The organism is Ruminococcus sp. 1001136sp1, assembly GCF_039841815.1.
Taxonomy (GTDB): Bacteria; Bacillota; Clostridia; order Lachnospirales; family Lachnospiraceae; genus Blautia_A; species Blautia_A faecis.
In genome coordinates this window covers 131064-188734 of sequence record NZ_JBDPGY010000001.1, presented here as the reverse complement: position 1 = coordinate 188734, position 57671 = coordinate 131064, and the positions used below count along the sequence as shown (strand labels likewise).

The following is a 57671-nucleotide window of genomic DNA, read 5'->3' as shown; positions in this document are numbered from 1 at the left end:
CATTGCCTATGCAGGCGCAGTGGCGAGAAAAACTTTAGGTAATCTGCCGGAACAGCTGGATATTAAAGTAAGTGGAAATATTATCAAAAATGTAAAAAGCGTCATCGTTCCCAATACTGGCGGCATGAGGGGAATTGCAGCTGCTCTGTGCGCGGGTGTGATCGCAGGCGATGCGGAAGCGCTCCTTGAAGTAATTGCAAGAGTAACATCCGGTCAGAAGGAAGAAATCAAGTCCTACATGGATCAGGTGAAACCCAGGATCACTCCGGCATCCACCGGGCATGTATTTGAAATCGATCTGACCGTAACCAAAGGTACTGAAACGGCCCGTGTCCGCATTGTAGATACGCACACCAACATCATCCTTATTGAGAAAAACGGCCAGCCTGTTTTCCGGAAAGATGTCTGTTCAGGTAAGGAAGAGAAAAAGACCGACCATTCCATATTAAACATAGAAGACATTATCGACTTTGCCAATACTGTTGACACAGAAGATGTAAAGGAGGTTCTGGAGCGTCAGATCCGTTACAATACAGCCATTTCTGAGGAGGGACTTCGTGGAAACTATGGAGCGAACATCGGAAAAGTCCTTCTTCACACCTACGGCGACAATATTAAGATCCGTGCCAGAGCCAAGGCAGCAGCCGGTTCCGATGCCCGAATGAATGGCTGCGAGCTTCCTGTGGTGATCAACTCCGGAAGCGGCAACCAGGGCATGACTGCCAGCATTCCGGTCATTGAATTTGCCAGAGAGCTGCAGGTTTCCCATGACAAAATGCTTCGCGCCCTGGTGCTTTCCAATCTTGTAACCATTCATCTGAAGACTGGAATCGGAACTCTTTCTGCCTATTGCGGTGCAGTAAGTGCAGGCTGTGGAAGCGGTGCGGGAATTGCTTATCTCTACGGCGGCGATTATGAAGTAATTGCACATACAATCGTGAATTCCCTGGCAATTGTTTCCGGAATCATCTGTGACGGAGCGAAAGCCTCCTGCGCAGCCAAGATTTCAGCAGCAGTTGATGCCGGAATCATGGGCTATGAAATGTACATACAGGGACAGCAGTTCTACGGAGGTGATGGAATCGTTACCCACGGTGTGGAAAATACCATCCGGAACGTGGGACAGCTGGCGAAGGAAGGTATGTGCGAAACGGATAAAGAGATTATCCGGATTATGGTAGAGCGTGTTTGAAAATGGATTTCTGCAAGATGTGCGCCACAATTTGTGGGAGCTTGCGGAAATACTTTTTCAAACAGGTTCTAGGAAAAGGAGATGAAGGGAAAACACTATGAAGTGGAAATACATATTAAAAAGAATACTGATTGCCATTCCCACTTTTTTCGGAATTACCATATTGGCCTATTTTATTCTGAATATGGCGCCTGGTTCACCGCTGGATGCACTTCTGGCAGATCCGGGAATTACTCCGGCAGAGCTGGAACGTAAGAGAGTGGCACTTGGACTGGATCAGCCGGTGATCATTCAGTATTTTACCTGGCTGAAACAATTGCTTACGGGAAATCTGGGATTTTCCTACAGCACCCAGAGACCGGTGGCAGCGATGATACTGGAGCGTCTTCCGGCTACTGCGATTCTGGCGGCAAGCTCCATTGTACTGTCATTGATCGTATCCATTCCTCTTGGAATCTTTGCTGCCTCCAGGCCGAATTCAGGAAGAGATTACTTTTCCGGCGGTCTGTCTATGCTGATGATGGCGACTCCGAACTTCTTTGTAGGACTGGTATTTATTTATCTGTTCGCCATTGTGTTTAACATTCTGCCATCAGGAGGAATGTACAGCTCAAGCGGAGCTCATACATTCGGAGATCTGATGAAGCACATGATCCTGCCTTGTCTGGTCCTTTCCTTTCAGCAGATCGGAGGATGGGTAAGGCACATGCGAAGCAGTATGCTGGAAGTTATGCAGGACGACTACATTCGTACCGCCAAGTCCAAAGGTCTTACCAAATGGAAAGTGATCATGAAGCACGCCTTGAAAAATGCCCTTACACCGGTCGTTACAGTTGTGGGAATGTCCATTCCTTCTATTGTAGGCGGCGCAGTTGTAACCGAGCAGGTTTTCGGATGGCCGGGAATTGGTTCTCTTATGGTAACAGCGATCAACGGACGAGACTACCCGGTTATTATGGGAATCACGGTTATGATCGCGGCAGCGGTTCTTATTGCGAATATTCTCACTGATGTTGCATACGGAATTCTGGATCCGAGAATCAGCTATAAATAAGGGAGGATAGAAGACAGAAATGAAAAAACAGAAAAACGAAAATGTAAGCTATCTTTCCGAGGTACTTGATAAACTGAAAGAACACAAAATGGCTATGGCAGGTCTGGTGGTCTTGATCGTGGAAATCCTGATGGTGGTTTTTCTTCCCATGATCCTGAAACTGGATCCTTATACTTCAGATTACACTGCCTTTTCTGCAGCTCCGGGAGGAGCGCACATCCTTGGAACTGATGCTATCGGGCGTGATGTTTTTGCCCGTCTGATGTATGGCGGAAGAACCTCTCTACTGGTTGGTTTTGTTTCCACACTGATCAGCTGCGCAATCGGAGTTCCTCTTGGCCTGGTTGCTGGTTATGCCAGAGGAAAGGCGGAAGCAGTTATTATGCGAATTGCAGATATTTTTATGTCTTTTCCCTCAATTGTGCTGATCCTGGTACTGGTTGCAGTTCTTGGACCGTCTGTCTGGTCTGTAACCTGTGTCATTGGTGTGCTCGGCTGGACACAGTTTGCCAGACTGATCTATGCAAATGTACTTTCCGTATCCGAGAAAGAATATGTAGAATCTGCAAGGGCAATTGGTACCTCCAATTTCAAGATCGTGACAAAGTATGTTCTTCCAAACTCTTTTGCCCCGATCCTGATCGCAATCACATTCCAGATGGCGAGTGCCATCCTTTCTGAATCATCGTTAAGCTTCCTTGGCATGGGTGTACAGCCGCCGGGAGCAAGCTGGGGAAATATGCTCTACGATGCGCAGTCCATTACTGTGCTTTCCCAGAAGCTGTGGATCTGGCTTCCGCCGGGACTTGCACTTCTGATCACGGTGTTAAGTATTAATTTTCTGGGCGACGGCATCCGCGATGCGCTGGATCCGAAAATCAAACTGTAATGTCTCAGGATCATGAAGGTCTTGATGCAAGACCGGACAGTCCGTTGACATAAGATTGGTTCCGGGAGTTTCCCGGACTGATTTGCTTCACAAAACCTGTCAGAGAAAAAACATCCCTGACAAAAGAAAAAGGAGGAGACCTATGAAATTCAACATGAAAAAGGCTGCAGCGCTCCTGCTTGCAGGAAGCATGGTAGCAGGCTATGCTGTTCCGGCTGCTGCTGAGGCAGAGGAAAAAGTTGTAACAGCTGCCATGGACCAGGCATGGGATACCATGATGCCGCTGAACACCACAAGCAACTACACCCGTTTTATCTGTGATCAGATCTATGACCGTTTGACACAGACAAACGCAGACGGTTCCATTGAGGGACGCCTTGCTGAGTCCTGGACTGTAAACGATGCCAGTGACGCAGTTACCTTTAAGCTTCATGAAGACGCAGTATGGTCTGATGGTGAGCCGGTTACAGCAGAGGACGTTGTATTCAGCTACCAGATGTATTCTGATCCGTCTGTAGAGGCAAAGAGCCGTTATCACCTGGAGTACATTGCCGGTGTGGATGATTCCGGAGCAGAGCTTTCCGAGGATTCTATCGAAGTAACTGCAGACAGCGATTATGAAGTAACCTTCAAATTAAAAGAGGCTATGTATCCTGATACATTCCTGCAGGATATCGACACTGTTTTCATCATCCCGAAACATGTATTTGAAGGAAAAACAGCAGAAGAGATCAATGCTCCTGACCTTTGGGCAAATCCGGTAGGTTCCGGCCCATTCATCTATGACAGTGAGATCAATGGTGAGCGTATGGAGTTCACAAAGAACGAAAACTACTATCTTGGAACTCCAAATATTGACCGTCTGATCATCCGTGTAGTACCGTCTGCAAACGTTCTTTCCGGTCTTATGAACGGCGAGCTTGATTTGATCGGATTCGGTTCTGTACTGACTGATGACTGGGAAACAGCCAAGTCCCAGGATAACCTGGTAACAGAGTCTGTTCCTACCACTTCCTATACCACTCTGATCTTCAATACTCAGAAGGAATATCTTACTCAGGAAGTTCGCCAGGCACTGAATATGGCAATCAACCGTGACGTACTGGTAAATGGTCTTCTTATGGGAGAGGGAACTCCGATCATGACCCCGATCGCACCGGTAAGCCCATACTACAATGACAAAGTTCAGGTTCAGTACGATCCTGAAAAAGCAAAAGAGATGCTTGCAGAAGCAGGCTTTCCGGCTGGACAGACACTGAAATTTTTCATCTCCTCTGGAAGCAGCATTACCGAGAGATGTGCAGCTCTGATCGTACAGGATTTTGCAAATGTCGGTGTAAATGTAGAAATTGAGCAGATGGACTTTGCAACTCTGATGAGCCGTATGCTTGACGGCGAGCATGATCTTGGAATCATTGGTTCCGGCGGAACTCTTGACCCAAGTGAGAGCCGTGAAATGATCTATCCGGAAAGCTCCTGCAACTTCTGCCAGCTTCAGGATACAGAGCTTTCTGACCTGATCGACAAAGGAAACGCAGAGCTTACTTTTGAAGCAAGAAAACCATACTTCGATGAGTATCAGGAAAAGGTTGTAGAAAAAGCAGCTATGGGCTACTTATATACAAAGAACCTTCTTACCGCTTACAACAAGAGCATGAAGAACCTGAACGTTGCAGACTTTAATTGTCTGAACTGGTCTTCCTGGGAGTGGGATAAAGAGTAATAAAAATGGGAAACAGGACAAAAGCGGATAAAGCTTTTGATCCTGGAACCCGCCAAATATGAGAGAAAAGACTCTCATGTCTGGCGGATTTCAGGAGCTGTGAAAGAATCACAGTGAGTTAATTAAGAGAAAAAGGAGTACAGCTATGGCATCTTTACTTTCAGTAGAGAATTTACAGGTACAGTTTCAGACAAAAAAAGGCATTAACACAGCCGTTGACGGTGTAAGCTTTTCTGTAGAAAAAGGCAGGATCCTCGGAATTGTAGGAGAGTCCGGATGCGGAAAAAGTGTCACATCCATGTCTATCCTTCAGCTTCTTGGAAGCAACGCCCGGATTTCCGGCGGCAGCATCAAACTGGATGGAAAAGAACTGATAGGGCTTCCGGAGAAAGAGATGTGCAGGATCCGTGGAAATGATATTGCCATGATTTTTCAGGATCCAATGACTGCCCTGAATCCGACTCTGACTATTGGAACCCAGCTGATGGAACCAATTATGCTCCACCAGAACTGCGGTAAAAAAGAAGCCTGGACAAGAGCTGTGGACGTTCTGAAAAGAGTTGGGATCGCTGCTCCGGAGAAGCGGATGAAGGAATATCCGCATCAGCTTTCTGGCGGTATGCGCCAGCGAGTGATGATCGCCATGGCAGTATCCTGCGAGCCAAGACTTCTTATTGCAGATGAGCCTACCACAGCCCTGGACGTAACCATCCAGGCACAGATCCTGGAGCTGATGTGTGAGCTCAGGGAAAAAATGGGAACAGCCATTATGCTGATTACCCATGATATGGGGGTAGTAGCAGAGACCGCAGACGATGTGCTTGTTCTTTATGCAGGAAAAGCAGTAGAATACGGCAGCATTGAGGATATTTTTGAAAGACCGAAGCATCCTTACACACAGGGACTTTTGAACTCTATTCCCCGCCTTGATGAGGATGTAGAGCTGCTGAATACCATTGAGGGCACCGTTCCGGCACCGGACGCCATGCCTGCAGGCTGCAGATTTGCTCCACGATGTCCTTACGGAAAAGACCGCTGCATGAAAGAAAAACCAGGCGTTTACCATGCTGGAAATTCTCTGGTAAGCTGCTTCAGATACGAGGGTGAGAAATAATGAGTGAGAACACAGGAATCTTATTGGAAACAAAGGATTTATCCAAATATTTTACGGCAAAAAAAGGGCTTCTGAACCGTAATCCATCTGTAGTAAAAGCAGTAGACCATGTAAGTCTTTCTGTGAGAAAGGGTGAGACACTGGGCCTGGTCGGAGAGTCCGGCTGCGGAAAATCCACTCTGGGAAGAACTATTCTCCGCCTGATCCCGGCAACAGAGGGCCAGGTTATGTACAATGGGGAAGATATCCTTACCTATGATAAGAAAAAAATGTGGGAAATGCGCCGGAAGCTGCAGATTATTTTCCAGGATCCATATAGCTCCCTGAATCCCAGAATGACCGTTTATGATCTGATCAGTGCCCCTCTTGAGGTGTATAAAGTGGGGACTAAGGAAGAACGCAGGGAAATGGTGGAAGAGATCCTTCAGGAGGTTGGACTGGATAAACAGTATCTGAACCGTTTTCCTCATGAGTTTTCAGGAGGTCAGAGGCAGCGAATCGGAATTGCAAGGGCACTGATCCTGAATCCGGAATTTGTTGTCTGTGACGAGGCGGTTTCCGCACTGGACGTATCTGTCCGTGCGCAGGTGCTGAATCTTATGAGAAATATGCAGCAGAAGAAAAATCTGACCTACCTGTTTATCTCCCATGACCTGAGCGTAGTCCGCCATATCAGTGACAGAATCGCAGTTATGTATCTTGGAAGTGTGGTTGAGGTTGCAGAAAAAGCCCAGCTTTATTCCAATCCGATGCACCCCTATACAAAAGCTCTTCTTTCTGCAATCCCGCTTCCAGATGTGAAGAAGAAACGTCAGCGTATCATTCTGGAGGGTGACGTGCCAAGTGCCTACAATCCACCGTCAGGATGCAAATTCCATACCCGCTGTCCCTATGCAACAGACCGCTGCAGGCAGGAAGCTCCTGTGCTTCAGGAGGTGGAAAAGGGGCATAAAGCAGCCTGCCACAGGGCTTTGGAGTTTGCCTGAAAATTTATTTCCTGCAATCTGCAGGCTCCGCAAATTGTGACGTACATTTTGTAGAAAGCCTTTTTAAACATGTTCTGGAGTCTGCTGAATAATTACATATCAGGAAGGATACTACCGGTTTCCAAAGAATTCCATTAAAGGGATATCTTCGGGAAACCGGTATTTTTTTAAGCTATTTTTGTTTAATTTGACGTTATTTTCGTTGCTTTATTGAAAAATATTTCATTTTTTGCTAAATTATATATAAATGTGGAGTATTCTGATTTTGTTTAGAAATATTCCGGAATTTCGAAAGGGGATGGAATGGTGGAAAACAGAAATAACAGATTGCTGAATGCGAAATTAAACAAGTATATCGTTCCAGGTATTATGATGTCGCTGGCACTTCAGCTTGGAAACATTGTGGACACTATCTTTGTAAGTAATTTAATTGGTGTAGAAGCAATGTCCGCAGTCACAATGAGTCTTCCGGTTGAAACGATAGTTCAGCTTACCGGTTACTGTCTGGGTGTGGGAGGTTCCATAGCTGCAGGAAATATGCTTGGTAAACGTGACAAAGAAGGGGCTTCGAAATTGTTTTCAGCCACTTTCATCGTCACACTCGTGGTGGGGTTGCTGTTTTCTCTTATTGCATTTCCTGCTGCAGGACCTATTGCCAGATTTCTGGTATCCGGAGACGGAGTTTTGACAACTTATACAAGAGACTATATCCGCATCAGCATGTTAGGTGCACCGGTAATCGGAATCGGTCTGATGATGGTAAACTACCTTGGGGTGGAAAACCATCCGGAGCTTGCTTCTGTTTATCTGATCGCAGCCAACGTGATAAATCTTGTGCTGGATTACATATTTCTTAGATTTACACCACTTGGAGTCACAGGTGCATCCTTATCAACGGTACTTGGCTTCCTTTTTGCCATGGTGGTTTTTCTTTTCTACATTCGCTCAGATAAGAGGAATATCAGTTTCGTGCGGCTGAATGCAAAGGATTTCGGAATCGTGAAGGAAGCGGTGGTTACAGGTGTGCCCATGCTCGTTTTCATGGCAACCAATTTTGTAAAAGCCCTTGGCCTGAATACCATCATCATGAATCAGATCGGGGAAGATGGAATGGCAGTATTTACGGTCTGCGACAATGTTTTGCTGATCGTGGAAATGCTTACAGGCGGAATCATAGGTGTAATTCCTAATGTTGCAGGAATTCTTTTTGGAGAAAAAGACTATGTGGGAATCCGTGTCCTGTGCAAAAAAATGCTGAAATACAGCTACATCGTGCTGGCCGTCATATTCGTTCTGATCATGCTGTTTACAGAACAGATCACCATTATGTTCGGAGGCGGCGGAGAGCTGGGACGAGAGATGGTTCATGCACTGCGTATTTTTGCTCTGTGTGTAGTGCCTTATCTCTGGAATAAATTTACCGTAAGCTATTATGAATCTATTGAAGAGACTGCAATTGCAAGCTTTGTTACCTTCCTTGAAAATGCAGTGGCAGTTCTTCCTGCAACATTTATAGGAATTTCTATCTGGAAACAGATTGATGGAATCGGTACAAATGGAATTGGTGCTGCATTCGTTGCCACAGAGATCATAACCCTGATCGCAGCCTGGATTTTCCGAAAGATCAAACACAAAAATTCTACTTTTTATATTGTTCCGGACCAAAATCCCGGAATCAATTTTGATTTTTCCATTAAGAGCACCATGGAAGAAGCTGGCGCAGTTAACAGAAAAATCCTGGAGTTCTGCAAGGAAAACGGTGTATCCGGAAACAGAGCCAATCTTGCTGCCGTGTGTGCAGAAGAAATGACTGTGAATATCATTAAATTTGGTGGAAAAACTTCCAACTGGATCGACATCAATCTTTGCCTGGAGGATGACATTTGCCAGTTAAGGATAAGAGACAACGGAGTGAATTTTAATCCGCTGGAATACAGCTATGACCATGAGGAGTTTGATATCCATGGAATTGAGCTGGTGAAAAAGATTTCAAAATCAATGGATTATATCCGCGCAATTGATATGAATAATACAATAATATCATTTTAGGAGGTGCAGGAAATGTCTGACATTAACGAAAAGAGCAATTTTGTTTTTGAATTTCAGCCTGTGACAAAGCTGTTTGAAGAGCAGGTGCGGCTTCATCCTGACAAATGTGCTGTAGCTTCCAGCAAGGAAAGCTTTACCTACGCACAGCTGAATGAAAGAGCAAACAGAATTGCGAATTCTCTTATTGAAAAAGGCGTTGGCTGTGAAAAAATCGTAGGTGTGGTACTGGAGCGCTGCTGTGACTTTTACGCAGTCCGTCAGGGTATTTTGAAGGCTGGTGGTGCATTTGCTGTTGCAGCCCCGGATTATCCCGATGACCGTGTACAGTTCATTTTTGAAGATGCAGGAGTTCCCTTTATTATCACCACAAAGGAGATCCAGAAGGAGCGCCAGGAGCTGTTTTCCAGGCTTTCCTGTACGGTGCTTCTGCTTGAAGAACTGCTGGAAAACCCAAATGCCGGGAACCCGGATACCCAGATTAAGGAACATGATCTTTGCTACTGTATTTACACCTCCGGTTCCACGGGAAAACCAAAAGGTGTTATGATCGAGCATATCAACCTTGCCAATTTTGTAAATCCTAATCCAAAGAATGCGGAAACCTATGGCTATGTAAGCAGGGGAAGCGTTTCCCTTTCCATGGCAGCCATGACATTTGATGTTTCGGTACTGGAGGAATTTCTCCCTCTCACCAATGGAATGACTGCAGTGATCGCAAGCGATGAAGAGATCCTGAATCCCATTATGCTTGGAGATTTAATTGTAAAAAATAAAGTGGATATTATGACCACAACTCCTACCTATCTTTCCAATATGATCGATCTGCCCCAGCTTCAGGAAGCAGCTGCCCAGATCAAGGTATTTGACGTAGGAGCAGAAGCATTCCCGCCTGCACTTTTTGACAAGATTCACGCAGTAAACCCGGATGCTTATATTATGAACGGCTATGGACCAACCGAGACTACCATCAGCTGTACCATGAAGGTGATCACCGACAGCAAAAACATTACCATCGGAAAGCCAAACGGCAATGTTCAGGTTTATGTGGTTGACAAAGAGAACAGGATCCTTCCGGACGGAGAGACCGGAGAGCTTGTAATTGCAGGTCTTGGAGTAGGTCGTGGCTACATCAATCTGCCGGAGAAAACAGCAGAAGTTTTCATCACTCTCAACGGAGAAAGAGCCTATAAAACAGGCGATCTTGCAAAGATCACTCCAGATGGCGAGATCGAATTTTTCGGAAGAATTGACAATCAGATCAAGCTTCGCGGTCTCAGAATCGAGCTTGGTGAGATCGAGGAGGTTGTTAACAGCTTCGAAGGAATCATCACCAGTATTACAGTACCGGTGGATAATAAATATCTTTGCTGCTACTTTATGGCAGACCGCCAGATCAATGTTGAAGCGCTTACCGCTTATGCGTCAGAATCCCTGGCTCATTACATGGTTCCGGATGTTTTCATCCAGCTGGAAAAAATGCCTTTAACCCAGAATGGCAAAATTGACAAAAAAGCATTGCCCAAGCCGGTGGCGCAACCCAGAAACCTGAAAGAGCCGGAAAATCCAATGCAGAAGAAGATTTTTGACATTGTGGCAAAAGTAGTAGAAAACGACTTCTTCGGAATCGACACCAGTTTTTATAAGGCCGGCCTTTCCTCCATCAGTGCAATGAAGCTCTGTGTCCTGATCTCAGAGGAATTTGGTGTTACCGTAAAAACAAGCGATATCCACGAGAACAATACCGTGGAGAAGCTGGAAAAATATGTCATGCTGGCGCCGAAACTCAGAAACTACGAAAAGAGAGAGGTTTATCCTCTTACCGGTTCCCAGAAGGGTATTTTTGCAGAATGCAGCAAAAATCCTGAGAGTACCGTATACAATATCCCCTTCCTTTTTGAACTGGATCCAACAGTGGATACCCGGAAATTATCCGATGCAATTGCCAGAATGGTAAGCGCCCATTCCTATCTGCTTACACAGGTATATCTTGACGATAATGGGGAGATGGTACAGCGCCCTGGAAATGAGACATTTGTGCCGGAAGTGATCGAGACCACAAATGAGAAATTTGCCAGCCAGAAGGAAAGCCTTGTACGTCCGTTTAAGCTGGAAAAGGGACGTCTCCTTCGTGTGGCAATTTATGTGACAGAAGATAAGAAATACCTCTTTACTGATTTCCACCATATTATTGCTGACGGCAACTCCTATGATATCATTTTCGAGGATATCAATAAGGCCTATATGGGTGAAAAACTGGAAAAAGAGTCCTATACCGGATTTGATGCGGCCCTTGACGAAGAACAGCAGATGAAAGAGGGCAAATACAAAAAAGCTGAGAAATATTATGACAGTATTTTTGAAGGAATTGAAACGGAATCCCTCCCTATGCCAGACCTGAATGGAAAAGCTCCTGAAAAAGGTTATCTGGAGAAGAACATGGGCCTGAAAGAAGAGGCCATTCTTTCCTATTGCGAGAAGCTGGGTGTTACCCCGAATATTTTATTTACAGGTCTGTTCGGCATCCTTATGGCAAAATACTCCAATGCAGAGGACAGTCTGTTTTCTACTATTTATAATGGACGAAACGATTCCAGGCTTGAAAACACAGTCTGCATGCTGGTAAAAACCCTTCCTGTTTATTGCAAATTCGACCCGAAGACCACCGTACAGGCGTATATGGCAGAGCTTTCCGAGCAGATGCTGTCCTCCATGGCAAACGATATTTTCCCATTTTCCGATATTTGTGCAAAATACGGGCTGAATTCGGATCTTACCTTTGCATACCAGGCAGAGTTAAGCGACGATTATCCAATTGGAGACACCATTGCCAGAGGCCACGACCTTTCCCTGGATATGGCCAAAATGCCTCTGCTGATCCAGGTAAGAGAGTACAACCACACTTATGTGCTTACAGCAGAATACCGCAGCGACATGTACAGCCAGGCCTTTATTGACGGAATCCTGGATTCCTATGAAGCTGCCATGAGCTCCATGCTGAAAACAAAATATGTTTCTGAAATCTCTGTGATCTCTCAGAGTGGGGTAAACAAGATCGCAGAATTCAATCATACAGAAAACGAATTTGACAGAAGCAAAACCATTTCTGACATGTTCGCTGAATTGGCAGAGACCATTCCAGACCACACCGCAGTGGTATTTAAAGACCGGAAATATACATACAAAGAACTGGACGAGCTCAGCAACAGACTTGGAAAATATATTGCATCCCAGGGAATCGGCAGGGAGGATGTAGTCTCCATTCTGATCCCCCGCTGCGAATACATGGCCATCGCACCAATGGGCGTGATCAAAGCCGGTGCGGCATACCAGCCTCTTGACCCTACTTACCCGAAAGACCGCCTGATGTACATGCTGGAGGATTCTGCTGCTAAGCTTTTGATCGCAGACAGAGAGCTTCTGCCGCTGGTAGACGGCTATCAGGGACCTGTTTTATTTACAGATGAGATCCCACAGCTGGAAGAGCGTGATGTGGAACTTAAGAAGCCAGAGCTTCATGATCTGTTTATTTTACTGTACACTTCCGGCTCCACCGGCGTGCCGAAAGGCTGTATGCTGGAATATGGAAATATCACTGCATTCTGCCACTGGTACAAAAAGTATTACCAGGTAGATCACAGCTCCAAAATAGCAGCTTATGCGTCCTTTGGTTTTGATGCTTCCATGATGGACATTTACGGTGCAATTGCAAACGGTGCAGAGCTTCACATTATTCCGGAAGAAATCCGCCTTGATTTCATTGCACTTCAGCGTTATTTTGAAGAGAATGGCGTTACCCATTCCTTTATGACTACACAGGTGGGAAGACAGTTTGCAATGGAAATGAGCTGCGAGAGCCTGCAATATCTTTCCATAGGCGGAGAGAAGCTTGTTCCTATGGAGCCGCCGAAGGATTATAGATTCTTTAATGCTTATGGCCCTACAGAGTGTACAATTTTTACAACTATATTTGAAGTAGATAAGTACTACTCCAACATTCCAATTGGAAAGGCACTTGATAACTTTAAGCTTTATATAGCCGATAAGTTTGGCCATTTGCTTCCATACGGTGCTTGCGGTGAACTGATGATATCCGGATGGCAGGTTTCCAGAGGCTATCTGAATAAACCGGAGAAAACTTCGGAAGTTTATACGAAGAATATTTATGACGATGCAGAAGGTTATGAAGTCCTGTATCATTCCGGTGATGTTGCCAGATATCTTCCGGATGGAAACATCCAGATCATTGGAAGAAAAGACTCCCAGGTTAAGGTCAGAGGCTTTAGAATTGAGCTTTCCGAGGTTGAGGAGGTCATAAGAAGATACGAAGGCATAAAGGATGCAACCGTAGTGGCTTTTGACGATCCAAATGGCGGCGGAAAATATATTGCAGCTTATGTAGTATCTGACGGTCAGGTTGACATAAATAAGTTAAATGATTTCATCAAAGAAACCAAGCCTCCATACATGGTTCCGGCAGTTACCATGCAGATCGACAAGATTCCGCTGAACCAGAATCAGAAGGTAAACAAAAAAGCCCTTCCACTGCCAGAGCGAAAAGTGGAAGAAATCGTGAAACCGGAGAATGAGACTCAGCAGAAGCTGTTTGACTGTATTGCTGAGGTTCTTGGCTATACCGAATTCGGCATTACCACAGATATTTACGAGGCAGGACTGACCTCTATCACTGCTATTAAGCTGAATATCCTTATTTCCAAAGCTTTTGACATTGTGATAAAAACATCTGACATCAAGGATCACCCAACCATTCAGATGTTAGAGAGCTTTGTGAAGACTGCCGGAAAAGAAACCAAGAGGGAAATCCAGGAAAATTATCCTCTCACCAATACTCAGGAGGGAATTTTCATCGAGTGTACAGCCAATATGGGATCCACCATTTACAACATTCCATATCTTCTGAAGCTTGACAAAAAGGTTGACCTGGATAAGCTGGCAGAAGCAATTGACAGCACCGTTGCAGCTCATCCTTACCTGAAAACCCGTCTCTTTATGAGCGACGAAGGAGAAGTCCTTCAGAAACGTAATGATGCTTTCACTTATAAGACGCAGATTATAAATGGAATGAACCGGGAAACTCTGGTTCGTCCGTACATGCTGTTTAATGAACAGCTTTTCCGCTTTGAGATTCACAGAACCTGTGATGGAAATTATCTGTTCCTTGACATTCATCATATTGTTGCAGATGGTACCTCCCTGGGCATTATCCTGAACGACATTAACAGGGCTTACAGCGGAGAAAAGCTGGAAGTGGAAGAGTATACTTCCTATGATCTGGCCCTTGATAACAGGGATGCTCTGGCAAGTGATGCTTATAAGAATGCAGAGAACTACTATAAATCCGTTTTTGAAAATGCGGGCGGAAGCATCAACTTCTATCCAGACAAGAGCGGAGCAGCTCCAACCGCAGAGATGTATCATCGTGAGACCAGTGAGTTCTCCGTACAGGACGTGAAGGCATTCTGTAAGAAGCACGGAATTACAGAGAATGTATTCTTTATCTCTGCTTTTGGTATTACTCTTGGAAAATACAATTTCAGGAGGGATGCGGTATTTACCACTATTTATCACGGCAGAAACGATTCCAGACTTTCCGATACCGTGGGTATGCTGGTAAAGACTCTTCCCGTTTACTGTGATTTCTCAGGAAGCACTGCGGATTGCCTGAATGCTGTCCAGCAGCAGCTGATTAATTCCATGAACAACGATATTTATCCGTTCTCCCAGATCAGCCATGAGTTCAACATCAAGGCAGATGCCATGGTGATCTATCAGGGCGACAACTTCGCCTTTGATAATATCGGCGGGGAATATGCGCAGGAAGAACCTGTTCAGCTGAATGCGGCAAAGGCACCTGTTTCCATCAGTATTTCAATTGAGAGAAATAAGTTTGTCTTTGAGATTGAGTACAGAGGCGACATGTACAACGAGGAAACCATCAAATACCTTGCAGATAACCTGGAAACAACGGCAGATGGAATCCTGAGAGAATACGAGCCGGCAGACATCAGACTGATGTTTGAGGAAGAAACCAAAATGGAAGATGATCCTTCCCATGCCGGAAAGACCTTTGTAGACCTGTTCAGGGAAGCTGTTGCAAAATATCCGGACAGACCGGCGGTAAAAGACGGAATGGGCGAGCTTACCTATAAAGAACTGGACCATATGTCAGATTATGTTGCTCAGAAGCTTACGGAAAATGGCTTTGGCAGGGAAAAGGTTGCAGGTATTCTGTGCGGAAGAACAAAGGAATATGCCGTAGCTTATATCGGTGTTATGAAAGCCGGCGGTGCGTATGTTCCATTGGATCCGGAATATCCGCAGAGTAGAATTGAGTACATGCTGAAGGATTCCGAGGCAGAAAACCTGCTTGTAATAGACCGTTACCGCAGTCTGGTAGGCTTCTACGACCAGAATGTGATCAGCCTGGATGACGTGGCAGCAGAATCCAAAGACTTTGCACTTTCTGTAGAGCTCACAGCTCCGAAACCAGAGAACCTGGCTTATATGATCTACACATCCGGTTCCACCGGAAAACCAAAAGGTGTTATGCTTGAACAGCGGAACCTGCTGAACCTGATCGAGTATATCCTTATGACAAGAAAACTGACACCAGATGATATTGTGGCAGAGTTTGCAAGCTTCTGCTTCGATGCATCCGTGATCGACCTGTTTGCTCCGCTTACTGCAGGCGCAGTACTGTACATTTTGCCAGAGAGCATACGAAAAGATGCGGTTGCTGTTGGAAAATTCATAAAAGAAGAAAAAATTACCACAGCTACCTTCCCAACTCAGATGGGCGAGTTGGTTGCAGAGCTTCTTGACGATGCTCCGAGCCTGAAATTTGTCACCCTGGGTGGTGAGAAGTTCAAATATTACCGGGATAGAACTTACCAGATGATCAATGGCTACGGTCCAACGGAGAATACTGTTTCCTCCACAGAGTTCTGGGTTGACAAACAGTACGACAACATCCCGATCGGTAAGTCACAGCGGAATATCCGCAGCTACATTGTAGACGAAAATATGAAACGGCTTCCGGTGGGCGCTTCTGGTGAGCTTTGCCATGCCGGACGTCAGATCGCAAGAGGATATCACAATCTTCCTGAGAAGACGGCTTCCGTATTTGTGAAAAATCCGTTCTCCGTATGTGACGAGGACAAACGTCTTTACAGAACCGGTGATATGGTCCGTATGAAGGGCGATGGAAATATTGAATATATCGGAAGAATCGACTCCCAGGTAAAGATAAGAGGATATCGTATTGAGCTTGGTGAGATCGAGGGTGCCCTTCTGAAGCATGATCTGGTGAAGAATGCGGCTGTTATTGTAATTGAAAAAGGTGGAAACAAATATATCACAGCTTATTATACTGGTGAAACCATTCCGGAAGATGAGCTGAAGCTGTTCCTGAACCCGCTGATTCCGGATTACATGATGCCGTCCTTCTTTGTCCATCTTGAGAAGATGCCGGTGACTCCTGGCGGAAAGATTGACAAAAAGGCACTTCCGGTACCAGAAGTAACCACCCCAGCAAGCACAGCCTATGTGGAGCCTGTTACTGCTGTCCAGATTAAACTTTGCGAGATATTTGAAAAAGCACTTGGCATTGAAAAGGTAGGAATTGAGGATAACTTCTTCGAACTTGGAGGCTCCTCACTTACTGCATCGAAAGTTGCTGTTATGTGCCTTTCCAAGAATATTTCCATTGTATATGCAGACATTTTCAAATATCCGACCATCCGTGAGCTTTCTGCAATCGTGGATAACAGTGAGGCATTTGAAAATCCGCAGAGTGAGAACGAATTCTCCAGCTACAATTATAACCGGATTCAGAGCGTGATCAGCGGAAATGTGGAAGAAAACGTAAACCAGGTGACAAAGGAAGAAATTGGTGATATCATGATCACAGGTGCAACCGGCTTCCTGGGAATTCATGTTCTGAAGGCTTACCTGGATAATTATGACGGTAAGGTTTACTGTCTGGTACGTAAGGGTAAATATGAGTCCATGGAGAAACGAATGATGCATATGTTGATGTATTACTTCGATAATCCGTGCCAGGAACTGTTTGGAGAGCGTATTATCTGTGTGGATGGCGATATTACCTCGAAAGAACAGGTGGAGAAATTTGCAGATTACAAATTTAACACCATTATTAACTGCGCAGCCTGCGTAAAGCATTTTGCAGCTGGTGATGTACTGGAGAAGATAAATGTACACGGAGTGGAAAATCTGATTGAATTCTGTAAAAATAGTGGACGCAGACTGATCCAGATTTCTACTGTTTCTGTTGCCGGAGAGGGTTCCGATGGTGTTCCGCCAATGTCCAGAGTCTTTAATGAAAACGATCTGTATATTGGACAGAACATCACAAATGAATACATCCGCACAAAATTCCTTGCAGAGAGAGCCGTACTGGAAGCTGTTTCCAGTGGGCTTGACGGAAAGGTTATCCGTGTAGGAAATCTGATGAGCCGAAATTCAGATGGTGAATTCCAGATCAACTTTATTACAAACGGATTCCTGCGAAGCCTGAGAGGATATGAGGCAGTTGGTAAATTCCCAATTGGGGCTATGCACGAAGTTACAGAATTTTCACCAATTGATTCTACTGCACTTGCAGTGTTGAAACTGGTGCAGACAGACCGGAGATTTACCGTATTCCACGCCTGCAACAGCCATCATATCTATATGGCGGATCTGATCTATGCAATGCGGAGCCATGGATTTGACATTGACATTGTAAGTGATGAAGAGTTTGAGGCTGCAGTAAAAGAATTTGCAAAGAACAGTGATGATTCGGATGTTGTTTCCGGACTGATCGCGTATACGGCTCATAATGAAAATGAGATCTATACCCTGGATTACAGCAACCGGTTTACAGCACAGGTTCTTTACAGACTGGATTACAAATGGCCGGTTACAGATGACAGATATCTGGAAAGCGCTATTGAGGCACTTGACAGACTTGCATTTTTTGATTGATGATGGAACAAAGTTACTGCCCACAGATGAAGTTTTACATACAGCTGGACAGTAACTGGTTTACTCAGTGGGCAGGGTGGGAGCTCGTGTTGGAAGTCCCCTCCTGGGCCCGCTGCGTGATAACCCCGGAAACCCGTTGAGCGTGTTTCCTGTAACTTAAAGGAGGAAATTGTAATGGAAATTGTAAGTAAGACAGAGGGCAGCAAGGTAACTATGGAGATCACAGGATGGCTTGACACCCAGACTGCACCGCAGCTGGAAAAGGAGCTGTCAGCACTTGATCCTGGTACAACCAGCCTGGTATTTGACTTTGCAAACCTGGAATATATCTCTTCTGCCGGACTTCGTCTGGTAATCGCCGCTTATAAGAAGATGGCAGGCAAGGAAGGCTTCAGGATTGTAAATGTTTCTGATGAAGTGTACGATGTTTTCAGCCTTACCGGATTTGATCAGAAGATTAATATTGAGAAGAAATAAAGGCTGAATTCGTGCATGGCGAAGCGCATTGCATGTCACAGGCAACATTCCGCGAGGTGCTTTTTGGACAAAAAGTTCACAGAAAACTCGAGAATTGCGGCGCGCACTCATGCTTTGCATGATTGCTGCGTATTGCTGTAAGCGAAGTGAACAGCAACCTGTCTGGAGCAGGCCTGGGGAATCTACAGTTGCTACCCGGTGCTTTTTATAGTAAGAAATGATAAAATTATATAGAATCAATATCAATACTCTTGAGGATCCCTTGCAGAATGAAAGTCTTTTGGAACAAGTTGGACCAGAGAGAAGAAAGAAGGTCATCCGGTATCTTCAGCCGGATGACCGAAAAAGGAGTCTGGGCGCAGGAATTATGATCCGGAAGATCCTGAATGGGAACGGACTTTCCGAAAGCAGCCTGAAATATTCCGAAAATGGGAAGCCTGTGGCGGATCATCTCCATTTTAATATCTCCCATGCCGGAGACTATGTGGTGGGAGTGGTGTCGGATGATGAAGTGGGATGCGACATTGAGCGGAATGTCAATGCGCCTCTGGAAATTGCGGAGCATTATTTCCATTCGACAGAGCGGGAATATATAGAAGCTGCTTCTGACCCGGGCAAAGCTTTTTTTACACTTTGGACCTTAAAGGAAAGTTATATGAAAATGACAGGCAGGGGGATGAGCCTTCCGCTTGATTCTTTCGAGATCATTCGAAAAGATCAGGGCTTTGTTCTGGGAAAATCACCGAAAAGACCAGGCTTTTTCAGGACAATGGAATTTGAGAATTATATTTTCTCAGTGTGCATGGAAAGTGATTTTTCTTTGCCGCCCAAGGGCTTTATAGAGCTTCTGTGACACTACTGCCTTTTGCTGCTATCCAGCATGGATTGGAGCTTATTTTTAGTCAAAAAATCCTTAAGAATTATATGCAAAAGACTTGACGGATATGTCCGCTGTGTGGTAAACTGTACAAGCGACATGGAAGTTAGGTCTTTTTTTTATGCCGAAAAACGGTGGCGGATACACCGAAAAGGCTGATTTAAGACCATGCAAATGAAAACACTGGAGGTGGAAGTTGTGCGCGTTAGGATTACATTAGCATGTACAGAGTGCAAGCAGCGTAACTACAATATGACCAAGGAGAAAAAGAACCATCCTGAGAGAATGGAAACCAAGAAATATTGTAAGTTCTGCCAGAGACACACAATGCACAAGGAAACAAAATAGTCACTTTAGATTGTGAGGTTAGGCTATGCAAGAAAAAGAAAAATCTGCAGGCAAGACCGCCAAGGCTAAGGAGCCGAAGAAATCCTGGTTCCAGGGGCTGAAGGCAGAGTTCAACAAAATTGTCTGGACAGACCGCGATACACTGATGAAACAGTCAGTTGTTGTTATTGTCATAACCGTAATTCTCGGTGTGATCATCAGTGTGATGGATGCAGGCATTCTGGAATGCATTAATCTTTTAATCAAATAAGGACAAAGGTGATTGTATGTCAGAAGCAAAATGGTACGTTGTCCATACCTATTCCGGTTATGAGAACAAGGTAAAGGCCAACATTGAGAAGACAATTGAAAACCGACATCTTGAGGATCAGATTCTGGAAGTACGGGTTCCTCTGGAAGACGTTGTGGAGATGCGTAATGGTGTTTCCAAGCAGGTCCAGAGAAAAATGTTCCCAAGCTATGTTCTTATCAACATGGTCATGAACGACGATACCTGGTATGTTGTCCGGAATACCCGTGGAGTGACTGGGTTTGTTGGTCCGGGATCCAAGCCTGTACCGCTCACAGAAGAAGAAATGAAGCCGCTGGGCATCAAAGATGAGACTGTCCGCGTTGATTTCGTCGAGGGCGATACCGTTGTTGTAACAGGCGGAGCCTGGAAAGAGACTACAGGTGTTGTGACTGCCATCAATCCGCAGAAGCAGCTTGTAACGATCAATGTAGAGATGTTTGGACGCGAAACACCGGTTGTAATCAGTTTCGCAGAAGTTCAGAAAATGTAACAGACAAAGGTAACACAATATCGTGGGAGGGACATACCCCCGCCAATACCACATAGGAGGTGCCGAAAATGGCAAAGAAAGTAACAGGATATATCAAATTACAGATTCCCGCTGGTAAAGCAACTCCAGCACCACCTGTAGGTCCGGCTCTTGGACAGCACGGTGTAAATATCGTTCAGTTTACAAAAGAGTTCAATGCGAGAACAGCAGATCAGGATGGTATGATCATTCCTGTAGTAATCACTGTTTATGCAGATAGAAGTTTCAGCTTCATAACCAAAACTCCGCCGGCTGCAGTTCTTCTTAAGAAAGCTGCAAACATCAAATCCGGTTCCGGCGTACCGAACAAAACAAAAGTTGCTAAAGTTACAAAAGCTCAGGTTGAGGAGATCGCTCAGCTTAAGATGAAAGACTTAAATGCAGCATCCATCGAAGCAGCAGCAAGCATGATTGCTGGTACTGCAAGAAGTATGGGAATTGAAGTAGTTGATTAATCACAAATAGTAAGTGGGAGGGCTTTTCCCCGCAAATACCACAGGAGGTTATAGAAATGAAACGAGGAAAGAAATACGTGGAGGCTGCTAAGGCAGTTGACCGCGCAACATTATACGATACTAATGAAGCTATCAGCTTAGTTAAAAAAGCTGCTGTTGCCAAATTTGACGAGACTATCGAAGTTCATATCCGCACAGGCTGCGATGGACGTCATGCAGATCAGCAGATCCGTGGTGCAGTAGTTCTGCCACATGGTACAGGTAAAACTGTTCGCGTTCTTGTATTCGCTAAGGATGCAAAAGCTGAGGAAGCTAAGGCTGCAGGTGCTGATTTCGTTGGCGCTGAGGACCTTATTCCGAAGATCCAGAATGAGGGATGGCTTGACTTCGACGTTGTTGTAGCAACTCCGGATATGATGGGTGTTGTTGGACGTCTTGGTCGTGTACTTGGACCGAAAGGTTTAATGCCTAACCCGAAGGCTGGTACTGTAACTATGGATGTTACAAAGGCTATCAATGATATCAAAGCTGGTAAGATTGAGTATCGTCTTGACAAATCAAACATTATCCATGTGCCGATCGGTAAAGCTTCCTTTACTGAGGAGCAGTTAAGCGACAACTTCCAGACGCTGATTGGAGCTATTGTAAAGGCTAGACCTAGCACACTGAAAGGACAGTATTTAAAGAGCGTTGTTATTGCTCCGACAATGGGTCCTGGAGTGAAGATCAACCCGATCAAGTTAGCTTAATAGATGAAAATGAAGAGCACTCACCGCGAGGTGGGTGCTTTTTTTCATGTCATAATTTTGATATTTTATAGTGAGTTTTGGTATATGTTTTTTATCATATGAGATATCATATGGGAAAATCGGGTCAATATAAAGACCAGGAGGAGTGTGCAGGGATGAAATATGGATATTTTGATGATAAGAAACGAGAATATGTGATTACCAGACCAGATACACCAGCGCCTTGGGTAAACTATCTGGGAGATCCTGAGTATGGTGCCATTGTGTCCAATAATGCAGGCGGATACAGCTTTGTAAAGTCTGGGGCTAACGGAAGAATTTTACGTTATGTTTTTAATCAGTTTGACGAGCCGGGAAGATATATTTATCTGAGGGACAATGAAACGAAAGATTTTTGGTCAGCGTCATGGCAGCCTGTAGGAAAGGATCTTGAAAAATATAAAAGTGAATGTCACCACGGTACTGCTTATACCAGGATGATGGCAGATTACAGCGGTATTCATTCTGAGGTTAGGTATTATGTACCCCTGGGACAGTCTTATGAGGTGTGGAGCCTTTGTGTGGAGAACTGTTCTGATAAGGAAAGAGAAATTAATGTAACCGGATATGCGGAATTTACCAACAACAGCAACTATGAGCAGGATCAGGTAAATCTGCAGTATTCCCAGTATATTACCAAAACTGTTTTCAGAGGAAACCGTGTACGCCAGATGATCCATGCAAATCTGGATCGTCTTGATGAAGGGGAAAAGGTAGATAACAAAGATGTGACAAATCGGTTCCTGGGTCTGGCCGGCGTGCCAGTGGATTCCTGGTGCGGTGAAAAAGAAGCATTTCTGGGGAGATATCACGGTTATGGAAACCCGGTAGGAGTAATTGACGGCAAGCTTAATTGTGAGGGAAATTATAATGAAAACAGCTGTGGTGCATTGACAGCAGTGTTAAAGCTTGCCCCGGGAGAAAAGAAAGAGATGGCTTTTCTTGTAGGTATGAAAAAAAATGACGAGGCAGAAGCGATTGTTGCGCGTTATGACCAAAATTGCCAGCAGGTTTGCGAAAGGGAACTGGAAGAACTGATCAGTTACTGGCATGGACAGCTTTCACATTTTCAGATAAAAACTCCAAGTAATGAATTTAATACCATGATCAACACATGGAACGCTTACAACTGTTTTATGACTTTTATCTGGTCCAGAGCAGCATCCTTTACTTACTGCGGTCTGCGCAATGGATATGGATACCGCGACACTGTGCAGGATATTCAGGGCGTGATCCATCTGGCACCTGAAATGGCAGCGGATAAGATCCGTTTTATGTTGTCTGCCCAGGTAGATAATGGTGGTGGTCTGCCTCTTGTTAAATTCACCCACAATCCAGGACATGAGGATACGCCGGACGATGCTTCTTATGTACAGGAAACAGGGCATCCGGCATATCGTGCTGACGATGCTCTATGGCTTTTTCCAACTGTATATAAGTATGTGTCAGAGACAGGAAATGTAGATTTTATTGATGAGGTAATCCCATTTGCCAATAAAGATGAAGGAACAGTATATGAGCATCTGAAACGTGCGATCCAGTTCTCGATGGAACATCTTGGAAAACATGGAATGCCGGCGGGACTTTATGCAGATTGGAACGACTGCCTGAGGCTTGGAAAAGATGGAGAATCTACTTTTGTAGCTTTGCAGTTTTATTATGCAATGACCATTTTGAAGGAGTTTGCGGCTTACGAAAAAGATGAAGAATATATCTCATATCTGGAAAAAAGCCAGGAAAAGCTTGGGGAACTGATTGAAAAGCTTTGCTGGAATGAAGACCGGTTTATCCGCGGTTTTACAGAAGCAGGAGAAATAATCGGACAGCGTACAGATCCGGAAGCAAATATGTGGCTGAATCCCCAGAGCTGGGCTGTGATCAGTGGGCTTGCAACAAAGGAGCAGTCAGAACTGGCACTTGAGCAGGTTTATGAAAGACTGAATACAGAGTATGGTGCTATTCTCATGGATCCCCCATATCACGCACATGCTTTTGACGGCGCACTGGCTGTAATTTATAATGCAGGAACAAAAGAAAATGCAGGAATTTTTTCCCAGTCACAGGGATGGATCATTTTGGCAGAAGCATTAATGGGACATGGAGAAAGAGCATTTGGCTACTTTATGGAAAATGCTCCGGCTGCACAGAATGATAAGGCGGAGATCCGCAGGCTTGAGCCATATTGCTATGGTCAGTTTACAGAGGGGAAAGCAAGTCCGAATTTTGGCCGTTCTCATGTACACTGGCTTACTGGAACTGCGTCTACTGTTATGGTAGGATGTGTGGAAGGCATTCTTGGAATGCGTCCTGATTTCTATGGTCTTCGTATCGCACCGTCCATACCGAAAGAATGGGATGGATTTGAAGTCGAAAAAGATTTCCGCGGCTGTCATCTGCACATTAAAGTGCAAAATCCGGGACATGCAGAGAGTGGATTTAAGAAACTTACTGTAAACGGTGAAGAGTTAAAAGATAATTATATTCCACAGGATAAGCTGACTGCTGAAACTGAGGTTGAATTGTATCTGTCGTAAAAATTTAGTAGGCCTGGTGGGTGGACGCAGGCAGAAAGCGAGAAACATTGATGAAACATATAGAATTTCAGGATAAAAACGGAAGCTTTATTATACATGATCCGGAAAATTATAGTGGTCTGTATCTGCCTCTGGCGGGAGAAAAAGGACTGAAATCCAGTATCACCCCTAATCTGGGAGGTGACAGCAAAACAGATCAGAATCATTTCCTTCTTGAGCCTGTAAGTATTGAAAACCTGCATAATAACCGAAATACCAGAAATTTCTGGTGTCAGGTATATAAAAACACAGAAGCAGGTGATACTGCTCTGTCTGGAGCAGATCCGAAGCTTCTGGGCTGTTGGTCTGTCTGTGGAAATTCCGCAGAACAGGAATTTCAGAAATTTACAGATAAGCAGGACGAAAGCACACTGGAAGCTGGTTTTATGTGGCAGAAGATTTCCCGAAAATCACAAAAATATGGTCTTCAGGCAGAAGTAACTTCTTTTGTTACAATTTCCGGGGACATGGAAGTAGAATATGTGGAAATCACAAATATTTCCGAAAAAAAAGTGGAAATTGTGCCAACAGGTGCAATTCCAGTATATGGAAGAAGTGCAGATAATCTTCGAGATCACCGCCATGTTACCTCCCTTCTCCACCGAATTCGGACCACCGATTATGGTGTGGAAGTAACCCCGGTTTTGTCCTTTGACGAGCGGGGACATCAGAAAAATAATACTACATATTTTGTATACGGTTCAGATGAAAACGGAGAGAAGCCGGAGTCATTTTATCCTACGGTGGAGGAGTTTATAGGAGAAGGCGGAACCTTTCTGAATCCAGAGGCAGTAAGAATTAATAAGCCCGGAAAACCCTCTGGAACAGAACTTCAGGGAAAAGAGGCTGTTGGAGGCATCCGATTCAGCCGGAAAACACTGAAACCAAGGGAAACAGCTGGTTATATTTTACTATGTGGGATTGCAGATGCCGGTGAGCAGCAGTTCCCAAGAAAGGAGAATACAGATAAAAAGGCAATAGATCCGGCAAAAGCTTCTAAATGGATAGAGTCGTTGACTTCTGGCTGCAGGACCCGCTCCCAGGTACGGAATATGCTGGAAGAAGTAAAAGAACACTGGATTCGGAAGGTTAATGTAGCGTTTGAAACTGGAAGCGAAGATGCGGATAATTATCTGAAATGGATCTGTTTCCAGCCAATCCTCAGAAGAATTTATGGATGTTCTTTTCTCCCCTATCATGATTATGGAAAAGGGGGACGCGGCTGGCGCGATTTATGGCAGGATTGCCTTGCCTTGTTGATCATGGAGCCATCTGAGGTAAGACAGATGATCATTGATAATTATGGAGGTGTTCGTATTGATGGAACAAATGCCACAATTATAGGAAGTGGTCAGGGAGAATTTATTGCAGACAGGAATAATATTACCCGTGTATGGATGGATCATAGCTTTTGGCCGTTTGTAACTACGAAGCTTTATTTGGATCAGACCGGGGATCTTGATGTTTTATTTGAGAAGATTCCATATTTTAAGGATCTTCAGTCAAAACGCGGAACAGCTCATGATGAAGAATGGAACAGCAGTTATGGTAATTTACAGAAAACGGATGCTAATGAAATATATCATGGAACTGTTCTGGAACATATTCTTCTTCAAAATCTGTGCGCATTTTTTGATGTGGGAGATCATAATGAAATGTGTCTGCATGGAGCAGACTGGAATGATGCCTTAGACATGGCCTGGGAAAAAGGTGAGAGTGTGGCCTTTACCTGTGCTTATGCCGGAAATTTGAAGGATATCGCTTATGTGCTTAGAGAAATAGAGAGTGTTCAGGGAATTAACAGGATTGAGCTTGCAGAAGAAATGGAATGTCTGTTTGCCTGTGGAAAACAGTTATATGAAAACCCTGAGAAAAAACAGAAGGTTTTGAAGCAATATACTGATTTGAGTGCCCATAATCTCAGTGGAAATAAAGTAGTGCTTTCTCTGAAAATGGTATGCAGCAATCTGGAAGAAAAAGCAGACTGGCTCGTGGAAAATATTCGGAAAAATGAATGGATCCAGGATGGGGATAAAGGCTGGTTTAATGGATATTATGATAATCATGGAAGAAAAGTAGAATATAGCGCGGTTTCAGATGAAACCGACAATAAAGCAGGTGCAGAGTGTAACACCCGAATGATGCTTACCGGACAGGTATTTGCTGTCATGAGTGGTACCGCTACAGAGGAACAGATCCAGGCAATCTGCAGAAGTGCAGATGCATATCTGTATGACAGGAAAGCCGGTGGCTACCGCCTGAATACAGATTTCAAGGAGGAAAAATTTGACCTGGGAAGAATGTTTGGATTTGCATATGGAGAAAAGGAAAATGGTGCCGTCTTTTCCCATATGGCAGTTATGTATGCCAATGCATTGTACAAAACCGGTCACGCCAAAGAAGGATACAAAGTTCTTCAGACTCTGCTTGATACTGCAATGGATTTTGAACGCAGCAAAATGTACCCGGGAATCCCGGAATATTTTGATAATCAGGGAAGAGGCTTATACGCATATCTGACCGGAGCTGCAAGCTGGTATATGCTGACCATGATAACAGAAGTTTTTGGAGTAAAAGGCCAGCTGGGCGATATGGTGATAGCACCTGCACTTATGCCTGAGCAGTACGATCAGGAAGGAAAAGCTTCCTTGAAAATAGAATTTGCCGGAAGGAAATTTTCTATTCACATTTTTAACAGGGAGAAAAAAGAATGGAATAAAGTGCAGATAAAAGAAGCCTTTTGTGATGGTACTTTGCTGTCGGCAGAAGGCGGCAGGCAGGCTCGCCTGAAGCGCTCTGAAATAGAAAAACTGACTTTGGAAAAAGTACATGAAATTAATATTATTTTGAACTAATCTGGATAAAGAATTAGAAAAATGACCAGATATTCAGGAATAACAATGCATAAATAAAGGTTATTCCTAAATATCCGGTCTTTTTATGTAAGGCGGAGAATTATGCATTGCAGGAGCCTTACGTGCTAGAGCCTGTTTGAAAAATCATTCCCGCAATCTGCACGCCCCACTTTGCGGTATATTTTGCCCGAATTCAGTTGCCGTAGCCCGCTACGGCGCCTTCATCCGGACAAAATCTCCCACAAATTGTGACGCACATCTTGCAGAAAGCCTTTTTCAAACACGCTCTAGGTCAGCTTACCACATGGATTTATAATATCTATCCCTGTATTTTTTGGGAGTCAGACCAGTGAAATTTTCGAATACCTGAATAAAGTGACTCTGGGAAGAGAAGGATAGGTAATTGGCGATGTCAACTACTGCTTTGTCTGAGTAGCGAAGAAGATGTGTGGCTTTTTCTATTTTTTTCTCCCTTATGTAGTCACTGATGGAAATTCCAAGATTTTGTTTGAATACCCTGGATAGATAATTCTGGGAAAGACCGGTGTGGCAGGCAAGGTCTTCTATGGTGATACGGTCCTTTATATGAGCATAGATGTAATCAATGCACTGCATAACTGGCTTGGAAAGTACGGATGATTTTTTTTGCAGGATCATTTTTCCGGTAAAATCCTTTGCCATAATGTGGTGAAGGTCTGCAATCTGTCGCAGGGAAGTGCAGGAATCCATTTTTAAAATGTAAAAGTCACTAAGCCGGTAGGCCTGCTCTGCCTCCATCCCTCCGTCAATGCAATATCTGGTAAGCATCGCAGCTGTAACCACAAAGTGGTATTTCAGATTCGTGACAGGGTTTCTGGAAAGGACTCCGGTTCCCTCCAGATTCGTAAAAGAATCTGCATTACAGTTCTGTATGACAGTTTCCATATCTCCGGTTTTTACTGCCGCATAAAAGGAATATTCAACAGAAGGCGGTCTGTGCTTGGATTCAGTTTCATTTTCTTCAAGTTCTGTGTTGTACCAGTCTTTTGATATTGCCATGTAATCCCCTCCCAAACAAAAATGTGTCATTTTTTATATTATGACACGAATCTGATATTTTGTTAAGAGAAATAATATAATGTCAAAAATAAAAATGGTATATTTATTGCACCAAAGAGATACAGCATTAAGAAAATGCTCAAAAAAGGAGGATCTTTTATATGAAGAAGAGAGCAGTATCTATGTTACTTACAGCTGTTATGGCAGTTACCGGTATGGCTGCAACAGCAACCGTAGCACATGCAGAAGGAGAAGAGGGAAAGGTTATTAACATCTATTCCTGGAACGATGAGTTCCGTACACGTCTGGAAGCTATTTATCCAGAAGTTGAGTCCACTTCCAGCGATGGAACTGTTACAACCTTAAAAGACGGAACTGAGATCCATTGGATCATCAACCCAAACCAGGATGGTGTTTACCAGCAGAAGCTTGATGAGGCGCTTCTGAATCAGGCTGATGCATCTGATGATGATAAAGTAGATATTTTCTTAACTGAGACCGATTATGTTTTCAAATATACAGACAAAGATGCAGATGTAGCAATGCCGCTTACAGATCTTGGAATTGACCCGGATACAGATCTTGCAGATCAGTACGATTTCACAAGAACAACTGCTTCTGACTCTGACGGAGTACAGAGAGGTTCTACATGGCAGTGCTGCCCAGGAACCCTGGTATACCGTCGTGATATTGCAAAAGAAGTTTTTGGAACAGATGATCCGGCAGAAGTAGGCGAGAAAGTAAAAGACTGGGATACAATGAAAGAGACTGCTGCTCAACTGAAGGAGAAAGGTTACTACACATTTTCTTCTTATGCAGATACCTTCCGTTTATATGGAAACAGCATCGCACAGTCCTGGGTACAGCCTGGTGAGACAACCATTACAGTTGACCAGAAGATTATGGATTGGGTAAATGATTCAAAAGAGTGGCTGGATGCAGGTTTCCTTAACCCGACTGTAAAAGGACAGTGGAACGATGACTGGAACAAAGCTATGGGCTCCCAGTCAAAAGTATTTGCATTTCTGTTTCCGGCATGGGGAATCGACTTTACATTAAGTCCAAACTGGGATGGCGATGCAGGCTCATGGGCAGTTACAAATCCTCCGCAGGAATACAATTGGGGCGGTTCTTACATTCATGCAGCAACAGGTACTGATAATCCAGAGCATGCAAAAGACATTATCCTTGCTATGACTGCAGACAAAGACAACCTGTTAAAGATTTCTAAGGATTATTCAGACTTCACAAATACAAAGAGTGGTATGGCAGAGGCTGCTACAGATGATGCAAACTTCTCTTCTGAGTTCCTTGGCGGACAGAACCCATTTGCATATTTTGCACCTGTTGCAGAGAACATTAAGATTGCACCGCTTTCTGCATATGATCAGGGATGTGTAGAGCTTATCCAGAACTCCTTCAGTGATTATTTCCAGGGAAATGTTGACTTTGATAAAGCAAAGGCAAACTTTGAGACTGCTATTAAAGAGCGTTATCCTGAGATCTCTGAGGTTAAATGGCCGGAATAATGTAGATAGTTCTGAGGATTTTGTTTGCAAAAACATCTTGCAGAATACTATTAAAAAAATAATGTCCATGTGACATTTGAAAATTGGTATAAGGAACGTGGAGAGGATCCTGTAACATAGGATTCTCTCCTGTTCTGTAAGATGTGTGTAAAGGAGAACTGTTATGAAGAAAAACAAGAAAAGCATTAATTATGGAAAATGGGGCTACCTGTTTATCCTTCCTTTTTTTATAATCTATTTGATTTTTTCTTTGATTCCATTGGTTGATACGGTCCGTTACAGCTTTTTTGAATATTTCCGTTCTGGAATTAAAGAAATCGGACCCAATTTTATTGGAATGGCAAATTACATCAGTCTGCTGAAATCCGATATGTTTAAATATGGAGCAAACACATTGATTCTGTGGCTGATCGGATTCGTGCCGCAGATTGTGGTTGCGTTGGTTCTGGCAGCCTGGTTTACAGATGCCCGTTTAAAAATAAGAGGAAAACAGTTTTTTAAAGTGGTAATATATCTGCCGAACCTGATTATGGCATCTGCATTTGCACTTTTATTTTTTACTATGTTTTCTACAAACGGACCAATAAATTCTATTCTGATGTCTCTTGGATGGATTAAAGACCCTATTGATTTTATGGGATCTGTAGTTGGAACAAGATCTTTAATTGGCTTTATGAACTTCCTTATGTGGTTTGGAAATACAACGATTATGCTGATGGCGGCTGTTATGGGTATCAGTATGGATATTTTTGAGGCTTCTGACCTGGATGGATGCAACAGTATTCAACGTTTCTATTATATTACATTGCCGCTGATCAGACCGATTCTTGCATATACATTAATTACATCCATTATTGGTGGTCTTCAGATGTTTGATGTACCACAGATCCTGACAAATGGACAGGGCAATCCAGATAGAACGTCTATGACGCTGATCATGTTCCTGAACAGTCATCTGAAGAGTAAGAACTATGGTATGGCTGGTGCATTATCTGTTTACCTGTTTATTATCAGTGGTATTTTATGCTTCATCGTATATCGCATGACCAATGATAATGATCCGGATGGTTCCAAAAAGGCTGCAAAAAAACGTGCTAAGGAAGAAAGGAGAAGATTAAGAAGATGAAGAAGAAAGCAGGAAGCCAATTCAGAACAGTTTTTGCACATATCGTACTGATTCTTCTGTCTTTTATGTGCCTGTTCTTCTTTTACGTATTGATAATTAATGCAACCAGATCTCATGGGGATCTGCAGAAAGGTTTCTCTGCACTTCCAGGAAAATATTTCCTTGAGAATCTGAAAAACGTGGCAAACGACGGAAGCTTTCCAATGTTTCGGGGAATTTTGAACAGTGTGATTGTATCTTCCTGTAGTGCCGCACTTTGTACATATTTTTCATCCCTTACGGCATATGGTCTTTATGCTTATGAGTTTAAGGCAAGAAAGGTTGCTTTTACATTTATCATGGCAATTCTTGTAATGCCAACGCAGGTTACTGCAATGGGATTCCTTCGTCTGGTTACGAAGATGGGATTATATGATTCCCTTCTGCCGCTGATTATTCCCTCCATTGCATCTCCAGCTGTATTTTATTTTATGTACAGTTATCTGCAGTCATCTCTGCCGCTTTCTCTTGTAGAGGCTGCCAGAATCGATGGTTCCGGAGAATTCCATACCTTTAATCGCATTGTGCTTCCAATTATGAAGCCTGCAATTGCAGTTCAGGCGATTTTTACATTTGTTGGTTCCTGGAACAACTACTTTGTACCGGCCCTGATCATCCAGTCCAAGAGTAAAATGACGGTGCCGATTCTGATCGCTACTCTTCGTGGTGCTGATTATATGAATTTTGATATGGGTAAAATTTACATGATGATCACAGTTGCGATCGTGCCGATCATTGTTGTGTACCTGCTTCTTTCCAAGTATATTATTGCAGGTGTTACCCTTGGTGGTGTCAAAGAGTAATGGCGTTTACACAGTTTAAGCACAGTGGGACTTTGAATCCGGAAATATCTGTCTGCGAGAAAAAGCATAGCTCTTTTGCAGAAAAAGCGGCAGAGGAAGGCATTGTCCTATTGAAAAATGAAAATATTCTTCCCATTTCATTATCTGCATCGGTTGCCCTTTTGGGCATCGGTGCGGATAAAACTGTAAAAGGGGGGATTGGTTCCGGAGATGTAAATAACAGGCAGAATATTACCATTTACGAAGGAATGGAAGAATCCGGAATTCGGATCACCAGCAGGGACTGGCTGGATGATTATGAACATCGCTATCAGAAAGCGAGACTTATATGGAAAGAGAAAATTCTTGAAGAAGCAAAGCATGTAAATAATCCTTTTGATGCTTATGCATCCAATCCATTTATCATGCCGGAGGGGCGTCCTGTTTCTGAAATGGATATCCAGGAAGCTGAAATTGTTGTTTATGTAATCAGCCGTATTTCTGGTGAAGGAAAAGATCGTCGTCTTGAAAAAGGTGACTATTATCTTAGTGAACGAGAAGAGAAAGATATTCTTTTTCTAAACAGCAGAAGTGTGCCTATTGTTCTGCTTATAAATGCCGGTGGTCCTGTGGAGCTTACAGATATTCTGGAAAAAGCGCAGTGGATAAAAGGTATCCTCAATATTTCCCAGCTTGGACAGGAGGGGGGACGTGCGGTTGCAAGGATCCTTCTTGGAGAAGCTGTTCCAAGCGGAAAGCTTACAACAACCTGGGCAAAAAAATATGCGGATGTGCCATTTGCAGAGAATTTTAGTTATCTGAATGGAAATCTGGAATTGGAAGAATATAAAGAAGGAATTTATGTGGGCTATCGGTATTTCGACAGTTTTGGTGTAAAGCCACTTTTTCCTTTTGGCTTCGGTCTTTCTTATACAGATTTTAAGATTCAGTTTTGCAGTATTGAAATTGACAAGGATAAGATTGCAGTAAATGTATCTGTAGAGAATATTGGAAATACTTTTGCAGGAAGAGAAGTTGTACAGGTGTATGTATCACTTCCCCGGGGCAGGATAGAGAAAGAATACCATCGCCTGGTTGGATATGCAAAGACAAATGTATTAAAGCCGGGAGAAAAACAGGAATTAAAAATCCTGTTTGATGGAAAAACTATTGCAAGCTTTTTTGAGGATGCAAATGCCTGGATTGTGGAAACAGGAAAGTATGGTCTCTGGATTGGAAATAATTCAGCCAATCTGAAGCTGGAGGCTTTTATAAATGTGAACCAGGATGTAGTTCTGGAGCAGACGCAGAAACTGGAAGCATTGGTTGAATTATCTGAAAAACTGGAAGCTTCGAAGAATGTAAAGGCTGCAGAAAAGCAGCTGGAGAAAAGTAGAAATGCTGATTTTCCCACCATACAGTTTGAAGCATTGCAGAGAAAACAAAAGGCTGGAAATGTTGACCGAGAGTCTCTGGCCATGGGAAACTCGCTGGAAATTCTGGCAGAAGAGCTGCCTGTAGAAGAATTGATCCCACTTTTATACGGAAATACTGGTGGTATTAGCAGCAATCTTGGAGCAGCAGGGATTAAAGTGCCTGGTTCAGCTGGCGAAACTTCAGAAGCTCTTTATGAAAAATATGGAGTTCCGGTATTGATCATGGCAGACGGACCAGCTGGTATCAGACTGCAAAGAAGTTATGAGGTAAATCGCGAGAATGATTCTGTTTATGGAATCGGTGTTCTTGGTTCTTTGGAAAATGGATTTCTGGTAACAGAAAAGCCTCACCAAAATGCAGATACGTATTATCAGTACTGTACTGCTTTTCCGGTTGGTACAGCTTTGGCGCAGTCCTGGAATCGGCAGCTGTTGAAAGAGTTTGGAGAAATGATAGCTGAGGAAATGGAGAAATTTGGCGTCAATCTCTGGTTGGCACCGGGAATGAATATTCACAGAAATCCCCTGTGCGGACGAAACTTTGAATACTATTCAGAGGACCCGCTGCTTGCAGGAAGTCTGGCAGCAGCAGTTACCAAAGGGGTTCAGAGTAAAGCAGGATGCGGGGTAACGATTAAGCATTTTGCATGCAATAATCAGGAAGATAATCGTATGGGAGTAGATGTTCATCTTTCTGAAAGGGCTCTTCGTGAGATTTATTGTCGTGGATTTGAGATTGCCATAAAGGAGAGTAAACCTGCGGCAATTATGTCCTCCTATAATCTGGTAAATGGGGTACATGCCGCAAACAGCAAGGATCTGTGTACCAGAATTGTGCGTGATGAGTGGGGATTTGAGGGCGTGATCATGTCGGACTGGAATACTACGGAACCCAAGGACGGAAGTATTCCATGGAAGTGCACAGCTGCCGGAAATGATATTATCATGCCGGGAAGTGAGAATGATCATAAAAGTATTCTGGATGGTTACAGAAGCGGGGAGCTTTCAGAAGAAGAAATTCGTATTTGTGCCAGAAGGGTATTGAAACTAATTGATAAACTGCGAAGCAGTTATTTGGTTATGAGCAAGTAGTGAAGCGGATTGCGAATATTCGCTTGACTAAAAGGACTGAGCAAGGTATGCGTATGTGTACTTTGCTCTTATTTTTTTCATTTTTATAGAAATTATAAAGAGAGATGTGGTAGTATGGAAAATACCAGCGATACAAAAAGAAAATCTGGAATGGAGCTTGAGGTGAAAGATGGTGCTTTGCTGTGGCAGAGTATAGAAATAGACGAAAGCAAGAAGAGCGTATAAAAGCAGTGGAAAATGGAAGGAGAGTCTAAATGGATGAGCGAAGCAAACGGGCGCAGATGGAGCGGAAGAGGAGAATTCGTAGAAAGAAACAGAGACGTCGGGTTTTGATTAGTGCACTGGTGGAAGTTTTGATCCTGGCAGTGTTGGCTTTTGCGTTTTGTTGGAACAGAGGACTGGGAACGAAAATTTCAGGCTTTTTCGGACGATTCGACAGACCGCCTGTGAAGGAACTGGATGTGACGGGAGTAAACAGTTCTAATGTAGTTCTAATGGATGTGAAGAGCGGAGCAGTTATTGGTGACCTAAATGGGGAAGAGCAGATTTATCCGGCGTCCATGACGAAGATCATGACTGCAATTGTGGCGCTGGAAGCATTTTCAGATCTGGATCATGAGATTACTTTAAGTGAGAATATTTTTTATGCTCTGGATGGACAGGATGCCACACAGGCAGGCTTTCAGCCAGGGGAGAGCGTGAGAGTGCGTGATCTGGTCTACGGCGTAATGCTGCCTTCCGGAGCAGAATGTTGTCTGGCTTTGGCAGATGAAGCATCCGGCTCAGAAGAAGCATTTGTGGAAAAGATGAATAAGAAGGCCAAGTCCATTGGGATGAAGGATACCCATTTTATGGATTGTACGGGATTACATGATCCAGAGCATTATAGTACAGCATATGATATTGCGCTGCTGCTTAAGTATGCGTTACATAATGATACTTTCCGTGAAGTGGCAGAAAGCCATTTCCATTCTACGCCAGCTACCAATGTACATCCGGATGGAATTACCTATTACAGTACCATGTTTAAAAATATGTCGGATACATCGGTAACCGGCGGGGAAATTCTAGGTGGCAAAACCGGGTATACCTCTGAGGCAGGGCATTGTCTGGCAAGCTTTGCACAGATATATGACAGGGAGTACATTCTGGTAACTGCAGGCGCCGCGGCGGACGCTACGGGAGTACCGCATATTCTGGACGCGAAAACAATTTATAACCGACTGGGCGAAGCAGTGGCGAAAAAATAAGAGCCTGCGTGGGGAAATTGGAGATTCCGGGTCACGGAGTGAACAGGAACAATTGGAGAATAATTCTATGACAGTTACTTACTTGTAATATTGAATAAAAGATGCTACCTTGAATAATAGTAGATACAATAAAAATCAGGGAGAAACGAAATGATTCATGTAGCAGTAGTGGAAGATGAAGAAAAGTACAGAGAGCAGTTATCGGAGTTTCTTTCCAGATATGGGAAGGAAAAGGGGATTTCCATACAGACCAGAATTTATTGTGACGGAATTGATATTCTGGATGAATATGCAGGTCAGTTTGAAGTTATCCTGCTGGACATTCGCATGAAGCATATTGATGGTATGGAAGCTGCTAGAAAGATTCGGGAAAAAGACAAAGAGGTTATTATTATTTTCATTACGAATATGGCAGAGTATGCCATACAAGGCTACGATGTGGAGGCCAGAGGGTTTATTTTGAAGCCAGTGCGCTATAAACTTTTTGCCCAGCAGATGGACAGGGCACGCAAAGAACTGGAAAGTAAAAAAGCGGAGTATCTGTCCTTACAGCTTCAGGCAGGTGTAAGAAATGTAAGTTTAAACGATATTTTCTATATGGAAAACAGAGAACATTATCTTCATATTCACCTGGAACAGGAAGATATTATTTTTTACTGTACCATTAAAGAAATGGAGAAAAGATTGGAAGGGAAGCCGTTCTTTCGCTGTAACAGCGGACTGATCGTAAATCTTGCAAAGGTACAGAGTGTGAAAAATAATGAGATTCTGGTACATGGCGAGACATTGACGGTGAGCCGTTCTAGAAAGAAAGAGTTTATGGAACAATTGACAGAATATATGGGAGAGGGAGAATATGTTTGAAGCGGCATTGCCGGGAATTCCTCGGCTTATTACAGCGTTGTCTCAGTGGCTTGGAATTACAGTAATGATCCTGCTTCTGGAAAAAAGGAAGTCCAAAATAATTTCTTTGGTTGAAATTTTACTATCTGAGATTGTAATTTTAACATTAAATTTTGTAATCGTAAGCTGGTTGCAGAGAACTACTATTGAATGGATTATTGATATGGTAATCAGTGTTCTTGTAATGATCTTATGCATATGGGTAATCTGTGAAATAGATTTTTGTAGTGCAATAGGTTACGGCATGATTGGATTTGTAACCGGTGAATTTGCCGCGTCCGCAGAATGGATGCTGAGTTGCTGGCTTATTGGTGGAGCTACTTTATGGAATGGATGGGCATTTTTTATATTGGTCAGTTCTTTTTTGCTTGCGTATGGAATTTTCTATTATCTGGAAAGAAAAATTTCAGAACGCTTTGCAGATATGGAAAAGAAACAGACACTGGTATTTGTTCTGATTGCTTTGTTAGCTATGATTGTTGGAAATCTGGGCTTTTATCGTGTGGATTATCGGACTACAGTGGAAATTGATGCAAGTATGATTTTGGCAATCATCAGAACACTGGTTGATTTCGGGGCAATTGCGGTAATTCTTTTTCTTCAAAGAAGCTGGCAGGAAGAGAGTGTCAAAAAAGAATTGACGGCAATCAATCATATGCTAAATTTGCAGTACAAGCAATATCTGGATTATAAAATGAACACGGAATATATCAGTCGCCAATGCCATGATCTGAAACACCAGATTGCGGCGCTTCGGAGTGCTTGCTCGTCAGAAGAACGGGAGACTTATTTGAAGGAACTGGAAGCGGCTGTACAACAATATGATTCTCAAAAGGTAACTGGAAATGCAGTGCTGGACTCCATTCTTACCCAGAAGCAGATGCAGTGTGCGCAGAAAAATATTCAATTTATCTGCAATGCAGATGGAAGGTTGCTGAAGAATCTGGCTGTCCGCGATATCAGCAATATTTTTGGAAATATTATAGATAATGCCATGGAATGTGTGGCAAAATATGAGGATGAAGATGACAGAATAATTCAAGGCTCTGTTTATCAGAAAAACAAGTTTCTGATCATTCGCTTTGAAAATTGCTGCTATGAGCAGTTGAAATTTGAAAAAGGTGTTCCTGTAACTACAAAGGAAGATAAGAACAGGCATGGATATGGTGTTACCAGCATTATTTATACTGTGAAAAAATATAATGGACATGTTCAGATTCAGTGTGAAGATAACTGGTTTGTAATAAAGGTTTTGATGCCAATTATGTAAGGAAAATGTCAAAACAGGTAAAATATCTCAATGGAATAAGCATTTGTGTTATGTTCTCTCTTGTAAAAAGAGCCGGTAATCAGACAAAAGGAACAAAAAATGTTCCTGGTTATTCTATAAAGAAACAGGAAAATAAAAACGTCTGAGAAATGGTAGAAAAACAAGGGAGGAAAAAGAAATGACATTTAGTGCAGAAGATGTAAAAATGGTCCTGAGTACAATCTCAGGATATCTGATCGTAATGGCTGTTCTTCTGGTGATAGCAATTGCAGTGGTAGTAGCAGTTCGTAAAATGGATAAGCCGAAGAAACGTCTGATCAGATGGCAAGCTTTGTTTGCATGGCTGCTGGCTGTAGTAGTTTGTGTAAACGCAATTTGCTTTGGAGTCTATGGAGATACTTTAAACGCGGCGTTAGCTGAGAAAAAGGATATTTCCGAGGAAGCCAAAGAGGCATCCAGAAACACAGTACAAGAAACAGCAGAGGAAGGAATCATTCTGGCAAAGAATGAGGACAAAGTGCTTCCTGTAACAGATGAGAAAAAGTTAAATGTATTTGGTTGGGCTTCTACGAACCCAATCTATGGAGGATCCGGTTCCGGAGCTTCTGATTCTTCATCTTCTGTATCTTTGCTGCAGGGACTTGAAAATGCAGGATTTGAGCTGAATACAGAACTGACAGATTTCTATAAGGATTATGCAGAGGCAAGGCCGGAAGCTGGTACTTCTGTGCAGGATTATACTTTACCTGAGCCTACGGCAGATTCCTACAGTGAAGAAATGCTGGAAAACGCAAAGAATTTTTCTGATTATGCAGTGGTTGTTGTTTCCCGTGTTAGCGGAGAGTGCTTTGACCTTCCGACTGATATGTATGAGGTAATCCACAATGACAATTTTGACCCAGATAATCAGTCCATTGCTGAAAATGGTACATATACCAATAATGGCGATTACGATGATTTTGAAAAAGGGCAGTCTTATCTTACACTGGACAAAACAGAACAGGATATGGTAAATCTTGTTTGTGAAAATTTTGATAGTGTAATTGTTGTTTACAATGGTGCCAACACAATGGAGATGGATTGGACTGATGAGTATCCGCAGATCAGAGGTGTGATTCTTTGTCCTGGTGCAGGAAGTACTGGATTCAATGCCCTGGGAGAGATTGTTTCCGGTGAAATAAATCCAAGCGGAAAAACAGTTGATACATGGGTAAAGGATCTGACAAACACTCCATATTTCAACAATATTGGAGATTTTACATATGATAATATCCAGGATTATACAGACCAGATCATCGCAGCAGATAATGGTTCTCTCTATCCGGGAACATTTGTTGATTACAATGAAGGCATTTATGTAGGATATAAGTTCTATGAGACTGCAGCTGAGGAAGGACTCATTGATTATGATGATTTTGTACAGTATCCATTTGGTTATGGACTTTCCTATACAGAATTTTCCCAGAAAATGGGTGAGATTCAGGAAGACGAAAATGGAAACATTACATTTGATGTTACAGTAACAAATGAAGGGGATACTGCAGGAAAAGATGTAGTAGAAGTGTATTACAATCCGCCATATACAAACGGTGGAATTGAGAAGGCTTCTGCAAACCTGATCCAGTTTGAAAAAACAGACCTGATTCAGCCAGGTGAGAGTCAGACTGTAACGATTTCTTTCAACAAAGATGATATGGCAGCTTTTGACAGCTATGATAATCAGTGTTATGTACTGGAAAAAGGAGAATATGGAATCAGTGTTCGTTCTGACTCCCATAATATTCTGGATGAAAAAACTTACGAAGTATCTGATACGATTGTATATGATGAGAGCAATCCAAGAAGTTCTGATGATACAGCAGCAGTAACGCGTTTTGCAGATGTGGAAGGTGACGATAGCTGTGACATTACTTATCTTTCCAGAAAAGATGGTTTCGCAAATTACGAAGAGGCAGTTTCTGCTCCATCTGAAAAACAGCACAATATGAGTGATGAGCTTCTGGCAACGTATGTTTCCAACGCAAATTACGATGGAACTATTTATAATGATGATTCCGATGGTATGCCGATTACCGGAGCAAAGAATGGTGTGAAACTGGCGGATTTAAGAGGTCTGGATTATGATGATCCAAAATGGGATGATCTGCTGGATGAGCTGACCTATGACGAGATGGAGAATATGATTGAGTTTGGCGGCTGGCATACTGCGGCAATCAAATCCATTGACAAGGTGGAAACAGCGGAATGCGACGGACCAGCTGGTGTAAATAACTTTATGACACAGCATTATGGAACGTCTTATTGCGTAGAGGTAATGCTGGCACAGACCTGGAGCAAAGAGATTGCTGAGAAATTCGGTGAGGCAATGGGGCAGGAGTTTGCTGATATTGACAATTATGGCTGGTATGGTCCTGCTATGGATACTCACAGATCTGCGTTTGGCGGAAGAAACTTTGAGTATTATTCAGAAGATGGCGTGCTTGGCGGTTACATTGGTGCTGCTGAGATTAATGGTGCAGCAACAAAAGGTGTTTATGCATATCTGAAGCATTTTGCATTAAATGACCAGGAAATCAATACTCGAGAAATGCTTTGCACATGGACAACCGAGCAGGCTATGCGTGAAATTTATCTGAAACCATTTGAGGTTGCAATAAAGAATTTTGAAGGTACAAGCATTGGCGTTATGGTTGCCTTTAACTTCATTGGAACTGCATGGGTGGGAGCAAGCAAGCCATTAATGACAGAAGTTCTCAGAGATGAGTGGGGCTTCCGCGGCGCGGCAATTACAGACTATTTTGGTGGATATGGTTATCAGAATGCAGATGCAGGGGTGCGTGCGGGAACAGACCTTATGCTGAACATGGTAAGCCAGTTTGCGCATATCACAGATAAGAGTGCAACTATGACAAAGGCTCTTCGCCAGGCATCCAAGAATATTCTGTATATGGTTGTAAACAGTGGTGCTTATACCGATCAGGCATATGAAAATGCAACCAAGATGCCTGCATGGAGAAAAACATTTATTACAGTTGATGTGATTTTAGGTGTACTTCTGGTTGTTGCTGAGGTTGCAGTAATTCTTAATTACAGAAAGAAGAAAAAAGAGCAGGAAGCATAAAATGCGCAAGCTAAATTGCTTCGAAATTTCAATGCCCCTGTGGGCTGTCAAAAATAGACAGCCTACAGGGGCATCATAGTTTTCAGCTTTTTCACAGTCCCCTGGGGTTCTGAACTGTTGCAAGATATGTCGTTTTATAGGAGAATTTTACGAACGATAAAACTTTACTTTATGCAGATAACCTTGTAAGCTATTTAAATATAGGAAAACACAAGAAAAACGGTGCACAGTTATTCTTTACTTTCAATATAGAAAACTATATAATAAAAGGAAAACTGTTTGATGAAAGATCTTAAGGAATTGAATCTGCTGGACCGTTTTCTGTTTGCTGAGGCGATGGAGGATCCGGAGAATATGCGGGATGTGTTGGAGATCATTTTTGGAAAAAATACTAAGAATCTTCCGAAAAGAAGCAGGTTTTACCAGAGCATGATCGATTCAAAATTATTGGAGCCTGGAGAAAAAGACTTTAATAAGATGAATGATGTGTACATTATATTAATAGCTCCATTTGATTTGTTTGGCGAAGGAAAATATATGTACACCTTTCAGATGACATGTCAGGAATCTTTTTCGGTATTGCTAAATGATGGAGCAACCCGCATTTTTCTAAACACGCATGGAACGAATCCAGAAGACGTGAGCCCGGAACTGGTGGAATTGCTTCACTACATAGAAAATACAACTCAGGAAGTGGCAGATTCTTGCACAAGTCCTAGAATACATAAGATGCAGGAGCGTATATGCAGTATCAAATCCAGTGAGGAAGTGAGTGTGAAATATATGCAGAGATAGGAAGAAATGGAAATGGAAAAAGACAAGGCGCGTGCAGAAGGGCGTAACTCTATAGCCAAGCTAATGGACAAGTTGCTGGAAGAAAATAGAGTAGACGACTGCAAAAGAGCTGTAAAAGATCCGGAATTTTGCCAAAAACTTATGGATGAGTTTGGAATAGAATAAGCAAAATAAAAAACATTCATTTCAATTAAACGTATATATTTAAACTGGGATACAATTTGTACCCCAGTTTAAATATGTTGGAGCGGTGTTATTTTGCCATTTTCAAAATTGCCACAATATCTCCTTTCGTCAGCGGCTGGAAAAATCCAACATGTCCATTTCTGCCGAAAACGCATTTCTCAGCCATTTCCTCAAACTGGGCGTCGGTTGGATGGATGCCTAGTTCAGTAAGGGTGATTGGCATGCCTATGGAGTGGCACCAGGTTTCCCAGGCGGTGATGGAATCACTATCCCCGAAAACTTTTTCACCAAACTGTGCAAATCTTCCTGGATTTGTGTTATACACATATTTCGCCCAGCTTCCCCATATAGCTGCAAGTCCGGCACCATGTGCCACATCAAACATACCGCCCAGCTCATGCTCGATCTTGTGTGTTCCGAAATCAGAAATACGTCCTGCACCAGTTAGTCCATTGTGGGAAAGGCTTCCAGCCCACATAAGAGTAGCCCGGGCTTCATAGTTTTCCGGCTCCTTTACCGCAACCTGGGCTGCATCGCGGACAGAAACCATCAGTCCCTCTGCGATTCGGTCAGTAAGGCTGGTATCCGTGTCAGTTGGGGTAAAATAGCGCTCCATGGTGTGCATCATGATATCAGCAGCGCCGCTGGCAGTCTGATAAGCCGGAAGGCTGTAAGTCAGCTCCGGGTTCATAATAGCAAATTTCGGACGTGCGCAGTCATGTCCATAAGAACGCTTCATCATGCCGTCTTCAATTGTGAGGACCATGGAAGAAGACATTTCAGAGCCTGCCGCGGCAATTGTAAGAACAACGCCAATGGGCAGGTTTTTATCTGTTTTTACACATCCATAAAGCAGGTCTTCCATCTCAAAATCATTGGCAATTCCGTAACCGATTCCCTTAGCCGTATCAATTACGCTGCCCCCGCCAATGGGCAGAAGGAAGTCAACACCTTCCGCACGTCCAATGCGGATCCCCTCTTTTACCAGGGAAAGACGTGGATTAGGTACAACGCCGTTCAAATCCACGTAGGAAAGCCCGGCATCACTTAAACTCTTATGAACTCTGTCCAAAAGCCCGGAAGTTTCAATATGTCCGCCCTTTTTTCCATAAATGATCATAACCTTATGTCCGCCAAACGCTGCAACCTGTTTTCCAACCTCACTCTCACGCCCAGCTCCAAACAGAATCTTAGTAGGAGTGAAAAAATCAAAATTTATCATAAGAAAATTCCTCCGTAAAAATATGCAACAGCAGTTTTTTTATTCTGAGCCCATTATATAGCAGGATTTGAAAAATATCCATTACTTTTGCGAATTCGGTCATCTATGTTAAAGTCAAAATTATGATATTTGTATATTCTTATAAATGGCTTGACAATACTACTACTATATTGATAAACTAAATGTATAAAAAATATACCACAAGGAGGCGAAAAAGAATGTCAAAAGAAGACCTTGGAAAATTGATCGATAATAAGAAATTTTCTAAAACGATGTATTGTTACGGAGATGACAAGCTTGGAAATTTTATTAAAGAAATATATTTTGATGGTATGAGAGAGGGATATAATTTAGCAAAATTTAGACTGGAGCTGCTTGATGGGATGCCATTTGATGCAGCTGATGAATATTGGGATAATAATATGGAAAAAATCAGAAGCATTTTGAATCTATGTAAACGGTATGATGAGATTGACAAACAAAAAAATGATTGACACCATATGCGACACCACATATAATGTGAATAGGAGATATAATAAATGTCAAAATGGGATAAACTGATAACACGTATATGCAATTTATCGAAAGACCTCCGATTTGACGAATTGCGGAAGGTATTGGAAAGTTATGGATATGAAATGAATGCACCGAGAAGTGGAAGCAGTCATTATACGTTTAGAAAACAAGGGTGCACACCAATTACAATACCGAAGCATGAACCAATCAAGAAAGTGTATGTGGAGATGGTAAGACTGATTGTGGAAGGCGAGGTGAAAAATGATGAAGACGTTGAATGATTATATGGCAATGTCCTATCGTATGGAAATTGTGGAAGATAAAGACGAAGGCGGATTTGTAGTTTCTTATCCAGATTTACCTGGCTGCATTACTTGCGGAGAAACTTTAGAACGTGCAGTGGCAAATGCGGTGGATGCGAAAAAAGCCTGGCTTGAGGCTGCATTAGAAGATGGGATAGAAATTCATGAGCCAGACAGCTTGGAAGATTATTCGGGACAATTTAAGTTGAGAATACCTCGAAGCCTGCATAGATCATTGGCAGAACATTCTAAGAGAGAAGGAATCAGCATGAATCAATATTGTGTATATCTTCTTTCCAGAAATGATGCAGTATTCTCTAAGTAAAATTGTCGTAACGATTCAGAGATTGAGAACTCAAACAAATATATGTAACTGAAATAGAATAGTGAAAAAGGCATCCTCAAACGAATTTGTGTAAGGGTGCCTTTTGCCATTTTAGCTACACGATTCTCGTTTCAGCAGCCTCTTATAGCTGCAATCCATCCCAATAGCCCCCAACGGCGCGGTGATCAGAATGCCCAGAACTGCTATGGAGAGCACGATCTGTCCGCAGGAGAGGCCCATGGCCATTGGGACGGAGCCGATGGCGGCCTGGACGGTTGCTTTGGGCAGGTAGGCGATGGAGCAGAACAGTTTTTCTTTTGCGGTCAGGTTGGTTCCGGCTACGCAGAGGGTGACGCCAAGGGTGCGGATTAGCAGGGCGGCGAAGATCATAGCCAGGGCTGCAGGACCTGCTTTCAAGGTATAGCGGATATCTACGGATGCACCCACAAGTACGAAAAGCAGGACTTCAGCAGCCAGCCACAGCTTTCCGAATTTCTGGGAAAGACGGGCGGAGACGGAAGAGGTACACTTTAGCTTTAAAACGCAAGCCATGCTTACCACAGCCAGAAGCCCGGAAATAGAAACCACCGGTTTCAGCCATGTCTCAATAGACATCAGCAGGAAAGACATGCCCATTACCACGATCACCTTCATACTGTTCCGCACCATATGGCTGTGGGCGTAGGCTGTCTCGAAAAACAGGGAAAGAAGATAACCAGTCACACTTCCAAGTACAATACCCAGGACAATGGAAACCGGAATGTTGATAAAATCCTTCACATGTGCACTGCCGCCCTGTGCCATAGTAGAAAATGTGGAAAACAGCACGATCACATAAATATCATCACAGGAAGCGCCTGCCAGGATCATCTGGGGAATGCTTTTGGCTGTGCCGTATTTTTCATCCATCAACTGTACCATTCTTGGGACAACTACAGCCGGGGATACCGCACCCATTACAGCGCCCATCACAGCCGCTTCCAGTCTGGTAATTCCCAGAAAATACGGTGCCAGCAAAAAGTAAGCCAGGATTTCGAAAGTTGCAGGAATGCAGGCCATCATGATGGCAGGACGTCCCACTTTCTTCAGATCGGCAAGATTCAGGGAAAGTCCCGCTTTCAGCAGGATAATGATCAACGCGATCTGCCGCAGCTCCGATGAGATGGACAGAATCGACGGATCCAATACGTTCAGCACATAAGGTCCCAGTAAAATACCGGTGATCAGCATACCGATAATACGCGGTAGTTTCAGTGTCTGGCAAATAGCAGCCAGGGAAAGTCCCACAAGAAAAATAAAAGCCAGAGATGTTAACATTGTTATAAATTCCTCCTTTTTACGCAGAAAAGCTGATGCTTCCTGCGACAATTGTTATCACAGAAGTCATCAGCTTAATAAGCGGTTCGGGATGATCCCGGGGAGACATTCATTCCCCTTTGTTTCTGGTGGTATAATAGCACATTATAAAAGTGGTGGCAAGAAGAAATTATAAATCAAATAACAACTTCTGCTGTGCACGTTACTGCTCACTCTGTGACCAGTAACCGCTCCGCGATGCACAGAAAGACGAACCTTCTTGTGACAAGCACAAGAAGTAGCGTTTGCTGCGCAAACTTAATTCTCGGGTTTTCTGTGAACTTTGTTCACGAAAAACACCTCGCGGAATGTTACCAGTGAACAGTAACCTGTGCACAACAACGTGCTTTGTAACATGTAGAATCCAAGTTTTGTATCATTAGGCGTTGGGTGAAGAGAATTAAAACAACGTCTCTTCATTCTCCTCAAAAAGTTTATCATTAATTTCAAACAACTTAAGCCTATGAAGCAGTCCATAATAAATAATGGCATCTCTTTTTAATTTCGGATAAAGCTGTGCTATTCCACAAAGCTTCAGCAGTTCCTGGGTTTCGTCAACCGTCGCTTCAAGCCCATAACACAGGCACAGCAGACGATTCCGCGATGGATTACGGCGGCCTGCGAAAATCTGATGGAGATATATTTCGCTCATACCGGCCTGTTTGGCAAGCGCTGCCTTAGAGATATGTTTCTTCTCGAACAGACGGTTTAATAATTCTGCCACACTCTTATTTTCAAATTGCTCCTGGTTCTGGGACAGAAACTGGCTCAGATCCGGGGAATCCATAAGCTCCTGCTGTAAACCATCTGTATTTTTCTTTTTCATATTCGCGCCTTTACAATAATTTGTCAATAAGTTAAAATAATTTTAACAATACAATCAAATAAAACTATACTATAAAAAATTCTGAAAAACAATATGCAGTCAGCATAGTGGTTGTTGCCCTCTGGCAGTGTTCCATAGCTGTGGGAGTGCCATTGGCGAGGAACAGCTGATTCTCATAGCGTGCAGGTGATATGTCCATTTGGGGAATGATAGTTGGTGATAAGGAGAAATATGGAAATTTATGACAGTCTTTTAGGCGCAGTTTGTGACGAATATGACAGGGTCACATTGATCAAAAAAAGCGAGCGGGGCGAAGTAACCTTGATACGCCACAGGGCAAGCGGAAACCGCTATATTTTCAGACATTTTTCCGGCAGCAGTGAAGTGTACCGGAAGCTTCTTACGGTATCCTGTCCCAATCTGCCCCAGATCATGGAGGTGGGGGAAAAGGAGGGAAAAACAGCTCTTCTGGAAGAATATGTGCAAGGTGATACGCTGGGGGAGATTTTACAGGGCGGACTTTTGACAGCGGCACAGGCAAAGCAGATCACCCGCCAGCTGTGCATGGCTTTGTGGGTGCTTCATTCCCTGGGAGTTGTACATAGAGATGTAAAGCCAGATAATGTGATCATACGTGGAACCGAAGCGGTTCTTATCGATTTTGATGCTTCCAGAATTTATAAAAATGAAAACAGAGAAGATACACAGATTCTTGGAACCACAGGCTTTGCAGCACCGGAACAGTATGGGCTCTCCCAGTCTGATGGGCGTGCGGATATTTATGCACTGGGAGTTCTGCTGAACATTATGCTGACTGGGGAACATCCCTCCAGGAAGCTTGCCAGCGGAAGAATGGGCAGGATCGTCCAGCGTTGTACCATGGTAAATCCGGAGAAAAGATACAAGAATATCCTTCATCTGATGGAGGTTTTGTAAAGCATAAAAAGCTTATGGTCTCTGGAAAAAAGCCTGTAAATTTATAATACAAGATGGATAATTACTTACTAGAGTGTGTTTGAAAAATCATTCCCGCAATCTGCACGCCCCACTTTGCGGGAGATTTCACCGGAATTCGGTTGCCGTAGCCCGCTACGGCGCCCTCATCCGAGCGAAATCTCCCACAAATTGTGACGCACATTTTGCAGAAAGCCTTTTTCAAACACGCTCTAGCTGTAAGGTATGTTAACCATAAATATATCGTAATAGGAGAAAAATATGAGTAAAAAATGTATAAAATGCGGACAGCCTCTTTCGGACAACGCTTCTTTTTGTCCTCACTGTACAGCAGTCCAGAAGGAAAAACAGGAGATAAAAGCACCGAAACGATGGAGAAAGGCGGCTTTTGGAGCAGCTGCTGTGGTAGTGCTTCTGGCAGCTGTTGGAGCAGCTTTTTCCCTGCATCACCGTCCGAAGTCCTATGAGGGAGGGGCGCAGGTGGTTTATAAAGACAAAGGAAAATCTTATAAACTGCTGTTGAATTTTTCCGAAGATGATGGAGTAACAGGACATGCCCAGGGCGAACGTACTGATACACTGGCGCAGGGAATGGAGAGTGCCCTTCCATGTCAGCTGTATGTTCTGGATCAGGAGACTGGAGAACTGGCGTGGGAAGAATTTACAGAAAAGGTAGTTTCCTGTAAGGTGGATACAAAACCTGGAGAAAATTCCCGGAAGGTAGATTATGTAGAACCGGTTCATAACGAGAGTTTTCCAAATGCAGCATATGTTTCTGATATTATTTATACCTCAGACAGCGGTACTAACGATATCTTGTGGAATCTGACGATGAAAAACGGAGATACGATTTCTCTTAGCACACGGCTTACCATTGAAAAGCAGGCAGCAGTTACCTATTTTTCAGAGGATACGCCTATGGAGACCACAGAGGAACTGAATGCATTGCTGGCTTCCATTGAGGAAGAGGTGTCATCGGAAACTCCGGTTTACCTTCATCTTCCGGCAGTAACTTATGATGGTGATATTGTTTTTGGAAATCATGTGTGGGGAATTTATGGCAGCTCAGACGGAGATGACGTGACTACTTTTACAGGAACCGTCAGCTTGCGCGGATTGAATGGAAATTACGCGGAAATGTCAGGAATCCAGTTTAAAGGGAATTCTGGAATTGGGGTGAACGCGTATTGTCTTACTTTACTTTCCAAATGCAGTTTTAATGGTTGGGATACGGCTGCAATTGCCAATAATGAAGCCTGGGTAAATGCAATGGACTGTACTTTTACCAATAATAAAATTGCACTGAAGTTTAACAGCAGCATGGCTTATGGTACAGCGCCCAACTATCTGAATAATACATTTACCGGAAATGGAACGGCGGTCTGCATTGAGAATCTACCTGGGAATGAAGTCCTTGATTTCGCGGGAAGTACTTTCTCAGAAAATGATGTGGACATTGATAATAAAGCAGAGCATTCGGTGGATACGGCGAAGGCAAATTTTGAGACTGCTTCGGAGTAATGCTCTGTGAGGGCTTTTTTATATAGCGTTCAAGTAATATTTTAATAAGAGTTTTAGGGTTACAGATTAATCATTTTGCGGTCTGTAACTCTTTTTATATTACGGCACAATGGCAGATGCCGCCGAGACTCCCTGCTGCAGTAGCAGAATCCTGCAAAGTATGATTTCTGTGCATCGCGAAGCGTGTTGCTGTGAAGGTCGTGAACAGTAATAATTTCTTCTTGTACTATGCTTTCAGGTAATTGCTTTCCTTCCTCCTATTATTATATGATAACCTATCAGTCTCAAATAAAATTACAAAAAATGGGGGTCAAAGGATGAAGAAAAGAACATTAGCGCTGGCGTTGGCATTGGGGTGTGTATTTATGTCTCCAACGCTTTCCCATGGGGAAGAGAATGCAGAGGTAGTTTCAGAAATAGAAGAGGATTCCAGTACGGATGAAGGAAACAATAACTCCTGGGGAAAAGTTGCGGTAGTAGATGACTTCGGGGATGCAACGGGGCAATCTGTTATAAGTACGGTTGTTTCCGGAACCTTTAGCAACACGGCAACAACCGGTAGTGATCTGCTTGTCACAGCATATATTAATTTTGATGAATTTGATTATTGTTATGATTTATCTTTTAAACTTTTAGAGTATAAGGATACCCCTGCTACTTATTTTTCTTCTGATTCTAAAGAATTGAAAATAAAAGTTGGAAGTATAAATACGGTATATGAATATGGTTTGCTAGGTGAGGAACCCAATGGCAATGTTTATGTCAGCGGATCTTCAGGAGAAGATATTGTGAAATGTTTATATGAAGGAAATGATATACGTTGTGTACTGAATCTTGGTTCATCTAAATATAGCTTTGCATTGGAAGCAGGCAATATCGCAGAGCTAATTGATGAAGGCGGATATGGTGCGCCGTTAGATGAGGAAGGCAGGAAGGAAAGAAAAAGTAAACATGAAATAGAAGAAGCGCAGGAAAGCAGCAGGAAAAAACAGGAAGCAGAGCTTGCACAGGCGGAGAAGGTTATAAAATCCAAAGATGATTTTATTGCTGCATATGTGAATCATACAGATGCGGATAATGACTATGAAAGTGGATTTTATTACTTCAAAGCTCATGCAGACGAGTTTGAGACTTTAACAGAAGAGGAATTATCCTCCATTTTTCCATGCAGATTCCGGTATTATACTGTTAATTGGGCAATTGGCGGAACCACTGGTGCCGGAGACCTTTATGAATATGATGCAGATGGTAATACAAAACAGCTTGGAAGCTTTGGAACAGATGACAGCTATCGCACAAGAGAAGAAATAAATCCCAACTGGCCTGAGATTAATGGAAGCTGGCGAATCGAAGATGGAAAACTGATCCGAACAATTACATCTGGAAATCAGGAAAAACGTTATATTGTGAAATCATTAGACCGTGACGGCTATTATTTATTATGCTTTGAAAGTGCAACCGGCGAGGTGAATGCGGTTATGATGATTGTTTTATATGATGAGAACAATATGCCATTGTATGAATTTACAGAAAATTAAGTACAAAATAGCGAGAGAAGCTATGCGGGGAGGGACTGTGGTCCGCACAAATTAAACGAAACGGGAGAGACACATTTTGAGAGTTTTTAAGAGTGAAAAATGGGTTAGGGACACCTGATTTACATATTAAAAATGACGGAAGTCTGCCCAAAAAGGGAATCACGAAAGTGATTCCCTTTTATAAAAAGCTTTATTTTATGCGATTCCCCGGTAAAAATTATTCTCCGAAATATCTCTTAAGCAGACCAGCGAATGCTTTTCCGTGTCTTGCTTCGTCTCTTGCCATCTCATGAACTGTGTCATGGATTGCGTCAAGGTTAGCTGCTTTAGCGCGTTTCGCAAGATCAGTCTTACCAGCTGTTGCACCGTTCTCAGCGGCTACACGCATCTCAAGGTTCTTCTTGGTGCTGTCTGTAACAACTTCACCTAATAACTCAGCGAATTTAGCTGCGTGCTCTGCTTCTTCATAAGCAGCTTTCTCATAATACATACCAACTTCCGGATATCCTTCTCTGTGAGCAACACGTGCCATAGCAAGATACATACCAACCTCAGAGCACTCGCCCTCGAAGTTTGCTCTTAAATCAGCAAGGATGTCTTCGCTGACACCTTTAGCAACGCCTACAACATGCTCAGCTGCCCATGCCATTTCATCATCCTGTTTCGTAAATTTCTCAGCCGGAGCCTTGCAGATTGGACATACTTCCGGAGCTGTGTCACCTTCATGAACATAACCACATACACTACATACCCATTTAGCCATAATTAAATTCTCCTTTTCTTATATAAAATTTTTATTTAGTTTTTAATAATAGTAATCATTACTGTTTTATGGTAACATATTGTTTCTTGCTTGTCAAGAGTTATTGAAACTTTTTTCTAACAGGATCGAATGTTCACTTAAAGTTTGGTGCTGTGGCCATTGCTTGTCGAGCGGCTGTAATTCCCTACAGAATAGCTATGATCAGAAAATGAAAAATTTATTCAACTGATTAGTGAGACTCTTCCTTCAGGCATTCCTTGCAAATTCCGAAAAATCTTGCTTTATAATCGGAAATCTGACCATCCTTAAAGTCAGCTGCAATACTCTCAAGGCTTTTATCAATATGTTCGCTGAATACGTCCATCACTCTGCCGCAGCGGGTGCACATAAAGTGACAATGGGGAACGGTGCGGGCATCGAATCGGTCTGCTCCGCCAAAGCTGGAAAGCTTCTGTATTTCACCCAGATCAGCGAGAAGAGAGAGGTTTCGGTATACAGTTCCAAGGCTGATGTTTGGATAAATCTGCTTCATATTCTCATAAACAAAATCAGCGGTGGGATGGTCGGTTCTGCCAGTAAGAAACTCCTTAATAGATTCTCTCTGGCGGCTGTATTTCAATGTGGCCATCTGATTCCTCCTTTCTCTCGATAATAGTAATTGTTACTGATATTAATATACAAGATAATTGCAAATTTGTCAATAGTAATTTGGCTAAATTTACACTAAAATTATAAATATTGCATCGCTGTAAAATGATAAATTTGGGTTTACAAACCCATTAAAATGTGATACGCTCTTTTATATGAATTTATAAGCCAAACCCATAGAAAAAGAGAGTACATTTGCGTACCGCATTACAGAGAATCCCCCGGGAGATGAGCAGTTAAGAGTTGCTTTTCCAGGCTGAGAGGGGGTGTGTATGGAACAGATGGAAGATGGCTTTGGAGGGGCGCAGTTGAAGTAATTTAGGCTGCGACAGGAACGCCTGTTATAGCGTAAGGGTATGAAGGTACCCGGTGAGATTCCCGAAGATGGTTTTTCCATCTGTACCGTGAGGCGGGAATGAATAGAAGTGGTAACACGGGATAACTCGTCTTCTCAGTATATTTGAGAAGACGTTTTTTTATGTTGTGACAGGAAGGAGAAGTTTAACCAGCTCTTTTTGTTACACAGAAAAGGAGGAAATACAATGAGTAAACCAAAATATTACATCACCACAGCCATTGCCTATACATCTGGCAAGCCGCACATTGGCAATACCTACGAGGCGGTTCTGGCAGACGCCATTGCGCGTTATAAAAGACAGCAGGGCTACGACGTATTTTTCCAGACCGGAACTGACGAGCATGGCCAGAAGATTGAGCTGAAAGCAGAAGAAGCAGGTGTTACACCTAAGGAATTCGTTGATAACGTATCCGGTCAGATCAAGAATATCTGGGATCTGATGAACACATCCTATGACAAATTCATCCGTACCACAGATGCAGACCATGAGAAACAGGTACAGAAGATTTTCAAGAAAATGTATGCAAAAGGGGACATCTACAAAGGAGAGTACGAGGGAATGTACTGTACTCCATGCGAGTCCTTCTTTACAGAATCCCAGCTTGTAGACGGAAAATGTCCGGACTGCGGACGCCCATGCGTACCAGCTAAAGAAGAGGCTTATTTCTTCAAAATGAGCAAATACGCAGACCGTCTGATCGAGCACATTAAGACACATCCGGAATTCATTCAGCCGGAATCCCGTAAGAACGAGATGATGAACAACTTCCTTCTTCCGGGACTTCAGGATCTGTGCGTATCCAGAACTTCTTTCAAATGGGGAATTCCGGTAGACTTTGATCCGAAGCATGTTGTATATGTATGGCTGGATGCCCTGACCAACTATATTACCGGAATCGGTTATGATTGCGATGGAGACAATTCTGAACTGTTTAACAAGATGTGGCCTGCCGACCTTCATCTTATTGGAAAAGATATCATCCGTTTCCATACTATTTACTGGCCAATCTTCCTGATGTCACTGGATCTGCCTCTTCCGAAGCAGGTATTCGGTCATCCGTGGCTTCTCCAGGGCGATGGAAAAATGAGCAAATCCAAAGGAAACGTTATCTACGCAGACGAGCTGGTTGATTTCTTCGGCGTTGATGCTGTCCGTTATTTCGTACTTCATGAAATGCCGTTTGACAACGATGGTGTGATCACCTGGGAGCTGATGGTAGAGCGTATGAATTCCGAGCTGGCAAATACTCTTGGAAACCTGGTAAACCGTACCATCTCCATGTCAAACAAATACTTTGGCGGCGTGGTAGAGAATAAAGGCGTAACAGAACCTGTTGACGATGATCTGAAGAGCTTCATTCTTTCTGTTCCTGCAAAGGTTGATGCAAAGATGGAGAAACTTCGTGTAGCAGATGCCATCACAGAAGTGTTCACTATTTTCAAACGCTGCAACAAATATATTGATGAGACAATGCCATGGGCACTTGCAAAGGATGAGTCCAAACAGGATCGTCTTGCAACCGTTCTTTACAATCTGGTTGAGGGCATTTGCATTGGAACCACTCTTCTTGAGTCCTTTATGCCGGACACAACAAAGAGAATCCTTGGTCAGTTAAATGCTTCTGAGAGAACTCTTGAGGATCTGAAGACATTTGGACTGTATCCGTCAGGAAACAAGGTAACAGACAAACCGGAGATCCTTTTTGCCCGTATGGACATCAAAGAAGTTATGGAAAAAGTAAACGAGCTTCATCCACCGAAAGAAGAGCCGAAGGAAGAAAAGCCAGAGGAGAAGGTTGTAGATATTGAGGCGAAGCCGGAGATCACATTTGATGATTTCGCAAAGCTTCAGTTCCAGGTTGGTGAGGTTATTGCCTGTGAGGCGGTGAAGAAATCCAAGAAGCTTCTTTGCTCCCAGGTTAAGATTGGAAGCCAGGTTCGCCAGATCGTATCTGGAATCAAGGCTTACTATACACCAGAGGAAATGGTTGGCAAAAAGGTTATGGTAGTAACCAACTTAAAACCAGCGAAACTTGCAGGAATTCTTAGTGAGGGAATGATTCTCTGCGCAGAGGATGCTGAGGGAAATGTATGCGTAGTCAGCCCTGAAAAAAATATGCCGACAGGATCTGAAATCTGCTGATTTTGACCGGAAGCGTCCATCTGATATAGCCGGAATATAATACAATAGGTTAATATTGTTATAAAAAGGGACGAATTATGTGTAATAAACTAAGCCATTTTGATAAAAATGGTAATGCTGTTATGGTGGATGTCTCGGATAAACCGATTACCCACAGAACTGCAATTGCAACAGGTTCTATCCAGGTTGGAGCAGAAATCATGGAGCATCTTACTGCAGGCACTGTGGCAAAGGGAGACGTTCTTGGCGTTGCCAGAGTTGCCGGGATCATGTCTGTGAAGCACACCTCGGATCTGGTACCTATGTGCCATCCTTTGCCGGTTACCAAATGTACCATTGATTTCGAAATTGAAAAAGAAAATGGAATTATCCGCACTTTTTGCACTGTGAAGACAGACGGTAAAACCGGTGTGGAAATGGAAGCCCTTACAGGTGTGCAGGTGACTCTTCTTACAATTTATGATATGTGCAAGGCAATCGACAAGCATATGGTGATGACGGATATTCACCTGGTAGAGAAAACTGGCGGTAAGAGTGGAGATTTTTTATTCAAAGAAATAAAAACGAAGGGGGGAGAAAAATGAAACGAGTAGCAATTATCACATCCAGTGATATGGGATTTCAGGGCAAGCGGGAAGATTTAAGCGGTCCGGCAATTAAGGAAATCGCAGAAAGAGAAGGCTATCAGGTAGTATCTATGGATATTCTTCCGGATGACCGTGCCATGCTTTCCAGACGAATGGCGGAAATCGCAGATGAGAATCAGGCAGAACTGATTTTGACTACTGGTGGAACAGGTTTTTCCCCGCGGGATGTTATGCCGGAGGCCACCGAAGATATCACAGAACGTAAGGTTCCAGGAATCTCGGAAGCCATCCGCGCCTACAGCATGACGATCACAAAACGCGCCATGCTCAGCCGCGCCACAGCCGGAATCCGGAAAAAGACTCTGATCATTAATCTTCCAGGCAGTCCGAAAGCAGTAAAGGAGAGTCTGGAATACATTATTGGAGCTCTTGGTCATGGCATTGAGATTATGACCGGGGAAGCTGGAAATTGTGCAAGGCAGTAAATATTCATAAATTTTATAGTAAATGAGAATCCCCTCCACTATGCAGCAGTTGCTTTTGTGGAGGGGATTCTTAGTTTGTGGGCTGACGAAGACTGCTTATGGCTGCTCTTTCATAGTTTTAAAATACTGGCTTGTTACAATCAGTGAATTGTGCACCATATCTTCCAGTGCCTGATCGGTAAAATATGCGGCGTGAGGCAGCATAAGTACATTAGAGCCTGTTTGAAAAATCATTCCCGCAATCTGCACGCCCCACTTTGCGGGAGATTTCACCCGAATTCGGTTGCCGTAGCCCGCTACGGCGCCCTCATCCGAGCGAAATCTCCCACAAATTGTGACGCACATCTTGCAGAAAGCCTTTTTCAAACACGCTCTAGGAAGATCTATAATTCGAAATTTTTACGAATTACATTTGCAAGCAGCTCTGCAGTACCGTCAATTCCGAAATTGTTGCTGTTCAGCATCAAATCCATATATTCGGTACTTCCTGGCTGTTGACCAAATGTCGCAATCAGTTCGCTGATGCTGTTGTATGCAGGTTCAAAAGCAGAAGTGTCAGGCGTGTTTTCCAAGTATTCCAAAACGTAGCTGACGGCAGCGGCAGTACCATAGATAAGTCCGTCCTCGTCCAGATCAAATTCCGGGGTATGGTGATTAGCGCCGGAACCTAATTCGTCATTTTTTATTCTCACGAAGGTTTCTACACCTGGAAACAGGCTGCACATATAACTGAAGGTTTCAGATGCCATCCATGGCTCACAATCATATATGACATCTTCGCCGATCTGTTTCTTGATAGAATCAATATAGGTTTTTCTGCATGCAGGATAGTTCTCTGTAGGTAAAAGCTGTTCCAGCAATTTAAACTGGTAGGTACAGTAATTAAGAGGACAAATTGCAGCAACAATTCGTTCAAATTCTTTGATAAATTCTTCTCCGCTGCTTCGATCCATCATTCGGATGCTTCCCTCGCAGGTAAGCTTGTCGGGAATCAGGTTAAAGGTTGCTCCTGCATTGACAGAGCCCAGAGACCAGGTCAGAACGGTGTTTGGTTTTATGTATTTTAACCGGAGTGTATCAAGGTTGGAATATATGTCATGGAAACAGTCAATTACACTGTGAGCAAGATCCGGTCTGGAACCGTGTCCGCCTTTTCCATTTATTTCAAGTACGAAGTGGTAAAGACCTGACATGGCAGAACCCTGGCAGCAGGAAAGTTTTCCTGTGGGAATGTCCCAACGCACATGAGAGGCGTAGCAGGTGTCAAACTTCATGTCCTTTTCTGCCATATAAGCCAAAAGCTTTTCTATATTCCGATGTCCTTCTTCTCCTTCCTCAAACATAAGGACAACGCGTCCATTTAGGGATGCTTCCATATTCTTCAGTATTTTTGCGGCGCTAAGAAGCATAGCAATGTGGCCGTCATGGCCGAAGCCATGCATAACACCAGGATTTTTGGAAATACATACTTTTTTATTCTTTAGATTAGTCTCGGATTCCAGTATGGGAAGTGCATCGATGTCGGATCTGAGAAGAACTGTTTTTCCGGTACTGTCTCCGTTTATATATGCAAAAATGCTACCGCCTGGTACCTAGACATAAGGAATATCAATTTTTTCAAGCTTCACATTATCTGTCGAATCTTCTGAATTGTCAAGTATTTTTTGTGTTTTTGAAATTGTGTTTAAAATAGTTCGATGTTCGTTCTATTCACAGTAACAACTAAAATAGAACTTCCAAAAAGAGGTTTATAACACTTTACTGGTATGATTTTAGTATGCTATAATTGTTGTATTTCAAAGAAAAATGAGGCAGAAAAATGATATTTGATACACATGCACATTATGATGATGAGGCATTTGACGAAGACAGAGATCAGCTCCTTTCTTCCATGAAAGACGGGGGAGTGGGCTGTATTGTAAATGTGTGCGCGTCAGCCGGGGGATTTGGCGGGACCTTGGAATTGATAAAAGCGTATCCTTTTGTGTATGGCGCAGTGGGGGTTCATCCCGACGATGCAGGAATTATGACACAGGATACTCTGGATGAGATCCGGCGTCTTTCCCATTTGAAGAAAATGGTCGCCATCGGAGAAATTGGTCTGGACTATTACTGGCATAAGGAAGCGGCGGAGCATAAACAGCAGCAGGAGATGTTCCGGGCCCAGATGGACATTGCCAGGGAGGAGAAGCTGCCATTTATGATCCACAGCCGGGATGCAGCCGAGGACACTCTGGAGATTGTAAAGGAATATATGAAAAAAGATATGTCCGGCGGAATCATTCACTGTTTTTCCTACAGTAAGGAGATTGCGGCGGAATATTTGAAAATGGGACTTTATCTTGGCATTGGCGGC

At 43.2% G+C, this 57671-nt stretch carries 48 protein-coding genes, 2 pseudogenes, 1 riboswitch and 1 other annotated feature (2 of these 52 cut by a window edge); of the genes and pseudogenes, 40 read left to right on the top strand and 10 right to left on the bottom strand.

The window, feature by feature from the left end; all coding sequences use genetic code 11:
* From ABHC48_RS00895 to ABHC48_RS00815, 17 genes are all read left to right on the top strand, one after another.
* Nucleotides 1-1192, top strand: partial view of an L-serine ammonia-lyase, iron-sulfur-dependent, subunit alpha gene (locus ABHC48_RS00895; protein ID WP_195698938.1) — the 3' portion only. Its footprint begins 89 nt before the window's first position; only the last 1192 of its 1281 coding nucleotides appear in the window; the start codon falls outside the window, past its left edge; its stop codon occupies nucleotides 1190-1192.
* Between the two features lie 97 nt (nucleotides 1193-1289).
* A complete protein-coding gene (locus tag ABHC48_RS00890) occupies nucleotides 1290-2246 on the top strand; it encodes an ABC transporter permease (protein ID WP_118577950.1) in 957 nt (318 codons plus the stop codon).
* Nucleotides 2247-2265: 19 nt separating this feature from the next.
* Complete coding sequence (gene opp4C, locus ABHC48_RS00885; RefSeq protein WP_173718543.1) at nucleotides 2266-3135, top strand: oligopeptide ABC transporter permease; 870 nt, start codon at nucleotides 2266-2268, stop codon at nucleotides 3133-3135.
* A 142-nt stretch (nucleotides 3136-3277) separates the two neighbouring features.
* Nucleotides 3278-4858 (top strand): peptide ABC transporter substrate-binding protein, encoded by a 1581-nt coding sequence (locus ABHC48_RS00880; protein WP_173769692.1) that lies wholly within the window; start codon nucleotides 3278-3280, stop codon nucleotides 4856-4858.
* Nucleotides 4859-5003: 145 nt separating this feature from the next.
* Complete coding sequence (locus tag ABHC48_RS00875) at nucleotides 5004-5972, top strand: ABC transporter ATP-binding protein (RefSeq protein ID WP_118577947.1); 969 nt, start codon at nucleotides 5004-5006, stop codon at nucleotides 5970-5972.
* Complete coding sequence (locus tag ABHC48_RS00870) at nucleotides 5972-6958, top strand: dipeptide ABC transporter ATP-binding protein (protein ID WP_195698939.1); 987 nt, start codon at nucleotides 5972-5974, stop codon at nucleotides 6956-6958. Before ABHC48_RS00875 ends, ABHC48_RS00870 begins: the two co-directional genes overlap by 1 nt.
* Nucleotides 6959-7261: 303 nt before the next feature.
* A complete protein-coding gene (locus tag ABHC48_RS00865; protein WP_207749281.1) occupies nucleotides 7262-9007 on the top strand; it encodes an MATE family efflux transporter in 1746 nt (581 codons plus the stop codon).
* Nucleotides 9008-9019: 12 nt separating this feature from the next.
* The gene (locus tag ABHC48_RS00860) at nucleotides 9020-18010 is read left to right on the top strand and encodes a non-ribosomal peptide synthetase (protein WP_195698940.1); all 8991 of its coding nucleotides are present in this window, start codon (nucleotides 9020-9022) and stop codon (nucleotides 18008-18010) included.
* Nucleotides 18011-18184: 174 nt separating this feature from the next.
* Nucleotides 18185-18487: an STAS domain-containing protein gene (locus ABHC48_RS00855; RefSeq protein ID WP_118577945.1), complete on the top strand. Its 303-nt coding sequence runs from the start codon at nucleotides 18185-18187 to the stop codon at nucleotides 18485-18487.
* A gap of 262 nt (nucleotides 18488-18749) precedes the next feature.
* Nucleotides 18750-19340: a 4'-phosphopantetheinyl transferase superfamily protein gene (locus tag ABHC48_RS00850; protein WP_272066897.1), complete on the top strand. Its 591-nt coding sequence runs from the start codon at nucleotides 18750-18752 to the stop codon at nucleotides 19338-19340.
* 222 nt (nucleotides 19341-19562) lie between these two features.
* Entirely contained in the window at nucleotides 19563-19712 is a 150-nt protein-coding gene (gene rpmG / locus ABHC48_RS00845; protein WP_117853039.1) for a 50S ribosomal protein L33, read from the top strand.
* 25 nt (nucleotides 19713-19737) lie between these two features.
* Complete coding sequence (gene secE, locus ABHC48_RS00840; RefSeq protein ID WP_173718538.1) at nucleotides 19738-19962, top strand: preprotein translocase subunit SecE; 225 nt, start codon at nucleotides 19738-19740, stop codon at nucleotides 19960-19962.
* Between the two features lie 16 nt (nucleotides 19963-19978).
* Nucleotides 19979-20494 (top strand): transcription termination/antitermination protein NusG, encoded by a 516-nt coding sequence (gene nusG, locus ABHC48_RS00835; RefSeq protein WP_173718537.1) that lies wholly within the window; start codon nucleotides 19979-19981, stop codon nucleotides 20492-20494.
* Between the two features lie 68 nt (nucleotides 20495-20562).
* Complete coding sequence (gene rplK, locus ABHC48_RS00830; RefSeq protein WP_117852954.1) at nucleotides 20563-20988, top strand: 50S ribosomal protein L11; 426 nt, start codon at nucleotides 20563-20565, stop codon at nucleotides 20986-20988.
* Between the two features lie 56 nt (nucleotides 20989-21044).
* Nucleotides 21045-21737 carry a 50S ribosomal protein L1 gene (gene rplA, locus ABHC48_RS00825; RefSeq protein ID WP_118577943.1) on the top strand — a complete coding sequence of 231 codons (693 nt, stop codon included), beginning with the start codon at nucleotides 21045-21047 and terminating at the stop codon, nucleotides 21735-21737.
* 155 nt (nucleotides 21738-21892) lie between these two features.
* A complete protein-coding gene (locus ABHC48_RS00820; RefSeq protein ID WP_173769694.1) occupies nucleotides 21893-24310 on the top strand; it encodes a N,N'-diacetylchitobiose phosphorylase in 2418 nt (805 codons plus the stop codon).
* Nucleotides 24311-24360: 50 nt separating this feature from the next.
* Nucleotides 24361-27204: a cellobiose phosphorylase gene (locus ABHC48_RS00815; protein ID WP_173769695.1), complete on the top strand. Its 2844-nt coding sequence runs from the start codon at nucleotides 24361-24363 to the stop codon at nucleotides 27202-27204.
* Nucleotides 27205-27322: 118 nt separating this feature from the next.
* Here the strand turns inward: ABHC48_RS00815 and ABHC48_RS00810 are convergent, their stop codons facing one another.
* A complete protein-coding gene (locus tag ABHC48_RS00810; protein WP_334285438.1) occupies nucleotides 27323-27367 on the bottom strand; it encodes a hypothetical protein in 45 nt (14 codons plus the stop codon).
* Here ABHC48_RS00810 and ABHC48_RS00805 point away from each other — a divergent pair.
* Nucleotides 27362-27439 (top strand): annotated as a pseudogene (locus tag ABHC48_RS00805) (DUF6783 domain-containing protein); the annotation flags it as partial. The gene ABHC48_RS00810 and the pseudogene ABHC48_RS00805 overlap by 6 nt on opposite strands.
* A gap of 62 nt (nucleotides 27440-27501) precedes the next feature.
* Here the strand turns inward: ABHC48_RS00805 and ABHC48_RS00800 are convergent.
* Nucleotides 27502-28242, bottom strand: a complete 741-nt coding sequence (locus ABHC48_RS00800) for an AraC family transcriptional regulator (protein WP_195698942.1) — start codon at nucleotides 28240-28242, stop codon at nucleotides 27502-27504.
* 161 nt (nucleotides 28243-28403) lie between these two features.
* On the opposite strand from ABHC48_RS00800, the gene ABHC48_RS00795 reads away from it, so the two are divergent.
* The 10 genes from ABHC48_RS00795 to ABHC48_RS00750 all read left to right on the top strand — a co-directional run bounded on the left by ABHC48_RS00795 (nucleotide 28404) and on the right by ABHC48_RS00750 (nucleotide 41750).
* The gene (locus tag ABHC48_RS00795; protein WP_173769696.1) at nucleotides 28404-29771 is read left to right on the top strand and encodes an ABC transporter substrate-binding protein; all 1368 of its coding nucleotides are present in this window, start codon (nucleotides 28404-28406) and stop codon (nucleotides 29769-29771) included.
* A 163-nt stretch (nucleotides 29772-29934) separates the two neighbouring features.
* Nucleotides 29935-30897, top strand: a complete 963-nt coding sequence (locus ABHC48_RS00790; protein WP_148463497.1) for a sugar ABC transporter permease — start codon at nucleotides 29935-29937, stop codon at nucleotides 30895-30897.
* A complete protein-coding gene (locus ABHC48_RS00785; RefSeq protein WP_173717007.1) occupies nucleotides 30894-31739 on the top strand; it encodes a carbohydrate ABC transporter permease in 846 nt (281 codons plus the stop codon). The genes ABHC48_RS00790 and ABHC48_RS00785 overlap by 4 nt, the downstream gene beginning before the upstream one ends.
* Nucleotides 31739-34246 carry a glycoside hydrolase family 3 protein gene (locus ABHC48_RS00780; protein WP_195698943.1) on the top strand — a complete coding sequence of 836 codons (2508 nt, stop codon included), beginning with the start codon at nucleotides 31739-31741 and terminating at the stop codon, nucleotides 34244-34246. The genes ABHC48_RS00785 and ABHC48_RS00780 overlap by 1 nt, the downstream gene beginning before the upstream one ends.
* Nucleotides 34247-34500: 254 nt before the next feature.
* Complete coding sequence (locus tag ABHC48_RS00775) at nucleotides 34501-35496, top strand: serine hydrolase (RefSeq protein WP_243284450.1); 996 nt, start codon at nucleotides 34501-34503, stop codon at nucleotides 35494-35496.
* Nucleotides 35497-35646: 150 nt separating this feature from the next.
* Complete coding sequence (locus tag ABHC48_RS00770) at nucleotides 35647-36360, top strand: LytTR family DNA-binding domain-containing protein (RefSeq protein ID WP_195698944.1); 714 nt, start codon at nucleotides 35647-35649, stop codon at nucleotides 36358-36360.
* On the top strand, nucleotides 36353-37669 hold the full coding sequence (locus tag ABHC48_RS00765) for an ATP-binding protein (RefSeq protein ID WP_195698945.1): 1317 nt from the start codon (nucleotides 36353-36355) through the stop codon (nucleotides 37667-37669). Before ABHC48_RS00770 ends, ABHC48_RS00765 begins: the two co-directional genes overlap by 8 nt.
* Before the next feature lie 178 nt (nucleotides 37670-37847).
* A complete protein-coding gene (locus tag ABHC48_RS00760) occupies nucleotides 37848-40790 on the top strand; it encodes a glycoside hydrolase family 3 N-terminal domain-containing protein (protein ID WP_195698946.1) in 2943 nt (980 codons plus the stop codon).
* Between the two features lie 282 nt (nucleotides 40791-41072).
* Nucleotides 41073-41585: a hypothetical protein gene (locus ABHC48_RS00755; protein ID WP_243284451.1), complete on the top strand. Its 513-nt coding sequence runs from the start codon at nucleotides 41073-41075 to the stop codon at nucleotides 41583-41585.
* Between the two features lie 12 nt (nucleotides 41586-41597).
* Nucleotides 41598-41750 carry a hypothetical protein gene (locus ABHC48_RS00750; protein WP_243284452.1) on the top strand — a complete coding sequence of 51 codons (153 nt, stop codon included), beginning with the start codon at nucleotides 41598-41600 and terminating at the stop codon, nucleotides 41748-41750.
* An 88-nt stretch (nucleotides 41751-41838) separates the two neighbouring features.
* Here the strand turns inward: ABHC48_RS00750 and ABHC48_RS00745 are convergent, their stop codons facing one another.
* The gene (locus ABHC48_RS00745; protein WP_195698947.1) at nucleotides 41839-42993 is read right to left on the bottom strand and encodes an iron-containing alcohol dehydrogenase; all 1155 of its coding nucleotides are present in this window, start codon (nucleotides 42991-42993) and stop codon (nucleotides 41839-41841) included.
* 218 nt (nucleotides 42994-43211) lie between these two features.
* Between ABHC48_RS00745 and ABHC48_RS00740 the strand changes: the two genes are divergently transcribed.
* From ABHC48_RS00740 to ABHC48_RS00730, 3 genes are read left to right on the top strand one after another with little or no spacing between them, the layout of a single operon-like run.
* The gene (locus ABHC48_RS00740) at nucleotides 43212-43487 is read left to right on the top strand and encodes a hypothetical protein (RefSeq protein WP_195698948.1); all 276 of its coding nucleotides are present in this window, start codon (nucleotides 43212-43214) and stop codon (nucleotides 43485-43487) included.
* 45 nt (nucleotides 43488-43532) lie between these two features.
* Entirely contained in the window at nucleotides 43533-43790 is a 258-nt protein-coding gene (locus tag ABHC48_RS00735) for a type II toxin-antitoxin system HicA family toxin (protein ID WP_195698949.1), read from the top strand.
* Nucleotides 43774-44136 (top strand): type II toxin-antitoxin system HicB family antitoxin, encoded by a 363-nt coding sequence (locus ABHC48_RS00730; protein ID WP_195698984.1) that lies wholly within the window; start codon nucleotides 43774-43776, stop codon nucleotides 44134-44136. Before ABHC48_RS00735 ends, ABHC48_RS00730 begins: the two co-directional genes overlap by 17 nt.
* Nucleotides 44137-44247: 111 nt before the next feature.
* On the opposite strand, the gene ABHC48_RS00725 is transcribed toward ABHC48_RS00730, so the two are convergent.
* Both ABHC48_RS00725 and ABHC48_RS00720 read right to left on the bottom strand, forming a co-directional pair.
* On the bottom strand, nucleotides 44248-45453 hold the full coding sequence (locus tag ABHC48_RS00725; protein ID WP_195698950.1) for a cation:proton antiporter: 1206 nt from the start codon (nucleotides 45451-45453) through the stop codon (nucleotides 44248-44250).
* Between the two features lie 53 nt (nucleotides 45454-45506).
* A riboswitch (Fluoride riboswitch) is annotated at nucleotides 45507-45579 on the bottom strand.
* A gap of 313 nt (nucleotides 45580-45892) precedes the next feature.
* The gene (locus tag ABHC48_RS00720; protein ID WP_195698951.1) at nucleotides 45893-46318 is read right to left on the bottom strand and encodes a helix-turn-helix transcriptional regulator; all 426 of its coding nucleotides are present in this window, start codon (nucleotides 46316-46318) and stop codon (nucleotides 45893-45895) included.
* A 231-nt stretch (nucleotides 46319-46549) separates the two neighbouring features.
* Between ABHC48_RS00720 and ABHC48_RS00715 the strand changes: the two genes are divergently transcribed.
* Nucleotides 46550-47254, top strand: a complete 705-nt coding sequence (locus tag ABHC48_RS00715) for a serine/threonine-protein kinase (RefSeq protein ID WP_148463804.1) — start codon at nucleotides 46550-46552, stop codon at nucleotides 47252-47254.
* 61 nt (nucleotides 47255-47315) lie between these two features.
* Here ABHC48_RS00715 and ABHC48_RS00710 read toward each other — a convergent pair whose 3' ends face one another.
* Nucleotides 47316-47444, bottom strand: a complete 129-nt coding sequence (locus tag ABHC48_RS00710; protein ID WP_319017833.1) for a DUF6783 domain-containing protein — start codon at nucleotides 47442-47444, stop codon at nucleotides 47316-47318.
* On the opposite strand from ABHC48_RS00710, the pseudogene ABHC48_RS00705 reads away from it, so the two are divergent.
* The 3 genes and pseudogenes from ABHC48_RS00705 to ABHC48_RS00695 form a co-directional block, all read left to right on the top strand.
* Nucleotides 47394-47504, top strand: a pseudogene (locus ABHC48_RS00705) (DUF6783 domain-containing protein); the annotation flags it as partial. The gene ABHC48_RS00710 and the pseudogene ABHC48_RS00705 sit on opposite strands and share 51 nt — an antisense overlap.
* Nucleotides 47505-47533: 29 nt before the next feature.
* A complete protein-coding gene (locus ABHC48_RS00700) occupies nucleotides 47534-48793 on the top strand; it encodes a zinc ribbon domain-containing protein (protein ID WP_195698952.1) in 1260 nt (419 codons plus the stop codon).
* 317 nt (nucleotides 48794-49110) lie between these two features.
* Entirely contained in the window at nucleotides 49111-50331 is a 1221-nt protein-coding gene (locus ABHC48_RS00695; RefSeq protein ID WP_195698953.1) for a hypothetical protein, read from the top strand.
* Between the two features lie 217 nt (nucleotides 50332-50548).
* On the opposite strand, the gene ABHC48_RS00690 is transcribed toward ABHC48_RS00695, so the two are convergent.
* Nucleotides 50549-51094, bottom strand: coding sequence for an NADH peroxidase (locus ABHC48_RS00690; protein ID WP_148463755.1), 546 nt, complete (start codon nucleotides 51092-51094; stop codon nucleotides 50549-50551).
* A 229-nt stretch (nucleotides 51095-51323) separates the two neighbouring features.
* Nucleotides 51324-51722 (bottom strand): transcriptional repressor, encoded by a 399-nt coding sequence (locus ABHC48_RS00685; RefSeq protein ID WP_118577930.1) that lies wholly within the window; start codon nucleotides 51720-51722, stop codon nucleotides 51324-51326.
* A 188-nt stretch (nucleotides 51723-51910) separates the two neighbouring features.
* Nucleotides 51911-52196: a binding site (T-box leader), on the top strand.
* Nucleotides 52197-52284: 88 nt separating this feature from the next.
* Here ABHC48_RS00685 and metG point away from each other — a divergent pair.
* From metG to ABHC48_RS00670, 3 genes are all read left to right on the top strand, one after another.
* The gene (gene metG / locus ABHC48_RS00680) at nucleotides 52285-54243 is read left to right on the top strand and encodes a methionine--tRNA ligase (RefSeq protein ID WP_195698954.1); all 1959 of its coding nucleotides are present in this window, start codon (nucleotides 52285-52287) and stop codon (nucleotides 54241-54243) included.
* 77 nt (nucleotides 54244-54320) lie between these two features.
* The gene (gene moaC / locus ABHC48_RS00675) at nucleotides 54321-54827 is read left to right on the top strand and encodes a cyclic pyranopterin monophosphate synthase MoaC (RefSeq protein WP_118577929.1); all 507 of its coding nucleotides are present in this window, start codon (nucleotides 54321-54323) and stop codon (nucleotides 54825-54827) included.
* Nucleotides 54824-55315, top strand: a complete 492-nt coding sequence (locus tag ABHC48_RS00670) for a MogA/MoaB family molybdenum cofactor biosynthesis protein (RefSeq protein ID WP_195698955.1) — start codon at nucleotides 54824-54826, stop codon at nucleotides 55313-55315. The genes moaC and ABHC48_RS00670 overlap by 4 nt, the downstream gene beginning before the upstream one ends.
* A gap of 96 nt (nucleotides 55316-55411) precedes the next feature.
* On the opposite strand, the gene ABHC48_RS00665 is transcribed toward ABHC48_RS00670, so the two are convergent.
* Complete coding sequence (locus tag ABHC48_RS00665) at nucleotides 55412-55660, bottom strand: DUF6783 domain-containing protein (RefSeq protein ID WP_195698956.1); 249 nt, start codon at nucleotides 55658-55660, stop codon at nucleotides 55412-55414.
* Between ABHC48_RS00665 and ABHC48_RS00660 the strand changes: the two genes are divergently transcribed.
* Nucleotides 55559-55813, top strand: coding sequence for a DUF6783 domain-containing protein (locus ABHC48_RS00660; RefSeq protein WP_334285437.1), 255 nt, complete (start codon nucleotides 55559-55561; stop codon nucleotides 55811-55813). The two genes, ABHC48_RS00665 and ABHC48_RS00660, sit on opposite strands and share 102 nt — an antisense overlap.
* On the opposite strand, the gene ABHC48_RS00655 is transcribed toward ABHC48_RS00660, so the two are convergent.
* Nucleotides 55699-56892, bottom strand: coding sequence for an amidohydrolase (locus tag ABHC48_RS00655; protein WP_195698985.1), 1194 nt, complete (start codon nucleotides 56890-56892; stop codon nucleotides 55699-55701). The two genes, ABHC48_RS00660 and ABHC48_RS00655, sit on opposite strands and share 115 nt — an antisense overlap.
* Nucleotides 56893-57134: 242 nt before the next feature.
* Here ABHC48_RS00655 and ABHC48_RS00650 point away from each other — a divergent pair, with 242 nt between their 5' ends.
* Nucleotides 57135-57671: the 5' portion of a TatD family hydrolase gene (locus ABHC48_RS00650; RefSeq protein ID WP_195698957.1), read on the top strand. 240 nt of this gene lie beyond the right edge of the window; 537 of the gene's 777 nt are visible here — the first part of the coding sequence; its start codon is at nucleotides 57135-57137; its stop codon lies off the right edge, out of view.

Excerpts from the sequence above, each read along its gene's own strand:
- ABHC48_RS00665 (WP_195698956.1), bottom strand. The coding sequence starts at position 55,660 with ATGTGCGTCACAATTTGTGGGAGATTTCGCTCGGATGAGGGCGCCGTA.
- ABHC48_RS00820 (WP_173769694.1), top strand. The coding sequence starts at position 21,893 with ATGAAATATGGATATTTTGATGATAAGAAACGAGAATATGTGATTACC.
- ABHC48_RS00735 (WP_195698949.1), top strand. The coding sequence starts at position 43,533 with ATGTCAAAATGGGATAAACTGATAACACGTATATGCAATTTATCGAAA.
- ABHC48_RS00720 (WP_195698951.1), bottom strand. The coding sequence starts at position 46,318 with ATGAAAAAGAAAAATACAGATGGTTTACAGCAGGAGCTTATGGATTCC.
- ABHC48_RS00715 (WP_148463804.1), top strand. The coding sequence starts at position 46,550 with ATGGAAATTTATGACAGTCTTTTAGGCGCAGTTTGTGACGAATATGAC.
- ABHC48_RS00760 (WP_195698946.1), top strand. The coding sequence starts at position 37,848 with ATGACATTTAGTGCAGAAGATGTAAAAATGGTCCTGAGTACAATCTCA.
- ABHC48_RS00725 (WP_195698950.1), bottom strand. The coding sequence starts at position 45,453 with ATGTTAACATCTCTGGCTTTTATTTTTCTTGTGGGACTTTCCCTGGCT.
- opp4C (WP_173718543.1), top strand. The coding sequence starts at position 2,266 with ATGAAAAAACAGAAAAACGAAAATGTAAGCTATCTTTCCGAGGTACTT.
- ABHC48_RS00870 (WP_195698939.1), top strand. The coding sequence starts at position 5,972 with ATGAGTGAGAACACAGGAATCTTATTGGAAACAAAGGATTTATCCAAA.
- rplK (WP_117852954.1), top strand. The coding sequence starts at position 20,563 with ATGGCAAAGAAAGTAACAGGATATATCAAATTACAGATTCCCGCTGGT.
- ABHC48_RS00790 (WP_148463497.1), top strand. The coding sequence starts at position 29,935 with ATGAAGAAAAACAAGAAAAGCATTAATTATGGAAAATGGGGCTACCTG.
- ABHC48_RS00770 (WP_195698944.1), top strand. The coding sequence starts at position 35,647 with ATGATTCATGTAGCAGTAGTGGAAGATGAAGAAAAGTACAGAGAGCAG.
- ABHC48_RS00890 (WP_118577950.1), top strand. The coding sequence starts at position 1,290 with ATGAAGTGGAAATACATATTAAAAAGAATACTGATTGCCATTCCCACT.
- rplA (WP_118577943.1), top strand. The coding sequence starts at position 21,045 with ATGAAACGAGGAAAGAAATACGTGGAGGCTGCTAAGGCAGTTGACCGC.
- moaC (WP_118577929.1), top strand. The coding sequence starts at position 54,321 with ATGTGTAATAAACTAAGCCATTTTGATAAAAATGGTAATGCTGTTATG.
- ABHC48_RS00775 (WP_243284450.1), top strand. The coding sequence starts at position 34,501 with ATGGATGAGCGAAGCAAACGGGCGCAGATGGAGCGGAAGAGGAGAATT.
- nusG (WP_173718537.1), top strand. The coding sequence starts at position 19,979 with ATGTCAGAAGCAAAATGGTACGTTGTCCATACCTATTCCGGTTATGAG.
- ABHC48_RS00750 (WP_243284452.1), top strand. The coding sequence starts at position 41,598 with ATGGAAAAAGACAAGGCGCGTGCAGAAGGGCGTAACTCTATAGCCAAG.
- ABHC48_RS00855 (WP_118577945.1), top strand. The coding sequence starts at position 18,185 with ATGGAAATTGTAAGTAAGACAGAGGGCAGCAAGGTAACTATGGAGATC.
- ABHC48_RS00740 (WP_195698948.1), top strand. The coding sequence starts at position 43,212 with ATGTCAAAAGAAGACCTTGGAAAATTGATCGATAATAAGAAATTTTCT.
- ABHC48_RS00860 (WP_195698940.1), top strand. The coding sequence starts at position 9,020 with ATGTCTGACATTAACGAAAAGAGCAATTTTGTTTTTGAATTTCAGCCT.
- ABHC48_RS00745 (WP_195698947.1), bottom strand. The coding sequence starts at position 42,993 with ATGATAAATTTTGATTTTTTCACTCCTACTAAGATTCTGTTTGGAGCT.
- ABHC48_RS00815 (WP_173769695.1), top strand. The coding sequence starts at position 24,361 with ATGAAACATATAGAATTTCAGGATAAAAACGGAAGCTTTATTATACAT.
- ABHC48_RS00755 (WP_243284451.1), top strand. The coding sequence starts at position 41,073 with ATGAAAGATCTTAAGGAATTGAATCTGCTGGACCGTTTTCTGTTTGCT.
- ABHC48_RS00875 (WP_118577947.1), top strand. The coding sequence starts at position 5,004 with ATGGCATCTTTACTTTCAGTAGAGAATTTACAGGTACAGTTTCAGACA.
- ABHC48_RS00880 (WP_173769692.1), top strand. The coding sequence starts at position 3,278 with ATGAAATTCAACATGAAAAAGGCTGCAGCGCTCCTGCTTGCAGGAAGC.
- metG (WP_195698954.1), top strand. The coding sequence starts at position 52,285 with ATGAGTAAACCAAAATATTACATCACCACAGCCATTGCCTATACATCT.
- secE (WP_173718538.1), top strand. The coding sequence starts at position 19,738 with ATGCAAGAAAAAGAAAAATCTGCAGGCAAGACCGCCAAGGCTAAGGAG.
- ABHC48_RS00690 (WP_148463755.1), bottom strand. The coding sequence starts at position 51,094 with ATGGCTAAATGGGTATGTAGTGTATGTGGTTATGTTCATGAAGGTGAC.
- ABHC48_RS00695 (WP_195698953.1), top strand. The coding sequence starts at position 49,111 with ATGAAGAAAAGAACATTAGCGCTGGCGTTGGCATTGGGGTGTGTATTT.
- ABHC48_RS00865 (WP_207749281.1), top strand. The coding sequence starts at position 7,262 with ATGGTGGAAAACAGAAATAACAGATTGCTGAATGCGAAATTAAACAAG.
- ABHC48_RS00730 (WP_195698984.1), top strand. The coding sequence starts at position 43,774 with ATGAAGACGTTGAATGATTATATGGCAATGTCCTATCGTATGGAAATT.
- ABHC48_RS00785 (WP_173717007.1), top strand. The coding sequence starts at position 30,894 with ATGAAGAAGAAAGCAGGAAGCCAATTCAGAACAGTTTTTGCACATATC.
- ABHC48_RS00800 (WP_195698942.1), bottom strand. The coding sequence starts at position 28,242 with ATGGCAATATCAAAAGACTGGTACAACACAGAACTTGAAGAAAATGAA.
- ABHC48_RS00795 (WP_173769696.1), top strand. The coding sequence starts at position 28,404 with ATGAAGAAGAGAGCAGTATCTATGTTACTTACAGCTGTTATGGCAGTT.
- ABHC48_RS00780 (WP_195698943.1), top strand. The coding sequence starts at position 31,739 with ATGGCGTTTACACAGTTTAAGCACAGTGGGACTTTGAATCCGGAAATA.
- ABHC48_RS00765 (WP_195698945.1), top strand. The coding sequence starts at position 36,353 with ATGTTTGAAGCGGCATTGCCGGGAATTCCTCGGCTTATTACAGCGTTG.
- ABHC48_RS00685 (WP_118577930.1), bottom strand. The coding sequence starts at position 51,722 with ATGGCCACATTGAAATACAGCCGCCAGAGAGAATCTATTAAGGAGTTT.
- ABHC48_RS00700 (WP_195698952.1), top strand. The coding sequence starts at position 47,534 with ATGAGTAAAAAATGTATAAAATGCGGACAGCCTCTTTCGGACAACGCT.
- ABHC48_RS00670 (WP_195698955.1), top strand. The coding sequence starts at position 54,824 with ATGAAACGAGTAGCAATTATCACATCCAGTGATATGGGATTTCAGGGC.